Below are 57671 nucleotides of genomic sequence, written 5' to 3' on the forward strand. Positions count from 1 at the left end.
TCGGCAGCGCGCCGGTTTCCCTTGCCCTGAGCAACAACTCGGTGGTGCCGAGACTGCCGGCGCCGAGGAAGAGGTAGCGGCAGCCGAGTTCGCCGCGCCAGAGAAGCTTGCCCCAGGCATCGATTCGCTCGAGCGTCAGGACGTAGTCGTCGCGCTCGCGGCGGATGCTCGTCACCTTCGTCAGCGTGCGGATGGTGACATTGCCGGTGCCGACGGCGTCCGCGAGGTACGTCTGGTCGAGCGACTTCTTGCCGTGGTTGTTGCCGTAGAGCACCTCACCCGCGAGCGCCGACCGCGGCACCTGCCGACGCTCTTCGCGTTGCATATAACGGAAATCGTAGACACTCGGGATCACCGTCGTACGAAATCCCGCCTGGTGCGCGAGCTTGCGGGAGACGCGGGCATAGCGGTACGCCGGGGTCCTCTCCAGATAGCGCGGGTCGATAGAGTTGACGCCGAGCAGGCGTTTGGCCAGCGGGTAGAACCGTCGGTACATCTGGTTCGCGTCGACGTTCGGCAGCACCTTCTCGAAGTACGCCCGCTCTGGCGTCGGCGCCATGCCACCGTTGACGAGCGACCCACCGCCGACGCCGCGTCCGACGTACACGCCCATGTTGTCGTAGTCGAGGCGGTCCAGTACGCCGGCGTACGGGCGGCCGATATCGCGGTTGACCACATCAAGCCAGAGGAACGTCGAAAGCGGCGCCTCGGTTCGGCGGGCGAACCACATCGACCGGTGATCGGGGTTGAGCGTCGAGCAGAAGACTTTGCCGTCGCGGCCGGGTTTCGTCCACAACTGGCCCATCTCCAGCATCGTCGTGGTGATACCGGCCTCGCCGAGGCGGAGCGCGGTCACCGCCGATCCGTAGCCGGTACCGACCACCACGGCCGGGACGTACTCCCGGCGGCGACTGGTGTCGCCGGAGGCTGAGCGAGCGGTCGCCACTTGGGTGAGGCCAAGGGCGGCAGCGGAGGTGAAGGCGGCCAAGCCGGCGAAACGGCGTCTCGAGATTGCGGACGGGTGAGTCTCGATATGCACGGTCATCCGCGCAGAGTAGTCGGCCGACCGCGATTGGTAGCGGTACGAGTGACGAGCGTCACGAAGGTGAAAGAAATCGGACCCAGTCCTGGAGCCTGGCAAGGTGGACGCATGATCGTTGCCTTCAGTATCAGTCCGGCCGTCGGTGATGAGACCGGCGGCGTCAGTGAGGCCGTCGCCGAGGCGGTCCAGGTGGTCCGCGATTCGGGCCTGCCGAACGAGACCAACGCGATGTTCACCAATATCGAGGGGGAGTGGGACAAGGTGATGGCGGTGGTGAAACAGGCCGTCGAGGTCGTCGCCGCGAAGTCGCCCCGGGTCGGTCTGGTGCTCAAGGCCGACATCCGGCCCGGCCACACCGGCCAGCTCACCGCCAAGGTCGAGCGGCTGGAGTCCCACCTCAACTCCTGAGCCCTGCAACCTCGTAGCGCCCTGCCCGGGGCTGATCCGGGCAGGGCGCTGTTGCGTTGTCACGGTCGCCGGGCGGCAATCGTCGATTCGGCCCGGAGTTCAGGTCAGTTCTCTACGGCCGCCGCGGCTCGTTTCTCGATGGTCTGCTTGATGATGGGCAGGCCGCCGTCCATGGCCGCGGCCAGAGGTTCAGCGAGGTTGTCGGGCAGTACGTCGTGAGTCCATACGAGTCGGCTGCGGTCGGTGCCGTCTGCGTGGATTTGCATCGCGGCATTGTTGTGGTCGGGTTTCGCCCACCCGTCGGTGAATGCCCAAACGATGCGTCGAGCGGAGGCATCACGGGCGATGAGGCGCTCGCGGGCCAGGTGTCCGTTGATGAAGGTCACCAGTCGGGTTTCGGGGTCTTCCAGCCGGGTGTCGGTCACGAAACCGGGTGCCATCTTGGTAGGCCCGCCGGCGAAGTCGCCGATGACGGCCCAAACCTCGCTGGGCGTGGCGTTGATGACGATTTCCCTGATCACGGTGGCCATGTCCTGCTCCTCTTGAGTTGCGGATCTCTACGTGGCGACAGCGCAGAACGATCTAACTGACGAACCCGGAACGCTAGTTATGTACCCGGCTATTGTCAATGGTCGGTTAGGGTGTGGCTATGACTGAGCAGGAAGGCGCAGCGGCGCCGTTGCCGCTGCGTGGAGTCGAGGAGTTCATCAACACCCGCCGCGCAGACGGCGACGACATCGCCGCTCCGGCCCAACTGGCGCACTGGCTGCACGCCCGAGGTCTGCTGCCCGCCGACACGGTGGTCAACGCCGAGCAACGCGACCGCGCCGAAACCGTCCGTGAAGGACTGCGGGCGCTCATCGCCGACAACAACGCTCCACCCGTTGCCAGCCCGCGGCCGGATGGCCTCGACCCCGCCGCCCGCACCAGCCTTGCCCAGCTCGCTCGCCAACTCCCCCTGGTGCTCGACCTCACCACGCATCCACCGCGGCTCGCCCCGAACGGGCTGGACCCAGTCGACAACGCGCTCGCCACGCTGCTCGGCGTTGTCGCCGACGCCGTGGCCGCCGGGACCTGGAGCAGGCTCAAGGCCTGCCGGGAGCCCAGCTGTCGATGGGCGTTCTACGACCACTCCCGCAACCGCCGCCGTACCTGGTGCTCCATGGAGCTCTGCGGCAATCGGGCCAAAGCGCGCGCCTCCCACCACCGAAAGACATCCCGCAGCCCTAACAGCAGCGCGGCCCGCCCGGAAGTCGATTCCCGCTAGGCCCCCAAGCTCCGCAGAGCGCCCCATCCGGACCCGATCCGGGCGGGGCGCTGTTGCGTTGTCACGGTCGCCGGCCTCGATTCGGCCAGGAGTTCCGCAACGGAAAGGGCTTCCCGGGGTATTGCGAAGGGATCTTCAATAAGTTAATTTAAGCCCTGAAATTTCCCCCCGTGATCGATCGGTAACTAGGGGTCGCATGCGCATCAAAACCAGACTTGTCGCCGGATTGCTGACCGGCGCGCTCGCGGTGGGTCATCCCGTCAGCGCACCGGCGACCACTGCTCCCGACCTGGCCTATCAGGACAGTCGGCGTCCGATCCAGGTGCGCGTAAGCGACCTGATGAGCCGGATGACGCTGGACGAGAAGCTTGGGCAGATGATTCAGGCCGAGCGGCTCGGCATCGGTGATCCCGTCGACATTGCGACGTACGGCGTGGGGTCGTTGCTCTCAGGCGGCAGTTCGCAGCCGACACCGAATACGCCGCAGGCCTGGGCCGACATGTACGACGGATTCCAGCGTCAGGCCCTGGCCTCGCGGCTCGGGATTCCGCTGATCTACGGCGTTGACGCGGTGCACGGGCACAACGGCGTGTACGGCGCGACGGTCTTCCCGCACAACATCGGCCTCGGCGCGACCCGGAATCCGCGACTGGCCGAGCGGATCGGCGTGGTCACGGCCAAGGAGGTCGCGGGCACGGGCATCGACTGGAACTTCGCGCCCTGCCTGTGCGTGGTGCGGAACGACCGCTGGGGCCGTACGTACGAGTCGTTCGGCGAGGTGCCGCAGCTCGCGTCATCGCTGAGCACGATCGTCACCGGTATGCAGGGGCGCCGCCTGAGTGACCCGGCCTCGGTGCTCGCGACGGCCAAGCACTATGTCGGCGACGGCGGCACGCTGAACGGCAAGGACCAGGGCGAGACCAACATCAGCGAGGCCGAGCTGCGGGCGATCCACCTCGAGCCGTTCCGGACGGCCGTGCGTAAGGGCGTCGGCTCGGTGATGATCTCGTACTCGAGTTTCAACGGGGTCAAGCTGCACGCCAACTCGTACCTGATCAACGAGGTGCTGAAAGGTGAACTCGGCTTCAAGGGCATCGTCGTATCGGACTACAACGGCATCGACAAGATCGACGGGCAGCCCGGGTTCACGCCCGCGGAGGTGACGGCCTCGATCAACGCCGGCATGGACATGATCATGGTGCCGTTCGCGTGGAAGGCGTTCATCGACACGATGCGCACGGAGGTTCAGGCCGGGCTCATCGCGGTCTCCAGGATCGACGACGCGAACCGGCGGATCCTGACGAAGAAGTTCGAGCTCGGGCTGTTCGAGAAACCGTTCACCGATCGGCGATTGACGGCCACCATCGGCAGCAAACCGCATCGCGAGCTGGCGCGTCAGGCCGTACGCGAATCCCAGGTATTGCTGAAGAACCACGGCCGCGTGCTGCCGCTGGACAAGTCGCGCAACCGGATCTTCGTCGCGGGCAAGAACGCGGACGATATCGGTAACCAGGCCGGCGGCTGGACCGTCGGCTGGCAAGGTGCGAGTGGCCCGACCACCATCGGAACCACCATCCTGCAGGGAATTCGGCAGACAGTTCGCGCATCGACGACCGTTGCCTATAGCAAGGACGGCACCGGCATCGACAAGTCGTACGACGTGGCCGTGGCGGTCATCGGGGAGACGCCGTACGCCGAAGGTAAGGGGGATCGGCCGCTGGGGATGGGGTTGGACCAGGCCGATCTCGAGACGCTCGCCCGGTTGGAGGCCAGCGGCGTACCGGTTGTGGTGGTGCTGGTCTCGGGTCGTCCGCTGGAGATCGCCGAGCATTTGCCGAAGTGGGCCGGGCTGATCGAGGCCTGGCTGCCTGGTACGGAAGGCCAGGGGGTGGCCGACGTGCTCTTCGGTGACTACAACCCGACCGGGAAGTTGCCGGTCACCTGGATGCGCAGCGTCGCACAGCAACCCATCAACGTCGGCGACGGGCAGACGCCGCTGTTCCCCTTCGGTTTCGGACTCCGCTATCGCCCTTAGGAAGGATCCGCCCATGCTCGCCGCCCGCAAGAGCCTGATCGCCCGAATCCTCGCATTACTCGTCGTCTGCGGTTGCCTGGTCACCGGCAACGCCTTTGCCCGGGATACCCGGGAAGTGGCGCCTGCTTTCAACGTGATCGCCTTCTACCACGGCACTTGGGATGCCGCGCACATCGATTTCGTGAAGGAGGCGAACCAGAAATTCCCGCAGTTCGCCGCGCAGCACAACTTCACCTACACCGCGACGACGAACTGGGAATTGCTGAACAACCTCAGTGCCTCCCAGTACCAGGTGGTGATGTTCCTCGACGATTCGCCGGGGACCGCGTCGCAGCGGACTGGATTCCAGCGCTATATGGAGAATGGCGGCGGCTTCTTCGGCTTCCACGTCTCGGCGTTCAATACCAACAGCGGCAACTGGCCGTGGTACTTCAGTACGTTGCTCGGCACCGGCACGTTCCGCAACAACACGTGGGGCCCGACGGCGGTGAACCTGAAGGTGGAGAACCGTCCGCACGCCTCGACGGCGAACCTGCCGAACACGTTCCGGTCGTCGGTGAGCGAGTGGTACAGCTGGACCAACGACCTGCGCAACAACGCGAATATCAGCATCCTGGCGTCGATCGATCCCGGCAGCTTCCCGGTCGGCACGGACCCGAACCAGACCTGGTACAGCGGGTATTACCCGATCATCTGGACCAACAAGAACTTCAAGATGATCTACGCCAACTTCGGGCACAACGCGATGAACTACGACACCAACACCCGGCTGTCGTCGACGTTCGAGAGTGCCACGCAGAACCAGTTCATGGTCGACGCGCTGAAGTGGCTCGGCGGTGGCGGCGGCACGGTTCCGCCGGTCGACCAGCCGAACCCCGCCGCCTGGTATTCCGTTGCGAATAAGGCGAATGGCAAGTGCGTCGATGCTCGCGCGGCCGGGATTGCGAATGGGACCGTCATCCAGCAGTACGCGTGCAACGGATCGATGGCCCAGCAATTCCAGTTCGCGACGACCTCGGACGGCTTTACGCGAGTGAACTATCGCAACGACGCCACGAAGGTCATCGACGTCAGTGGCGTTTCGACGGCCGATAACGCCGGGCTGCACCTTTGGGCGTACGGCGGTGGAAACAACCAGCAGTGGAAGGCCGTGTCCGAGGGTGGTGGCTACTTCCACTTCGTTGCCCGTCACAGCAACAAGTGCCTCACAGTCCCGAACGGCTCGACCGCTGACAGCGTGCAGTTGGTCCAGCTCACCTGCAATGGCAGTGCGGCTCAGTCGTTCCGCCTGACGCAGGTATAAAGCCCTTGCGCCCGAGGAGTCTCGGCTCTTCGGGCGCAAGAGGGCTTTAAAACAAGCGATCCACGTTAGGCGATGACGGCCTGGCGGCTGCGGCCGAGGGCGAAGGCGAAGGCTGCGGTGGGGAAGAACATGATGATGCCGTAGACCGCCACGGGGATCGACATCTCGCTGTTGTTCAGCAGGGCAGGGCTCAGGGCGATGGTGAGCGCGAGGGTGGCGTTGTGGATGCCGATCTCCATCGAGCACGCGATGGCCTGAGGTTCACCGAGCCGGGCGAGGCGTGGTACGGCGTACCCGATGAAGAGGCTGAGGACGTTGAGAAGTAGAGCTGCGAGTCCTACTTCGGCCAAGTAACCCAGGAAGTTGTCCCGCTCGGTGTAGATGGCCGCGAAGATCACTAGCGCCAGTACGACGGCGGAGCCGATCTTGACCGGTCTGGCCATCAGTTCCGCGAAGGCCGGCCGCCGTCGGCGTATGAACATCCCGAGTGCCACAGGGATCAGGACGATCGCGAAGACCTGCAACATCTTTGCCGGCTGCAGACCGATCTGGCCGTCGCCGAGGAAGTGCGCGAGGGACAGGTTCACCACGATCGGCAGGGTGACGACGGCCAGTACGGAGTTCACCGCGGTCAGGGTGACGTTGAGCGCGACATCTCCGCCGGCGAGATGGCTGAACAGGTTTGCCGTCGTACCGCCGGGGGAAGCGACCAGCAGCATCATGCCGACGGCCAGGGCCGGTGCCAGCCCGAGCATCTTGACCATGCCGAAGCAGATCAGCGGCAGCAGGATCACCTGACAGCCGAGGGCGATCAGCACGGCCTTCGGCATCCGGGCGACCCGGGCGAAGTCGGCCACGGTCAGCGTCAGGCCGAGGCCGAGCATGATGATGGCCAGCGCGATCGGCAACAGCACCGAGGTGAGTACGGAGTCGGACAAGGATCAGCTCCCGGGTTTCGACCCCCGAGTTGGTCGGATGACCAAGAGTGGCAGGGGTGGTCAGGCTCGGCAATAGCTCTGTCGAATGTCGGTGCTCTGTATTACCTTGCCGGGCATGAGGATCCTGCGCCCCACCGCCCTAGCGGCCGGAGTACTACTGATATCGAGCCTGACATTACCCGCACAGGGCGGTGGAGGGCCGTCATATGAGTGGGAGTTGACGCCAACCGGCAGTGCGTCGCAGTTCCGTGGGCTTGCCGCGGTCAGCGCGGACGTGGCGTGGGTTGCCGGCAGCAAGGGCCAGATCCTGCGCACGGTCAACGGCGGCAAGAACTGGGCCAACGTGAGCCCGGCCGGTGCCGAGACGCTGCTGTTCCGCGATATCGAGGCCTTCGACTCCGAGCGCGCGGTGGCCCTGTCCATCGGCCCGGGGGAGGACTCGCGCGTGCTGCGGACGGCCGACGGCGGCAAGACCTGGACCGAGACCTTCAAGAACCTGGACCCCGTCGCGTTCTACGACTGCCTCGACTTCAACGACAGCCGCCACGGTCTGGCCCTGAGTGACCCGGTCGACGGCAAGTTCCGCATTCTCGAGACGCACGACGGCGGCAAGAAGTGGTCCGTCCAGTCGACCAAGGGCATGCCGGCCGCGCTGCCGGGCGAGTTCGCCTTCGCCGCCAGCGGGACCTGCCTGGTCGCCGGGCCCGGGCGGATGGCGTGGTTCGCGACTGGTGGCGCCGACCGCCCGCGTGTGTTCCGGACGTACGACGGCGGCCGGAATTGGAAGGTGACGGACTCCCCGATGGGCAGTGGTGCCGCGGCCGGGATCTTCTCGCTGGCGCTGCGCGGTCCGTTGCACGCGGTCGCGGTCGGTGGCGACTTCCTCAAGCCGGACGACGCGGTCAAGGCGGCATCGGTGACGCGCGATGGTGGCAAGACGTGGAAGCTCGTGCCGGACGATCAGGCCCCGGCCGGGTATCGCTCGGGCTCGGCGTTCCTGCCGCATACGGGTCAGACCGTGGTCGCCGTTGGCCCGTCCGGTAGCGATGTCAGCTATGACGGTGGGGAGAGCTGGCACCAGTTCGACGAGGGCAGCTTCGACAGCGTCGAGTGCGCCCGCACCGGCTGGCGAACCGCCTGCTGGGCGTCTGGAATCAACGGCCGGGTCGCCAAGCTCGTTCGCTAGTTTGAGGCCGTGTCGCGGGAGGTTTTCCTTCCGCGACACGTTCTCGTGGTGCCGGGTTCGCCGAGGCGGCCAACGATGGGCCGATGCGCAGATTCCCCCTTCTTGCAGTGCTCACTGCTTTGCTGATGATCGTGCCGTCCACAGCCTCTGCCGAGGTCCGGTCGATCCGGGTCATGACCTACAACATCCATCACGCCCAGGGCGTCGACGGCGTTCTCGACCTGGAGCGGATCGCCCAGGTGATCGAGACCTCCCACGCCGACGTGATCGGCCTGCAGGAGGTCGACCGGCACTGGAGCGAACGCAGCAACTGGGTCGACCAGTCCGCCTGGCTGGCCGACCGACTCGACCTGCATGTCACGTACGCCGCGAACCTGGACCTCGATCCGCTGACGCCGGGTGCGCCTCGACGTCAATACGGTACGGCGATCCTGTCGCGCTACCCGATCCGTGCCTCCGGCAACACGTTGCTGCCGAAGTACCCGGGGCAGGAGCAGCGCGGATTGCTCGAGGCAACGATCAAGGTCCGCGGCCGCGAGCTCCGCGTCGCCAACACACACCTGACCCACAACAACGACGCGGAACGCCAGGAACAGGCTGATCGCGTCGCCGCCACGCTCGGCTCGTCGTTGCGATCGACCCTGCTGATCGGAGACCTCAACGCCGTACCGACTGCCAAGCCGATCACGACGTTGACGTCCATCCTCACCGACACCTGGCCGGTGGTGGGGGTTGGCCCCGGCTACACGATCGAGGCTGAGAAGCCGACCAAGCGGATCGACTATTTGTTGCACGGCTCGGCCCTCACCCCGCGCGCGGCTGAGGTCGTCTCCACCCTTGCCTCCGACCATTTGCCGGTTGTGGCGACGTACACCTTCAACTGACCGCACCACCCGTTTCAGCCGCCGTCCTGCCGCTTGTTGGCAGGGCGGCGGATTTTGTTGCCGGTGGCCCGGGAGTCGGTGGTTGCCGCGGGCATCTGGTTCGAGGGGTCGGGAATTACATTGGTGTAATTGTCAAGGTGACACACCGAGATACGCATGTTAATTGTGGGGAAAGTGTTCCCATTGGGGCTGAAGGCAACTAGTGTCGCCCATGTGGTTCTTGAGCACCAAAAGAGCGCGAAGCCTGGGGAAGGGATTCGCGCCCGGCGAAAGGTGAGCGGCATGCGGACGGTCACGGGGGCGCGTTCCGGCAGGGTCGGCAGACATGTGCTCGCGGGGGTTCTCGCGATCTCGATGACGGGGTCGATGGCGCTCACGGTGGTGCCGGCGTACGGCGATCCGACGCCGCCGGTGATCCCGTCACAGGGCGAGGTGGACGCGGCGAAGAAGGCCGCCGCCGCGAAGGCCGCGCAGGTTGCCGCGATCGAGCAACGACTCGCGGGAGCCACTGATCGGCTCGAGCTGCTGGGCCAGGTGGCCGAGCGGGCCGCCGAGGCGTACAACGGAGCCGTCTACAAGCTGGGTCTGGCCAAGGCCGACGCGAAGGCTGCCGCCGAGCGAGCGCAGAAGGCCGAGCGGACGCTGGACGCACAGCGCCGGCAGATCGGCCGGTTCGCCGCCGCGTCGTACCAGGGTGGTGGTGAGCTCGCGCAGGTCGCGCCACTGTTCCGGGTGGACGGGCCGCAGGAGTTGCTCGACTCGGCCGGGGCCAACCGGTCGATCTCGTCCGCGATGCAAGCGTCGTACCTGAGGTATTCGGCGACGCAGCTCGTGCGGAACGCCTTCCGGTTGCAGGCCGCGGAAGCGCTCAAGCGGGTGGCCGCGGCTACCCGGGCGGCCGCCGTGGCGAAGGCGCAGGCGGAGGCGGCGCAGCGTTCGCAGGCAGCTGCGGTTTCGGCGATGGGCGTTGAGCGCAAGTCACAGATCACGCAGCTCGCGAAGCTGCGGCAAACGTCGTACCAAGTGGCCGAGCAGCGGCAGAACGGGCTCGAGGAGTTGGCACGCCAGCGCGCTGCCGCCGAGGCCGCGCGTAAGGCGGAAGAGCTGCGCATGCGGGCGGCGGCGAAGGCGGCTGCCGAGGCGGCCGAGCGTGCTGCCGAGGCGGCGAAGCAGGCCAGCCGGGCCAAGGCCGAGCGTGCCCGGAAGGCGGCCGAGCGGGCGGAGCAGGCGGCCAAGCGGGCTCGCGAGGCGAAGACGCGGGCCGAGCGGGAGAAGGCGGCGCGCGAAGCCGAGGAGGCCGCGCGCCAGGCCGAGAAGGAAGCCGGTCGCGGGGGTAATGACGACGATGAGCCGGGTCGTTCGGGCATCGCGGGCGTGATCGACTTCGCTCGCGCTCAGCTGGGCGAGCCGTATGTCTGGGGTGCCGAAGGCCCGAGCTCGTGGGATTGCTCGGGGCTGACGATGAAGGCGTGGGCGCGAGCTGGTGTGCAGCTACCGCACTACAGCGTCGCGCAGTACGAGCAGGTCCGGAAGATCTCCGAGGACGAGCTTCGTCCGGGCGACCTGATCTTCTGGTCCGAGGACGCCGACGACCCGGGCACGATCTTCCACGTCGCGCTGTACATCGGCGAAGGCCGGATGATCCACGCGCCGCGAACTGGTCGTCCGGTCCGGATCGACAGCGTCTACTACTGGGAAGCCCCCGACTTCTTCGGCCGTCCCTAACCTTGGCTGCGGCTACCAGCGGGTGGTCAGGTCGGTTGGGTCCGCGGTCAGCGTGGTGGTGAGAGCCGGGTTGCTCGCTGGGCAGCGGGTGCCGTCGGCCGGGATCGTGAGGTCCAGCAGGTAGGCGTCGACGGCCGCGCGGGTGCAGGTATTGCGGGTGTAGGCGACGTGTCCCGCGCCCTCATAGGTGACGAGAACCGCGGTGTCACCTAGCTGCCGTTTGACGTTCTCCGCCCAGGCGTAACCCGTCGCGGGATCGTGGACGCCGTTGAGCATCAGGATCTTGGGCGCGCCGATGACCTTGAGCGGGTGCTGCGGGTTGTTGACCTTGCCGGGCCGGCCGACGCACTGGGTGGACGACGCGAGGGCGATGACGGACGCACGCATCCCGGGGGCTTCCTTGCGGGTGGCCTGGTAGAGCCGGTCCAGCTCGTCGTACGTCTTGATCGGCACGGCCCAGTCCTGGCAGAACTGCGGGCGCACGTCTTCCACCAGGTCCGTACTAAGAGACCTGAAAGCCGGGACGCCGGTGTTGAGGGAGGCGAGCAGCTTGCCGAGCTCGACCCAGCGCGGCCGGTTGAAGTAGAACTGGGTGACGTCGAGCAGATCCCAGTTGCTGATCGGCCTGCCGTCGGCTGGGTCGGCCAGAGTGCCGGCATCGGCCCGCCGGAGCAGATCGGCGAAGACCGCCTTCACGTCCTCGCCGTGCAGCTCGCAGTTGGCCGATTGGTTGCACCAGGCAACGAATTGGTTGTACGAGTCCTCGGCGAAAGCGCTGTCGGAGCGGATGAAACGGTCGATGTCGAGGCTGTGGTCCATGTTGCCGTCGTTGACCATGGCGCGGATCCGGCCGGGGAACAACTCGGCGTACATCTGGCCCATCAACGTGCCGTACGAAGCGCCGTACCAGTTGAGTTTTTCGGCACCCAGCGCGGCGCGAACGGCGTCGACGTCCCGCGCGACCGAGCGCGAGTCGACGTGATCGAACAGCGGACCGGTCTCCCGCCGGCAGTCGGCCGCGAGCTGCCGGTTGAACGCGACCAGCTCGGCGAACTCGGCCGCGTTACCCGGCATGATCCGGTTACCCGGCTGGTTCATCGCGGCGGCCGTGCACACCACCGGATGGCTGCGGGCCACTCCGCGCGGGTCGATGCCGATGATGTCGAAGCTCTGCAGGAGGGCCGGGCTGAACCGGGCGGGCGCCGACAGCGTCATCGAAACGCCGGAGCCGCCCGGGCCGCCGGGGTTGATGAAGAGCGGGCCCTTGCTCACACCGGTCGCCGCGCGTCGCGCGAGAGCCAGCTCGAACAACGGGCCGCCGGGTTTCGACCAGTCCACCGGCAGTTTGATCGTGCCGCACTGGACGGCCGCGTCCTCGGGGCAAGGTTTCCAGGTGATCACTCTCTTCTCGTCGGCGGGAGCCGCAAAAGAAGGCGCGGTGAGCAAGGTGGCAAGGCACAGCAATGCCCCCACTAAAGCCAGGCCGATCCGTCGCATGTCCAGAACCCCGATCCCCGCTGACAAAACTGACGGATCGAACCCTAGCGAGGCCCTAGGACAATTTCCCGCACGGAGCCGGAACCTGCAGCAAGCTGCAAATCAGATGTAAGGCAACACGCCGAAGAGCACGATCAACCCGCAGATCGCCAGGTTGATCCATCGATGCTCGACCAGAATCGCCACGAACTCGCGAATCGTCGCGCTCGGCCAGAAGTACGCCGCCGTCGGCGACCCGATCACCTGACCGTTCACGCCGGCCTTCCGCGCCATCAGCGCCGCCCGCATGACGTGGAAGTTGTTCGTCACCACCACGCAGCGATAGGAAGGCCGCAGCTCCGTCATGATCTTCCGGCTGAACGTCAGGTTCTCCATCGTCGTGGTCGACTTCTCCTCACGCATCACCAACTCGGCCGGGAAATCGCGCGCGATCAGGTAGTCCGCCATCGCCACCGATTCCGGCACGTCCTCGCCCGGTCCCTGACCACCCGACGTGATGAGGATCGGCTGCCGCCCGCGCTCCACCTCCTCGTCGTACGCCTTCCGGGCCCGGTCGAGACGGCTTGCCAGCAAGGGCGGAACGCGTGAACCGCGGAGGCCCGAGCCGAGCACCACGATGAAGTCGACGGCCTGGCGGTGCGGGATCCGCCCGTACACGATCGAGTAGAGCAGGAAGCAGAAGAAGACCAGCGAGAGATAAGCCAGTACGCCGTTGATGATCGTGTCGAAGGCGAGCAGCGGTTCCCAGTCGAGCCAACGCACCAGCGCGCTGAGGACGAACAGCCCGATCATCAGGAGACCGGCGGCGAGGGAGAGCAGGTTCGCCGGGCGGCGGCCTTCGCGTCGCAACATCAGTACGCCATTCGCCACGAGCAGCACGGGCAGCGCGAGCACGGCCAGGAAAACCGCGAGCAGGCCAACGATCACGATCACCGCAGTGGCCTGCTGGGAGATGTTGCCCAGCACAACGAGTACGCCGATACCGGTGAAGGCCAGCGTGATGGCGAGGTAGAAACCGTTGCGCAGCAGGCGCCGGTCCCGCCGGAAGCTGCGGACGAAGATCAGCAGCCAGATCGCCGCGATCGCGAAGGTGATGGCTGCTGGAAGCACGCCCATCATCCAACCACGGCAGGTCCGGATTGTGCATTCATTCGTCGGAATCCGCCCTCACAGCTCAGCGGACCCGCATAGGCAGGCGGCGGCTGAGGGCGGATTCCGACGAATGAATGCACAATCCGGACCCCCTCCTTACTTAAGGCCGCGAGGCCCTTCGAGCGAGTCGATGAACAGGCCCTCCGCGTGCGCGGGCGCTGCCGCCCGGGCAGCCTGAGCCGCCTTGCGGGTCGCGTCGGCCGAGGCCTTCACGTCGACGCCAGCCTCCTTGGCGCCCTCGGCCACGGCCGCGTAGGCCTGGCCGGCGAAGACGCGCGCCAGGCTGTACTCGTGCTTGGCGAAGGCCGCCTCGGCCAGGGCGATCAGGACGTCCGCGCGCAGCAGTTCGTCGTACGCGCGAGCGGCGTTCGGCGCGGCCAGTGCCTCGGCGGCGAGCCGGTTGGCCGCCTCGTTCAGCGCGGCGGTCTGGAACCGCTCCATGTTGTCCCGGTCGAACTGGCTGAAGTCCCAGTTCAGGTCGATGTAGCTCATCATCGAGTTCGACTGGTCACCGAGCCACGCGAAGAACGTGTCACCGGACGGGCCGAAGTCCGCGCCGGCGGTGCTGTCATAACCGTCGTGCGGGTGCGACAAGCCGACGTGGTGACCGACCTCGTGAATGATCGTGGTGGTCAGGCCGTAGCCGGACGACACGACATCAGGCGAGATGAAGTTGAAGACGTAGCTCTGCGTTCCGTCGGTGTAGTTGTCGTCTGCGAAACCAAGAGCCGGTACGTCGACGCCCGGGCCTACTGCGTAGTTGAAGATCGGCAGCTCGTAGTCGACCTTGCCCTGGTCATCCTGCGTCCTGGCCAAGTCACGCTTGTTCTGCAGGAAGAGGTTCGCAAAAGCGGGCAGACCCGTCTCTGGGAAACAGGAGACGCCAGTGAGCAGCCCTTCGTAACAGGTCTTCGCGTCGCCGGTGTACGGCAGGTCCTGGTCGTCGTAGCTGAGCTTGTTGCGCGGCAGGAGCTCGCCCAGCTCTGCCTTGACCAGAGGCGGCTTGATGTACGTCTTGTTCGCGTCTACGCCCGGCCAGCCCTCGTAGGTGTTGCTGTCGAGGTCGACCGTTCGCGACGGCTCATCCGTCGGCAGCTCCACCGGGTACAAAGGAGAGCTCGTGAACAACAGGTCCAACGCGACGAAGCGGACGATCTTCGCGAGATCACCAGTCAGCTCGGACGGCTTGCGATAGCCGTTGGCGGCGTACTCCCAGGCAACCGGGATGCGGTAGTCGGGCTCGTCGTCGCCATCCAGGTCGGCGTCATCGACGTTCCAGCTGCCAGTGCTCGCATTGGGCCCGGCGGACAGGTCGTGGAACCAGACCCGGCGCGTGCTGCCGAGACCGTTCTCCTCGTCGTTGGCCGTCGTACCGCCCCAGGCCACCAGCTTGCGGCTGGCGCGGACCTGGCCGAAGTTGTAGCCGGTGTCCGGGTCGGGCTCGTTCGTCTTGGTGTAGACGTGGTACTTGAAGTCGGACCGGCCGTACCAGTTGATCAGGAACACCGTGTTGCGACGGGTGTCCACGCCGGTCGGCGGGTTCAGCGCGAGCCACTTCTCCACGGTCGGCGCGTCGATCTCGTGGTTCGCCGTGACGTCGCGGACGTTCTTGGTCTGGTCGTTGTAGTCCTGCTGGAACGAGTTCACGGCGGCCGGCTTGGCCAGCTTCGTGAGCTGCTGGAAGAACTTGTTCTCGTACGACTTGTCCGCGACCTTCACGCGGTAGTCGTAGCTGTAGCGAATGCCGAGCTTCTCGGTGACGCCGTAGTTGAGCCGGGAGCGGACCACCGGCTCGTACTTCTTCGGCAGGTCCCGGCTGAAGGCGCCCAGGTTCACCTGGTCGCGGCCGTAGCCGAGGAACACCACGTTGACGGGCAGCTTCTCGGTCAGTTTCGGCTGGCCGCCGGGCTGCAGGTGGCGGAACGGCGGCGGTGGTGCGCTATTGGCGGTGGTCGCCGGAACGAGGCCTGCGGCAACTACTGCGACCGCAACCCCTACGAGACCGGCTAGACGGGTCCGTCTCATCAAAAATCCCCTCCTCACAAGGTGACCGCGATCCTGCCAGGGATCGGGTCCTTGTGGAGAGGGGATTTGCAGCTAGCTGTCAGTGGCCGTGCGTCTTGAGGCGCTCGAAGGATGCGGTGATCTCGAGCTCGGCGTCGGTGCGGCCGACCCACTTGGCGCCCTCGACCGACTTGCCCGGCTCCAGGTCCTTGTAGACCTCGAAGAAGTGCTGGATCTCCAGCCGGTCGAACTCCGGCAGGTGGTGGATGTCGCGCAGGTGCTCCTGGCGCGGGTCGCCGGCGGGCACGCAGATGACCTTGTCGTCCGGTCCCTTCTCGTCGGTCATCCGGAACATACCGACCGCGCGGGCCTTGATCAGGCAGCCCGGGAACGTCGGCTCGGGCAACAGCACGAGCGCGTCCAGCGGATCACCGTCCTGCCCGAGGGTCTCCTCGATGAAGCCGTAGTCGGCCGGATACTGGGTCGAGGTGAACAAGGTCCGGTCGAGCCGGATCCGGTTCGTCTCGTGATCCAGCTCGTACTTGTTGCGGCAGCCCTTGGGGATCTCGATGAAGACGTCGAACTCCATGCGGAAGATACTGTCACGGTTCCGACCTCACGATTGACAGGAGATGCCCGGTGAACCGCTCCCACCGTGCGGCGTACGTCACCCTCGCGGGCTGCGTCGCCCTGACCACGGTGCCCGGCGCACAGGCCGTCCCTGTCTCGTCACACAAAGTCACGACCGTGCTGGCCGCTCCGCCGGTGCTGGCGCCGGCGAAGACCGAGGGCGCCGCGCCGACGCCAGCCGGTATACAGAAAGCGCTGGCCGCCGCGTTGTCCGATCCGTCGCTGGGCAAGCACGCGGGCGCACTGGTGTACGACGTATCGCGCGAGCGGCAGCTGTTCGCCAAGGGCGCGGGTACGACGTTCACCCCGGCCTCGACGATGAAGGTGCTGACCACGGTGTCGGCGCTGGCCGCGCTCGGGCCGGATCACAAGTTCACGACCAAGGTGGTGAGCACAGGTGGTACCAACCTCGTGCTGGTCGGTGGTGGCGATCCGCTGCTCGCCTCGCGTAAGCCGAAGGCTGCTTATCCCAAGGTGGCGACGCTGCCGGAGCTGGCTGCCGCGACCGCGAAGGCGCTGAAGGCCAAGGGCGTCCGCAGCGTCACCCTCGGGTACGACGCTTCGCTCTTCTCCGGGCCGGCGATCAACCACAAGTGGCAGCCCAACTACGTGCCCGAGGGGATCGCGGGTCCGACCTCGGCGCTCTGGGTCGACGAGGGCCGGCTGACGCCGGGGATGGCCAAACGAGCCGCTTCGCCGTCGCAGGACGCGGCCCGTCGGTTTGTCGCGGCGCTGGCTTCGTTTGGGATCAAGGGCCGTCTGGGCAAAGCGACGAAGGCGCCCGCCTCGGCGGCACTGGTCGCGCAGGTCAAGTCGCCGCCGCTCTCGGTCGTCGCGGGGTACGTGAACCTGCATAGCGACAACGACGGCGCCGAGGTCCTGCTCCGGCATATCGGGCTCGCGGTGCGCAAGGAAGGCTCGTACCAAGGCGGTATCGCGGGGATGCGGACGACGCTGACCCGGCTCGGCGTGACCCTCGGCAACGCCCGGTTCGAGGACGGCAGCGGCCTGTCCCGGACGAACGCCGTACCGCTGTCGGTGCTCGGGAGCGCCATCCGGTTGGGGGCGGATCCCGATCGGCCGGAATTGCGTTCGTTGCTGCCGGGGCTGCCGGTGGCCGCGTTCAACGGCAGCCTCGAGGAGCGGTTCGGGACGGCGGGTACGGCGGCCGGTAAGGGGTATGTGCGGGCCAAGACGGGCACGCTTACCGGAGTGCACTCGCTGGCGGGGTTCGTCCGGACCCGCTCGGGCACGATGCTGGCGTTCGTGGTCGCCACGGACACGGCCATGCCGAACAAGCCGTTGGAGGCCCGGGCCGCGCTCGACCGGGCTTCAGCCGCGCTGGCCGCCTGCGGTTGCACTTAGTCCGCCCGGGCTCGTTGTCCGCCCGGCTCGCCTCGCGCGTGTTCATCGGTCCGAATCCGCCCTCTTCGGTTCGCCGATTTGTGACCGTCGGCGATGCTGAGAGAGCGGATTCAGACCGATGAACACAGAACGCGATTAAGGTCGTTACATGGCAGACATGGTGGACTGGCAGCTCGCGACGAACGTGGCGCGCAAGCTGCTGCGGCCCGGCCCGCAGGTCAGCCGCGCCGAGGCGGATCAGGTGGTGGCGGAGCTGCGCCAGTTCGCCGCCGAGTCCGAGCATCACGTGCGCGATTTCACCGGTCTGCAGGCCACTTCGGCCTCGGCGCCGGTGGTCATCGTTGACCGTGGTGGCTGGGTCCAGGCCAACGCGGACGGTTTCCGTACGGTGCTGCAGCCGCTGACCGAGCGGCTCCAGGAGAAGGCCGCGGGCAAGGCCGGTGCGGGCGTCTCGACGGCCGTCGGCTCGCGGGTCAGCGCGGTCGAGGCAGGCGCGCTACTGGCGTTCCTCTCGACCAAGGTGCTCGGCCAGTTCGACCCGTTCTATCCCGCCACGCCCGATCCGGAGCGGCCCGGGTTGACCGGCCGGCTGCTGCTGGTCGCGCCGAACGTGATGCACGTCGAGCGCGAGCTCAAGGTCGACCCGCGGGACTTCCGGCTCTGGGTCTGCCTGCACGAGGAGACGCACCGGGTCCAGTTCACCGCGGTGCCCTGGCTGCGTGACCACCTGCGGGCGGAGATCTCGCTGTTCCTGGATCAGGCCGAGCTGGATCCCTCGGCGTACGCCGCGATGTTCCGGGACGCGTTCCAGAAGCTCGGCCGATCGGCTCGCGGCGAGGAGGAGATCTCCCTCGTCGACCTGTTGCAGTCGCCGGAGCAGCGGGCCGTGCTGGATCGTCTGACCGCGGTGATGTCGCTGCTCGAGGGGCACGCCGATGTCGTCATGGACGGCGTCGGGCCGTCGGTGATCCCGACCGTCGACGTGATCCGCGGCAAGTTCAACGGGCGACGCTCGGGTGGTGGGCTGTTCGATCAGCTGCTGCGCCGGTTGCTCGGGCTCGACGCGAAGATGCGGCAGTACAAGGACGGCGCCGCGTTCGTCCGCCGGGTCGTCGACCGGGTCGGGATGGAAGGCTTCAACCGCGTCTGGACCGGTCCGAACACCCTGCCCACCAAGGCCGAGATCGCCGACCCGGATGCCTGGATCAACCGAGTCCACGGCTGACCCCTCGGGCCCTTCGCGTGCGGCCGGGCCTGACGCCGAGCCTGGGCCTGAGGTCGAGCCTGGGCCTGAGGTCGAGCCCGGGGCGGCGGTCGGGCCTGGGGCGGAGCGGCGCGGGCGGTTGCATCCGGCGGTGGCGCGGGTGCGGTCGGCCGTGCGGGAGATGTTGACCGAGCTCCCGCAGGGTACGACGGTGCTGGTCGCCTGCTCGGGTGGTGCCGACTCGCTCGCCCTCGCGGCGGCGACCGCGTTCGAGGCGCCCAAACTCGGTCTGACCGCTGGTGCCGTCATCGTCGACCACGATCTGCAGGACGGCTCGGCCGAGGTGGCGTCGAAGGCGGCCGACCAGTGCCGCTCGCTCGGGTTGGACCCGGTCCGGCAGGTCCGGGTCGAGGTCTCCGGTGGCGGTGGACCCGAGGCGGCCGCCCGGACTGCGCGGTACGACGCGTTGCGCGCCGCCGCCGAAGAACTCGCGGCCGACGTGATCCTGCTGGCCCACACCCGGGACGACCAGGCCGAAACCGTTCTCCTCGGACTCGCTCGCGGCTCGGGCGCTCGCTCGTTGGCCGGGATGGCGCCGGTCAGCGGGCGATTGCGTAGACCCTTCCTCGACGTCTCCCGCGGTACGACCGTCGCCGCCTGCCTCGCGTCGGGCCTGACGCCGTGGCACGACCCGCACAACGACGACCCGGCTTATACGCGAGTCCGGGTACGGCGCGAGGTGCTGCCGGTGCTGGCCGAGGCGCTCGGGCCGGGGGTGACCGAGGCGCTGGCCCGTACGGCGGGGCTGGTTCGGGCGGATGCCGATGCGCTGGACGCCCTCGCGGCCGAGCTCACCACGGCCGCGGTCCGACGTACGGGCCCTGAAACCTCCGAAATCGACCCAGCAGGTGGCATCGAAGTGCATTGCGAGATCGGTGCTCTCGAAACAGAGCACCAGGCACTTCGGACCCGGGTGCTGCGGCAGGCGGCGATCGACGCGGGCTGCCGGGCGACGGACCTGAGCGCGGCCCACGTGGCGGCAGTGGACGAGCTGATCACCGGCTGGCGCGGGCAGCGCTGGATCGACCTCCCGCAAGGGGTCCGGGCCGTTCGGCGGGCCGGTGCGATCGTGCTCGGCCAAGGTGTGACAGGCTGAGCGCGTGGATGCGCCTGACATCGATAAAGACCTGACCGAGATCCTCGTCACGGAGGAGCAGATCCTCACCCGGCTGCGCGAGATGGCCGAGGAGATCGAGCGCGACTACGAGGGCAAGGACCTGCTCGTCGTCGGGGTGCTCAAGGGCGCCGTGATGGTGATGGCCGACCTGGCCCGCTCGTTCCGCCGGCACGTGGAGATGGACTGGATGGCCGTCTCGTCGTACGGCTCCGGCACCAAGTCCTCCGGTGTGGTCCGGATCCTCAAGGACCTCGACACCGACATCACCAACCGGCACGTGCTGATCGTCGAGGACATCATCGACACCGGTCTGACCCTGACCTGGCTGGTCAGCAACCTGCGCTCGCGCAAACCCGCCTCGGTCGAGATCTGCACCGCCTTCCGCAAGCCCGACGCGGCGAAGATGGCGGTCCCGGTGAAGTACGTCGGCTTCGACCTCCCGGACGAGTTCGTCGTCGGCTACGGCCTCGACTTCGACGAGAAGTACCGCAACCTCCGCTGCGTCGCCACCCTCGCCCCACACGTCTACTCCTGATCCGTGGCCCCGTCCGCGGACGAGGTCAGGCGCGGCGCGGCCGTCTACAGCCGGGCGCTGCTGACCTGGTACGACCTCTTCGTGCTTGGCCTGGCCTGCCGCTTCGTTTGGCGCGCTCCCCGGCCGCTGACGCAGGCCGTCTACGACCGGCACGTCAGTGCGAATCACGTCGAGCTGGGACCCGGCACGGGCTACTTCCTGCGCCGGTCGTCCCGGGCGGACAACCTGAACCGGCTCGCCCTCGTCGATCTCAATGACCAGGTGCTGACCTACGCGAGTCGGCGCTTGGCGGCCTTCCGGCCCGAGACGTACCAGCGGGACGTGCTGCGCCCGCTCGACCTCGACGGCGCCCAGTTTGGCTCCGCCGGCCTGAACTTCCTCCTGCACTGCATCCCCGGCACGATCGCTGAGAAGGCCGTCGTCTTCGACCAACTGGCCGACGTGGTCGAACCAGGCGGCCGCATCTTCGGCAGCACCGTCCTCGGCCCGACCGCCCGCCACAGTTTCGCGGCTCGCCGCCTGCTCACCCGGCTCAACAAGGCAGGCGTCATGCACAACCGCAACGACACCCTCGACGACCTCACCGACGCACTCGCCGCCCGATTCACCAACTACCGCGTCACCCTCCACGGCTCCGTCGCCTACTTCGAGGCAACGCGTCCCTGATCCCTACGGGCTGTCGCTCCAGTACTGCTGAAGGCGCGCGATCGCCTCGGCCTTGCTCAAGCCGGCAACATCGCTGTCGGCGAGGCCGACGCGGGTGATCAACAGGTGGACGAGGTCGGCCGGCAAAGCCTCGGCCGGAATCTTGGGCCCGCCGCGATCGGGCTTCTTGCCGTCCTGGACGCATGCCCAGAAGGTGGCCTCGTCCACCTTCAACTGGTCGCGCAGGATGTGCTTCCAGATCGCGGGCCCGTAGTCGCTGTTGTCGACGGGGTGGGAGATCCGGGTCCTCGCGACCGTGCCGTCGGCGAACGTGAGTTCATAGGTGACGTGGTGAGTGCCGGTTCGCCCGCGAGCGTCCCGGACTCGCTGCCAGCCTTCGGTTTCGCAGAACTGTGCGTGGTCCTGCCGGGTCGGCGGAGGCCAGGTCACGCTGCCTCCGCGACAAGCCAGTCGTGCAACTGCTCGTCATCGCTGAGGGCGATCAGCTGGACCAGACCCCAGTTCTCCCGGTGGTTCGGCGCATCGACCAGACGCTCCTGCCAGTCCTCGCTGTACTCGCGAAGGGCCTCGATCATCTCGGTGATCGCTTCTTCGAAGGTGGCGCCGTCCGCCGCGAGCGGCAGACCTGGAATGAAGATCGACCAACCTCTGCCCTCTGGAACCACTTGTGCGCGCGAGGGAATGAGGGAGGACAGGAAATGGCGAAGCCGCACCACGTCGACCACGGCCGCCTTCATCGCGTCCCGGCGGACTGTCGCGACTCGCCCCGCCTCGGCCGCGTCGAGCAGATCTTTGAGATGGGCGCGGGCATCCGTGTAGTTGTCGTACTCCGCTTTCACCATGGCAGCCAGTCTGCTCGGGATGGTCAAGTACGTCAAGTACGTCAAGTACTTGGCTCAGGCTAGTCGGTCGAAAGGGGCCGTGAAGGGTCTGGTGAGGGCGGAGTTGGTGACAGGCTGTAGACAGGGTCGTACCGTCGTTCGGTGACCCTCGTGGTGGGCAGGCTTGCGCGACACGAGACACTTGGAGCGGTGTTACCGTCTCAAGCCCGTTCGACGGGCCTGCTGAGCTAGGAGGGACGGGGCGAAAGCCTCGATCATGGACGTGAAGCGAATCTTCCGCGGACCCCTGTTCTGGATCGTGGTCGCCTTCTTCGGCGTACTGGTGATCGGACAGGTCCTGACCGGCTCAACCGGGTACAAGTCAGTCCCCACCGGCGAGGTCGTGCAGACCATCACCACCGGAACGGGCATCAAATCGATCACGCTGATCGATCCCGACCAGGAGATCCGGGTCGAGAAGACCGACGGGACGAAGGTCCGGGCGCACTGGGTGGACGGTCAGGCCGCGAGCCTGAGCACCGCGATCCAGAAGCTCTACACGGACAAGAAGATCGAGCGGTACGACGTGGAGAACCCGAAGCCGAGCTTCATCCGGCAGGTGTTCTCGATGTTGATCCCGTTCCTTCTGATCGCCGTGATCTTCATCTTCCTGATGAACTCGATGCAGGGTGGCGGCTCGCGGGTGATGAGCTTCGCCAAGTCGAAGGCCAAGCTGATCACCAAGGACACCCCGAAGACGACCTTCGCGGACGTGGCCGGGTGTGACGAGGCGATCGAGGAGCTCGGCGAGATCAAGGAGTTCCTCCAGGAGCCGGGCAAGTTCCAGGCCGTCGGCGCCAAGATCCCGAAGGGCGTCCTGCTGTACGGCCAGCCCGGTACGGGTAAGACGCTGCTGGCCCGGGCCGTCGCCGGTGAGGCCGAGGTGCCGTTCTACTCGATCTCCGGTTCGGACTTCGTCGAGATGTTCGTCGGTGTCGGCGCCTCCCGCGTCCGGGACCTGTTCGAGCAGGCCAAGACCAACGCGCCCGCGATCGTCTTCATCGACGAGATCGACGCCGTCGGCCGGCACCGGGGCGCGGGCCTCGGTGGTGGGCACGACGAGCGTGAGCAGACGCTGAACCAGCTGCTGGTCGAGATGGACGGCTTCGACGTGCGCGGCGGCGTCATCCTGATCGCAGCCACCAACCGGCCCGACGTACTGGACCCGGCGCTGCTGCGCCCGGGCCGGTTCGACCGCCAGATCGCCGTGGACGCGCCGGACCTGCCGGGGCGCGAGCAGATCCTGAAGGTGCACTCGCGCGGCAAGCCGATCTCGGAGGACGCGGACCTTCGCGCCGTCGCCCGCCGTACGCCGGGCTTCACCGGTGCCGACCTGGCCAACGTGCTTAACGAGGCGGCCCTGCTGACCGCCCGGCTGAACCGGACCCAGATCGACAAGAATGCGCTGGACGAGGCGATCGACCGCGTCATCGCCGGGCCGCAGCGCCGTACCAGGCTGATGAGCGACAAGGAGAAGGTCCTCACGGCGTACCACGAGGGTGGTCACGCGCTGGTCGCGGCGGCACTGCCGCATAGCGATCCGGTGCACAAGGTGACGATCCTGCCGCGCGGCCGGGCCCTCGGTTACACGATGGTCCTGCCGGACGAGGACAAGTACTCGACCACCCGGTCGGAGATGCTGGACAAGCTGGCCTACATGCTCGGTGGCCGCGCCGCCGAGGAGATGGTCTTCCACGACCCGACCACCGGTGCCAGCAACGACATCGAGAAGGCCACCGCACTGGCCCGCGCGATGGTCACGCAGTACGGCATGACCGAGCGGCTCGGTGCGATCAAGTTCGGCCAGGACACCGGTGAGCCGTTCCTGGGCCGCGATCTGGGCAGCCAGCGCAACTACTCCGAGGAGATCGCCGCGGCGGTCGACGAAGAGGTCGGCAAGCTGATCCTGAACGCGCACCAGGAGGCGTTCGACATCCTGGTGGACAACCGGACCGTGCTGGACACGCTGGTCGAGGAGCTGCTCGAGAAGGAGACGCTCGACAAGGCCGAGATCGCTCGCGTCTTCGAGCCGATTCGCAAGCGCGACCCGCGTCCGTCCTGGACCGGCTCGTCCTCGCGAGTGCCGTCGCAGCAGCCGCCGGTGATGCCGGTGCAGAACCGCGGCGAGCAGAACGGCTCCCTGTCCGACGTGATCCCGGGTGGATCGATCGGGCCCGACGAGGGCGTCCGGCCGCCGGACTACGGCACCGGTCCGACCCCGCCGGTGGAGTAGATGACGAAGCCGGATTTCGACTACGAGCGCGCCGAGCGGGCCGTCCGTGAGTTGCTCTCCGCGATCGGGGAGGACCCCGATCGCGAAGGCCTCAAGGAGACGCCCGCCCGGGTCGCCCGGTCGTACGCCGAGATGACCTCGGGTCTCGACATGCGGGCCGAGGACGTTCTGACCACCACGTTCGAGCTCGGTCATGACGAGATGATCCTGGTCAAGGACATCGAGGTCTGGTCGATGTGCGAGCACCACCTGGTGCCGTTCACCGGCGTCGCCCACGTCGGCTACATCCCTGGTACGGATGGCCGGATCACCGGTCTGTCGAAGCTCGCCCGCCTCGTCGACCTGTATGCCAAGCGCCCGCAGGTGCAGGAGCGTCTCACCACTCAGGTGGCGGAATCCCTGGTGGAGTTGCTGAAACCACGCGGCGTGATCGTCGTGATCGAGTGTGAGCATCTCTGCATGACGATGCGTGGTGTGCGTAAGCCCGGCGCGAAGACAATTACTTCCGCCGTTCGTGGGCAGTTGCGCAATCCGGTCACCAGGGCCGAAGCTATGAGCCTGATCGTCGGCTGACGAAAGCCCTGGCGTCGACGGAAATCTCCCGCTACCATCCATAGACATTCTGTGGCGAAACGAATACTTTCCGTAGCGGCGCTTGTGCGTCATCGTGAGGAGGAAGGTATGACAGTGCGCTCTCAGCGCCTGCGGTTCGGAGTCATCTCGTTCACTGGATTCATCGCCCTGGCCGCAGCCGGACTGGTCGCGGCCAACGGAGCCCAGGCGAACCAGACCGCCGACCCGGTCGTCCCGTCGATTCCCGGCGTGGACCAGCTACAGCGGCGCACGCTCAAGGCCGTCGGCCTGGAGAAGCAGCTTGGCGGCAACACCCTCGGTAGTTACATCGATCGCTCGACCGGCCGGATCGTGGTGGCGGTATCGGACGCCGCCAGCGCCGACGCCGTGCGCCGGTCCGGTGCGGTGCCGAAGCTCGTGAAGTACACCGCGGCCCAGCTCGGCACGGTGAAGACCCGTCTCGACGGCCTAGCGGCGACATCCAGTGCCGGTCAGGTGCGGTCCTGGTACGTCGACCCGGCCACTGGCACCGTCGTGGTCAAGGTGACCGCCGGCGCCAAGGACGCGGCCACCCAGCGGTTCCTGAAGCAGGCCAGGGCCTTCGGCTCCAAGGTCAGCGTCAAGCCCGCTTACGGCAAGGTCCGCACCACCGCCGATCTGCTCGGCGGCCAGCAGGTCAACATGAGCAACGGGTACCTGTGCTCGCTGGGCTTCAACGCCCGGACGTCCACCGGCGCCCGCATCTTCATCACGGCAGGCCATTGCGCCCAGGGCCGCCCGACCTTCTCCCGCAACGGAGTGGTCATCGGTAGCACTAGGTCGATGTCCTTCCCAGGCAACGACTACGCCGCGGTGAACATCACCAACAGCAGCTGGACCCAGCGTGGTCTGGTGGAGCGCTGGAGCGGTACCGATGTGCCGGTCCGCGGTTACAGCAGCGCGCCCGTGGGTTCGCCGTTGTGCAAGTCCGGCCGCACCACCCAGTGGACCTGCGGCGTGATCGTGGCGAAGAACGTTTCCGTGAACTACGGCGACGGCGACATTGTCAGCGGCCTCTACGAGCACAGCGCGTGTGTCGAGGGTGGTGACTCTGGCGGTGCCAACCTTTCCGGCAACTACGCCCAGGGTGTCACCAGCGGCGCGGGGCTGGTCGGAGGCCTTTGCCTGGAGAAGTACGGGCAGCAGAACGAGTCCTTCTCCCAACCGATCGGTGAGGCGCTGTCCGCTAGCGGCGCCTCATTGGTGCTGGGTTAGCAGCCGTCGGCGGGCAGCCGGCGATTGATGGGGGCCCAGGCACCTAGGTGGGGCAGTTCGTGAAATGGCCACTACGGTGGTCGCGTGCGAACTGCCCCACCAACTAACGTTCACGGCCTTCCCACGCCCGGCAGATGCCTGGTGATGGGCGTCGTCAACGTGACCCCCGATTCCTTCTCCGACGGCGGCGAGTGGTTCGAACCCGCCGCCGCCATCAAGCACGGCCACGAGTTGCTGGCGGAGGGCGCGGACCTGCTCGACGTCGGTGGCGAGTCCACCCGGCCCGGCGCCGTGCGGCCCACGCCCGCTGAGGAACTACGCCGCGTCATTCCGGTGCTCGAGGCGCTCGCGCCCACTGGCGCCGTACTGTCGATCGACACGATGCGGGCCGACGTGGCCGCACTGGCCCTCGACGCGGGCGCCTCGATGGTGAACGACGTGTCCGGCGGACTGGCCGATCCGGACATGCTGCCGCTGGTGGCCGAGCGGAAGGTGCCGTACGTCTGCATGCATTGGCGGGGTCATTCCGTGGACATGCAGGACCGCGCGTCGTACGGCGATGTGGTGGCGGAGGTCATCGCCGAGCTCCGCTTGCGGATCGACGCGATAGCCGCCGCGGGAATCGACTTGAACCGGGTGGCGTTGGACCCGGGTCTGGGGTTCGCGAAGAACGCCGGGCACAACTGGGAGATCTTGCGCCGGTTGCCCGAGTTCGCCGTACTGGAGATGCCTTTGCTGATCGGCGCCTCCCGGAAGGCGTTCCTGGGTAGGCTGCTCGCCGACGCGGCAACCGGCGCGCCACGTCCCGCCGTACAACGTGATGATGCGAGTGCGGCGGTATCGGCGCTCGCGGCGGCGGCAGGCGCGTGGTGTGTGCGAGCACACGCGGTCGCGGCCAGTGCGGATGCGGTGCGAGTGGCGGCCCGATGGGGCATAACGTGAGGAACGAGGACATGGGGAATGGATGACTGAGGAGCTGGGCGGAGCACGGCAGCGACCGGTGGCATCGGCCGAAAGCGTTGTGCTGAACGCGAACACCGCGTTCTACAACGCCTTCGAGGCCGGTGACCTGGATCTGATGGCCGCGGTCTGGCTGCCGGAACCCGATCCGGTCTGCATTCATCCTGGTAACGCGGCGATCTACGGTTATGCCGAGATGATGCGTGCCTGGGCGATGATCTTCGCCAACACGCCTTATATCCAGTTCTTCCTGACCGATGTTCAGGTACGAGTCGATGAAGACGTGGCATACGTCACGTGTACGGAAAATGTCCTTTCCTCCGGCGAAGGTGCTCCTGAGGAGGGTTTCGCGGGGGGAAAGGCACTCGCGACGAATGTGTTCCGCCGGACAAACTCCGGGTGGAGGTTGTGGATCCACCATGCCTCCCCGGTACTGTCGTCAGGGGGTCGACAGGAGGAGGCGGAGTGAGCGGTCCCTCGACGTCCGCGGCCGAGTCTTTTTCACGGCCTGCCGACGTCATTGAGATCCGGGGAATCCGGGGTTTCGGCCGGCATGGCGTGTTCGATCACGAGCGCGCGGACGGGCAGGAGTTCACCGTCGACGTCCGGCTCGAACTGGATACCCGGCCTGCCGCCGCGTCGGACCTTCTCGCGGACACGGTGGACTACGGCAAGATCGCCGAGCAGGTCCACGCCGCGATCGAGAACGACCCCGTTGACCTGATTGAGACACTGGCCCAACGCATCGCGGACATCTGCCTCGCCGACTCCAAGGTGAGTGGAGCCGCGGTCACCATTCACAAACCCTCGGCACCGATCACCGTGCCGTTCGACGATGTTGTCCTGACAGTGCAGCGTAGACCCGGAGAAACCTCGTGACTGAGACCCCAAGTCCCCACGTGATCGATGCGGACACCCTGAGCGGTGGCCTGAAACCGATCCGCCAGGTGATCCTCTCCCTGGGCAGCAACCTCGGCGATCGCGAGGCGAACCTGCAGGGCGCGGTGGATGCGCTGCGGGATACCCCCGATGTCGTCGTGGTCGACGTCTCGCCGGTCTACGAGACCGTGCCGGTCGGCGCTCCGGACGAGTCGGGCCCGTTCCTCAACATCGTGCTGCTCGCCGACACCACCGTCTCGGTGGAGACCCTGCTGGATCGCGCCCACGCGGTGGAGCAGGCCTTCGGCCGCGAGCGCAGTGTGCCCGGCGCCCCGCGAACCCTCGACGTGGACCTGATCACGTACGGCAACAAGGCGATCCAGACCGACGAGCTGACCGTGCCGCACCCGCGTGCGCACGAGCGTGCCTTCGTGCTGGCGCCCTGGCTGGACATCGAGCCCGAGGCCGTCCTGCCCGGTGTCGGCCGGGTCGACGACCTGCTCGCCCAGGTCGGCACCGAAGGGGTCAAGCGCGTCGACGACCTCGTCATCGAGCTCCAGTAGTGGCCTCTGGTCGTCCCGGCTCCGGCCGTTCCGACTCGGGTCGCTCAGGCTCGGGCCCCTTCGGCTCGGGGCGTTCGGGCTCGGGTCGCTCGGGCGGGCCGGGTTCTGGCGGGTCGGGTTCTGGCGGGTCGGGTGGTGCCGGGGCCGGTGCGCCGCGGCCGGGCAGTGTCCGGCCGACGTCGCGCCGGTTGCTGGTGGCGCTGGCGATCCTCGGTGCCGCCGTCGGCTGGACGATCATCGGCGCGATCGAGAGCAACGGTGGCGTCGCGCCCTCGATGTCCTTGCTGACCCCGGTCGCCTGGGCATTCCTGGCCGCGCTGCTGTTCGCCGCCGCGCGCAACACCAACCAGCGGATCCACGTCCGCCGCGAGCGAATGGAACCGTCGCGCGCGGTGTTCCTGCTGATGCTCGCGAAAGCCAGCGCGATTGTCGGCGCGTTGTGCACGGGTGTGTACGCAGGGTTCGCGCTACGCTTCGTTGACGCGTTGGGCGTCGCGGGTCCCCGGAACCGCGTTGTGGCGGCTGGAATCACAGCCGCGGTTTCTGTGCTGGTCGTCGTGGCCGGATTATTGCTCGAACGAGCGTGTCGTATCCCCGAAGATCCTGACGACCTCCCCTAAGGTGTGCATCCATGGGGTCAAGGGGTAGCCGCCGTCGCGCCAAGGCCACAGTCCTCGTGGTGGCCTACGGATTATTGGTCATCGTCTGTCTGGGTGTGAGCATCGCGCTCTTCACCCAGTCCGCCTGGGTGCTGAGAGCCGCCGCGGCCGCCGCCGCCCTGACCGCCGTCGCCGCCACCATGCTGGTCAGACACCAACTCCTGGTCGAACGCCTCGCCCACAGCGACGACCGCGTCCAGGTAGCCCAGGAGTACTCCCGCATCACCAGCGCCCGCGTAGTCGAGAACGCCGAATTCGTCGACCTGATGCAACGCCGCCTGGACCGCATCGACGAACGCCTCGACAAGATCGACGAGGACGTCGCCACCGTCATCGCCGCCGGCGACAAACACTCCACCGCCGACGCCCCCACGGTCGTAGACCTAAAACTCCGCGCCCAAGCCGCCTCCTAACCTTCCGCGGCACAGCACACCGCCCTCCCCATCCGCGCGCGGTCCTTCCAACTCTTTGCGTTCATTCGTCGGAATACGGCCGGTATCTAAGCCGTGTCCCGACGAATGAACGCAAAGGTCTGTGGATAAGTGCGAGGGCTGGTCTGGGTAGCGGTGCATCTTCTCTGGCATGTCCGAGATTCCTGTGGATCGTCCGTTCCTGGACGGTCGGCCATTCACGTTGTCCGAAGCTGCCAAAGTCGGCGTCTCCGAGAAGGTGTTGCGGCGCCTGGTCGCCTCCGGGGTGGTGCGTTCGCTCTGTCACGGCCTGTACGTCGACGCCTCGACGCCCGACTCGATATCGCTGAGAGCCGAGGCTGTCGCCAAGGTCGTGGCGCCGGATACCGTCGTCTGCCGGACGAGCGCCGCGTGGCTCTACGGCGTCGACTGCTTTCCGCCGGACCAGCTCGACGCGCTGTTGCGGCTCGAGACTCTCCGTCCACCCAAGTCCAGGAGTGGCCGGCGAACGATCACAGCTGGTCATTCACAGACGCTGCTTCACGGTGACGTCATCGACTTGCACGGATTGCGGGTCACCTCGCCGCTAGCGACAGCTGTGCACCTCGCACGCCACCTCAGGCGGCCCTTCGCGTTGTCCGCACTGGACGCGATGGCCAGGGCAGATCTCATCGACGAACCGGAACTGTGTGCCGCGATCGACAGATATCCCCACCATCCGGGTATCCGGCAGGCCCGCGAGCTGGCGCGGTTGATGGACGCCAGGTCGGAATCGCCAGGCGAGTCCTGGCTTCGGCTCCGGCTGCTCGATGCCGGATTCACGGATGTGGTGCCCCAGGTCGAGGTGATGACCGGCCGGCGGGTGAGGCGGATCGATCTGGGCTTTCCCGGGCGGCCTCGGTCCAGTGACGGGCTGCGCCTCGGATTGGAATACGACTCCGACGAGTGGCATGGGACTCAGGAACAGCAGGTCATCGATGAGGATCGGGTCGATGAATTGAGGCTGGTCGGGTGGGTGATCCTGCCGGTTCGCCGGTGGCAGGTGTGGGGTCCCACAGGCGAGCTGGAGCTGGTCGTTGGCGAGTTTCTGGAGCGCGAGCCCTGGCTTCCTCGCCGCTGGTAGCTCTCCTTCTTTTGCGTTCATTCGTCGGAATCCGCCCTCTTCCGGCCACCTACCTGTACTGGTCCGCGGTGCTGAGAGGGCGGATTCCGACGAATGAACGCAAAAGAAGGAGAGAGAGAGGGGGCTACTTGTCGATGTCGCCTACTACGAAGAACATGCTGCCGAGGATGGCGACCATGTCGGCTACTACGGTGCCGGGGAGCATTTGGGGGAGGACGGCGATGTTGTTGAAGCTGGCGGAGCGGAGCTTGAGGCGCCATGGGGTTTTGTCGCCGCGGGAGACCAGGTAGTAGCCGTTGATGCCGAGGGGGTTCTCGGTCCAGGCGTACGTCTGGCCTTCCGGGACCTTCAGGATTTTGGGGAGGCGGACGTTTACCGGGCCGGTGGGCATGGACTGGAGGCGGTCGATGCAGGCGTCTACCAGGTTGAGGGAGACCTTCACCTGTTCGAGCAATACGGTGAAGCGGGCGAAGCAGTCGCCGTCCGTGCGGGTCACCACGTCCAGGACGCCGTCGCGGGCCAGCTCGTCGTACGCGAGGTACGGCTCGTCGCGGCGGAGGTCGGCGTCCACCCCGGAGGCGCGCGCGATCGGGCCGGAGACGCCGTACGCGTTGATCAGTTCGGGGGAGAGGCGGCCGACGCCGACGGTGCGGGCCCGGAAGATCTCGTTGCCGAGGACCAGGTTCTCGATATCCGGCAGGCGTTTGCGGACGGCGGCGACGGCGGCACCGGCGCGGCCGAGCCAGCCGATCGGGAGATCCTCCTTGAGGCCGCCGACGCGGTTGAACATGTAGTGCATCCGGCCGCCGGAGAGCTCCTCCATCACGGCCTGGATGGTTTCGCGCTCGCGGAATGCGTAGAAGACCGGGGTGATCGCGCCGAGCTCCAGCGGGTACGACCCGAGGAACATCAAGTGGTTCAGCACCCTGTTGAGTTCGGCCAAAAGGGTTCGCAGCCAGACGGCGCGGATCGGCACCTCGAGGCCCATCATGCGTTCGACGGCGAGCACGACGCCGAGCTCGTTCGAGAAGGCGGAGAGCCAGTCGTGCCGGTTGGCCAGGACGAGAATCTGGCGGTAGTCGCGGACCTCGAAGAGCTTCTCCGCGCCGCGGTGCATATAGCCGATGATGGGCTCGCAGGCGAGGATGCGCTCGCCGTCGAGGGTGAGGCGCAGGCGCAGTACGCCGTGGGTGGCGGGGTGTTGCGGGCCGATGTTCAGCACCATGTCGGTGGTCGGCAGTTCGGAACCCGGGCCGCTGCCGCCGCGCTCGTACAGGGTGTCCAAGCCGGCCGACCCGGCGCCGATTCCGACCACTCGTTCGGTGCTCATGACCACTATCGTGACAGGCTGGCCGTGTGAACGAACTCTTCGCTCCGTCGGATGTCACCTGGACGCCGGTTTCACCGAAGCTCGCGAACCTGCGCCGGGTCAATGCCGGGATCTCGTTCGGGGTGATCGCCCTGGTGTTGGTCCCGTCGCTCGGGTTCATGCTGAGCTGGGCCGGGGCGGTCGTCGCGCTGGTCGCGATCCTGGCCGCGTTCGCGTGGTCGTGGGTGCTGATCGGGCGCAACCAGCGGTCCTGGAAGTACGCCGAACGCGAGGACGAGTTGCTCGTCAGCCACGGGGTGATGTTCCGCGAGCTGGTGGTCGTTCCGTATGGGCGGATGCAGTTCGTGGACGTCACGGCCGGACCGCTGGAGCGTTCGTTCGGACTGGCCACGGTCGAGCTGCATACGGCCACGCCGGCCACCGACGCGAAGATCCCCGGGCTGACGCCGGACGAGGCCGCCCGGCTGCGTGACCGGCTGTCCGCCCTCGGTCAAGCGCAGGCGTGGGGCCTGTGACCGAGCCGCAACCACAAGCGCCTGCCCCCGAGGCCGCGCCACCAGTGGTGCCGCCGAACGAGGGTGTACGGCTGCACCCGCTCACGCCTTTTGTACGGGGTTGGGGTTACCTCGTCGTCGCGGCCGTGGCCATGGTGAACAACGAGGGCCTGCGCAGTGATCTGAGGCTCGCCGGGTTCGGTCTGCTCGCCGTACTTGTGGGCGGCATGCTGCTCGGTGGCCTCTCCTGGTGGTTCACGAAGTACCAGCTGACCAATGAGGCTTTACGCGTCGACAGCGGCTTCCTGTTCCGGCGCACGCGCATCATTCGGTTTGACCGGATTCAGGCGATCGACGTGGCGCAGCCGTTTGTGCCGCGCGTATTCGGGATGGCCGAGCTACGGATGGATGTGGCCGGCGGTAGCAGTAGCGACGGGCGGTTGAGCTACCTGACGTTGGACCACGCTCAGCACCTTCGCGCCACTCTGCTGGCTACAGCGTCGGGCGCTCGCAAGCATGAGGAAGTCGAGGCGACACAGGAAGTACGGCCGCCGCTGCTCGTCGTACCGACGTCTAGGTTGCTCGGGTCCGTACTGGTGTCGTCGACGGTTCTAGGTTCTGTTGCGGCCCTGGTGTGGCTTGTGATCGCTACAACCGTCTTGGAGTACCACGTCGGTCTGTTCGCGGCTATCCCGCTGCTACTTGGTGTGTTCTCGCCGATCTGGAAGCAGGTCGTCGGGAACCACAAGTTCACCTTGACCGAGTGGGAAGGCGGTCTGCGTACCAAGCGCGGGCTGTTCGACCTACAGCGCCAGACGGTGCCACCGGGGCGCGTACAAGGTCTCCTGATCTCTGAGCCCCTCCTTTGGCGGCGGCTCGGCTGGTCCCGGGTAGAGCTGGATATCGCGGGTGTAGCCGGCTCTAGCGGCGACGGCGAAGAAGAGTCGGGTGGAGCCCAGCTACTGCCAGTTGGTACGACGGCAGAGGTGGCGGAGGTACTCGGCCGGGTCTTGCCGGGGTTGGACCTGAGCCAGATCGAGATGCACCCAGCGCCGGAGCGGGCCAAGCGGTTGAGGCCGATCGGGTGGCGCTACCTGGCCTACGGTTCCGACGACCAGGTGCTGGTGACGACCCAGGGCTGGATCAACCGGCGTACGTCCGTCGTACTGCATCACAAGACCCAGTCCGTCCGTCTGGAGCAAGGGCCGCTGCAACGCCGTCTACGCCTCGCCAACGTCCACGTAGACACCCCACTGGGTCCGACGAACGCCGTAGCCCTTCACCGGGACATCGACGACGCCGCCCAACTCCTAGCGGCTCAGAGCGATAGAGCCCGCGAGGCCCGTCGTACCTCGGCACTCCCACCCGAGACCACCCAGCCAAACCCGCCGAGTCCTGAGGGGTCTAGCAGTTCTGCGGCCTCCCCGGCGGACGACAGCTCCGCTACGTAGCGCAGAGGTTCCGACCGGGCTAGGTCGTACGACGGCCGCGTACTGCTCACACCGAGCGTCTGGAGGGCTTCCCGCTGAGTAAGCCGGAGAGCCCCGCCGAGCGAGTCGAGGGCTACGTGAGCGGTTATGTCGCAGGAGCCGTCCGGGACCGGGTCACACTCGCGTCCCTGGCGGAAGCCCGTCAGCGTCCCGTACGGCGGTCTGGCGCCGCGTACATGCCCGTAGTCGATAGCGACCGCTACACCGCCGTTAAGCCGCCGTACGACGTCTGCCCAGGCCTGGTCACGGGGGAGACCTATCTCGGCTCTATCGCCAACCGTCGCCAGTGGCCACCACTGGGTGAGCCAAGCAAGATCTGGACCTGAGACGGGAGCACCCAGGCTGTGGTCTTCCAGGAGATAGCAGGCGGTTCCGTCAGCAGAAAGCTCCACCACCGGGCACGGAATGTTGTCGAGCCACTCGTTGGCTATCACCAGTCCGGACAGCTCAAGCGGCAGTACGTCGTCCAGCTCGACGCTCATGACCTCGAAGCCGGACAAACCAGCGCCCAGTTCACCCTCGCCCGCGCCGATATCCGTCACGCGCGTATAGCCAAGCGAGGTGGCGAGACGGCCGACGGCGGCGGCGAACAACGAAGAGGCGTGCACGGACGTACGGAAGTGCGCGGCCGGCCGGTTGCGGCGATAGAACCCGGATGGGCCGTAGAGCGCATCCGCCCAAGCCGCTTCAAATGTCCTCATGGTCTACGGAGATCTTAGGATCGGCAGAACCAGAACCGAGAGGGACCATGCCTGAGCTGCCCGAACACCTGCGCATCCTGCTGACCGACGAGCCGCTGCTGCATATCGCGGGACCGATCGATCCGTGGCGGATGCCGGAGGGCTGGCTGGACGAGCGCCGGGCCCGGATCAAGCCGCTGGTCGAGGATCCGGCGTTCGATCTGCCCGAGCTCCTGAAGACGTGGGTGCCGAAACCGTTCCGCGCTGACTCGCCCTTTCTCGCACGGGCGTTCTTCACTCTGGTCTGGGACATGTTCCCGCCGATGGGTCTGATCACCGGGCCGGTCAGCGATCTCTACGCGCATCTGCTCAACGACTACATGGCCACCTGGCGCCAGCAGGGCAACTACGACAGCTGGGTCGTCGGTCTGGCCAGCTCGGGTCTGCCGCGGAGCTACTTCGGCCGGATCACCGACCGCCCGGAGCTGCGCGAGAAGCTGGTCCACTTCTATCGCGAGGCGCTCGACCTGCTCAGCGACATCCCGCCGTTCGAGCCGCGCCGGCAGGTGCTCGTGCAGGCGTTCGACCGGATCGTGTCGGACGAGCGGTTGATGGCGGCCCATCGCACGATGAGCCATGACGAGCTGATCAAGCTCTGGCGCACCGAGGTGTTCGCCGACGACGCGGCGTTCGACGCCTTCCCGGAGCAGACCGGCAATCCGCTCGAGCTGCTGGTCTGGAGCATGGGCCGGCTGCGGATGGCGTTCGACGCCGTCTCCGCGGTCACACCGGAGCGGGAGGAGTCCTTCGAGGAGCACGTCGCGGGCCATCTCCACCAGGTCGGCAGGACCGATCTGCCGGCCGGACTGGCCTTCACCGATCTCGGGTCCGAAGGTGTTGCCGAGGTGCAGAAGATCTTCGACCGTACGACGAAGAGCATCGACCGGACGGCCTGGTTGCGTAATCGCCGGGCCTGGCTGGCACGAGCCGCCGAGGCCGGAGGCGCGGACGCAGCTCGGCACTGGCTAGCCGCGTCGTACGTGGCGGGCGCGACGCTCAAGGGCCTGCCGGGCGATCCGCTGGAGTCCGAGGACCTGCGGCTGGTGATCAGCCACCTGCGGGACGTGCGCAACATCTTCCGGATCCGCAAAATCGCCAAGCCCGCGCCGGTCGTAACCCCAAAGACCGACGCGGCAGAAACACCGAGGGAAGAGCCGACCGAGGGCAGCACGGCCGATCCGATGGCCGAGCTGGACACGATGATCGGGCTGACCCCGGTGAAGACCCGGGTGCGGGAGCTCGCCGCCCAGGTTAAGGTCGCCAAGCTCCGGCACGACGCGGGCATGGCGGTCGGCTCCCGGCCGGGCCACCTCGTCTTCACCGGGAATGCGGGCACCGGCAAGACCACCGTGGCCCGGCTACTGGCCGCGATCTACAAGGACCTCGGGTTGTTGTCATCGGGTCATCTCGTCGAGGTCAGCCGGGCCGACCTGATCGGCCGCTTCATCGGTGAGACCGCGCCCAAGGTCGAGCAGGCCGTCCAGCGCGCGCTCGGTGGCGTGCTGTTCATCGACGAGGCGTACGCGTTGTTCAGCGAGTCGGAGAAGGACTTCGGCCACGAGGCGATCGCCATCCTGATCAAGCTGATGGAGGATCATCGCGACGACCTGGTCGTCGTACTGGCCGGCTATCCGCGCGAGATGACTGCACTACTCGACGCCAACCCGGGGTTGCGGTCGCGCCTGCCGGTGACGCTGGCCTTCCCGGACTACTCCGATGACGAGTTGCACCGGATCTTCCTGCACCTGGTAAGCGAGGCCGGATTCACCTTGGCGGACGGGATTTCCGACCGCGTCGCGGCCACCCTGAGAAGGTTGCCCAGGGCCCCTGGTTTCGGAAACGCCCGCGCTGTTCGCTCACTGCTGGAGCAGATCGCCACCCGGCAGGCCGTTCGCGTCGCGGGTAGCGAGGCGCCGACACCGGCGGAGATCCGCCAGATCGTCGCGGCCGATCTCCCGACGGTCGAGTCGACGGCGCTCGCGACCGGTGGTGTCGTACCGCAGGTCGATCCGCTCACCGCCCTCGACGGCCTGATCGGTCTGACCGACGTGAAGGAGGTCGTACGGCGCTTGTCCGCCGAGGCCGAGGCGGAAGTGCTGCGGATCAAGGCCGGGCTGCGGCCGTCGACGCGATCGCGGCACATGGTCTTCCTCGGCAATCCCGGCACCGGCAAGACGACCGTGGCGCGGTTGATCGCGGGCATCTACCGGGATCTCGGCCTGCTCGGCACGGGCCAGCTCGTCGAGGTCAGCCGTGGCGACCTCATCGCGGAGTACCTCGGCCAGACCGCGCCAAGGGTGCGCAAGGTGGTCGAGAAGGCCCTCGGTGGGGTGCTGTTCATCGACGAGGCGTACGCGTTGTACGACTCCCACTCGTACGGCGCGGAGGCGATCGCGACGCTGCTCCAGTTGATGGAGGAGTACCGCGACGACCTCATCGTCGTACTCGCCGGCTACACCTTCGAGATGGAGGAGTTGCTCGACGCGAACAGTGGCTTGCGCTCGCGGGTGCCGACGCGGCTCGAGTTCCCGGATTACTCGGTCGAGGAGCTCGGGATGATCTTCACCAAGATCGCGACCGAGGCCGGGTACAGCCTGGAGCCCGGCATCAGCGAGCGGGTGGGGCAGTTGCTCGCGCCGTTGCGCCGGGAGCACGGGTTCGGCAACGGCCGCCAGGTCCGGAACGTGTTCGAGGACACGATCGCCCGCCAGGCCGTCCGCATCACCGCCCTGACCGGCCCGACCGTCGACCAGATCCGCGAACTCCTGATCGCCGACCTGCCGGGCAAGGTCACCGGTCCCCAGAGCAACGGCCCGGGCTTCAAGGTCTAAGGCGCCAAGTAAGGTAGGTCCAACCGCACGATCCGTCTGGTACCCGCCACGGGACTGGAACGTAAGGGCAGGTATGGAAAGCATCGGCATCATCGGTGCCGGCCGCGCAGGGACCGCCATCGGGCCGGCCCTGACCGCCGCCGGGTACCGCCTCACCGGCATCACCGCGCGCACCCCGGCCTCGGCCGAGCGCGCCGCCCGGCTCCTCCCGGGCATCCCCATCCGGCCTCTCGACGAGCTCGACGCCATCTCCGACGTGCTGATCCTGGCCGTCCCGGACGAGGCGATCGCGACGGTCGCGGCCCAGCTCGAACCAAGGCCCGAGCGGTACGTCGTACACCTGTCTGGCGCTTTTGGGACGGCCCCGTTGAAGGCGGCCGGGGGGATCCCGATCGCGCTGCATCCGCCGATGACCTTCACGGGTACGTCGGTGCCGGACCTTTCGGAGGTGACGTTCACCGCGACCGCGCCGGATGAGGCCCGGCCGTTCGTAGAGCGCCTGGTGAAGGACCTCGGTGCGGGCGTCCAGTGGGTCGCCGAGGACCAGCGTGCGACGTACCACGCGGGGGTCGTGCACGGCGCGAACCATCTGGTCACGCTGCTGGCCCAGTCGTTCGAGGTGCTCCGCGCGGCCGGCGTGACCGATCCGTCCGCAACAATGCGGCCACTGCTGCGGGCCACTCTCGACAATGCCCTGAGCTCCGGTCATGATGCGCTCACGGGGCCAGTCGCCCGGGGCGATGCCGGCACGGTCGAAGCGCACCTGACGGCACTACCTCCGGACACGGTTCCCGCGTACGTCGCGCTGGCCCGTGCGACCGTGGAGTTGGTCGCCGCGGACGGGCGGATCGACGCGAGCGCGGCGGAGCGGCTTCGCGCCGTACTGGTGGCAAACCTCGGACGGGAGGCGGCACTGTGAGGCTCACCCAGACGAAAGCCGAACTGAGGGCCGCCACGGCGGTCCGGCCCCGCGCGGTCGTGATGACGATGGGCGCGCTGCACGACGGGCACGCGGCGTTGCTGGCCGATGCGCGCGAGCGAGTCGGACCCGAGGGCAGCGTGGTGCTGACGATCTTCGTCAACCCGCTGCAGTTCGGGCCGTCCGAGGATTTCGAACGCTATCCGCGCACCCTCGCGAGTGACTTGGCCGTCGCCAAGAACGAGGGCGTCGACCTGGTCTTCAACCCGTCCCGCGAGGAGCTCTACCCGACTGAGCCGTCGATCACCGTGCATCCCGGGCCGTTGGCGGACGAGCTCGAGGGCACGTTCCGGCCCGGGCATTTCGGCGGCATGCTGACGGTGGTGTCGAAGCTGCTGCACCTGACCGCGCCGGATATCGCGCTGTTCGGGGAGAAGGACTACCAGCAGTTGACGCTGATCCGCGAGATGGTGGCCGACCTGGACTTCGGCGTCGACATCATCGGGGTGCCGACCGTGCGAGAGCCGGACGGACTCGCGTTGTCATCGCGGAACCGCTATCTCGACGAGGACGAACGGCGTGAGGCGCTGGTGCTGCATCGCGCCTTGAACGCGGGCGCCAAAGCCGGGGGATTTGGTCCGGAGGCGGTGCTCAAGGCCGCCCGGGACGAGCTGAACGCGGCCAAGGGCGTCGAGGTCGACTACTTCGCCCTCCGCGCGCCCGACCTCGGCCCGGTCGTCGGCCCCGGCGAAGCCCGCATGCTCGTAGCCGCCCGCGTCGGCGGCACCCGCCTAATCGACAACATGGCCGTAACCCTCCGCTGACCCCTGATCTCTTTGCGTTCATTCGCCGGAATCCGCCCTCTGGTGACCGCTTGCTCGCACAGGTAGGCATACAGGAGAGGGCGGATTCCGGCGAATGAACGCAAAGAGATACCGTCGCGGGATGATTGCTGCTGCCGTGCCTCAGAGGTTGGCTGCGCCGGCTCCGGGGTGGACCGATGCCGCCGACTTCGTTGTGATCGGGTCGGGGGTCGCCGGGTTGACGGCGGCGTTGCGGCTGCGGTCGATCGGCTCGGTGCTGGTGGTGACGAAGGACGTGATCGCGTCGGGTTCCACCCAGTGGGCGCAGGGCGGGATCGCGGCGGCGATGGGTCCGGGGGATACCCCAGAGGACCATCTCCAGGACACGCTCGTCGCCGGTGCGGGCCTGTGCGACGTGGAGGCTGTCCGCACGCTCGTGACCGAAGGCCCGGCCGCTGTGCAGGAGCTGATCGACCTGGGCGCGCGGTTCGACGAGTCGGCCGCGGGCGTGTTGTCGCTGACTCGCGAAGGCGGTCACCACCGCAACCGGATCGCGCACGCGGGTGGGGACGCGACCGGCGCCGAGATCGAGCGAGCCCTGGTCGCCGCTGTCACTCGCGCCGACGATATCCGCATCATCGAGCACGCCCTCGTTCTCGATCTGCTCAAGGCGGCGGACGGCGCCGTCGCCGGAGTCACTCTGCACGTGATGGGCGAGGGCCAGCTCGACGGCGTTGGCGCGATCCGCGCGCGGGCGGTCATTCTCGCGTCCGGTGGGATGGGCCAGATCTACGCGGCCACCACCAACCCGAGCGTTTCCACCGGTGACGGGATGGCCTTGGCTTTGAGGGCCGGCGCGAAGGTCCGCGATCTGGAGTTCGTGCAGTTCCACCCGACCGTGTTGTGGCTCGGCAAAAGCGCGAAAGGCCAGCAGCCGCTGGTTTCCGAGGCGGTTCGCGGTGAGGGCGCCGTACTCGTCGATCACGAGGGCAAGCGGTTCATGCAGGGTCAGCACGAGATGGCCGACCTGGCACCGCGGGACATCGTGGCGAAGGCGATCATGCGCCAGATGCTTGCCTCGGGCAAGGACCACATGTTGCTCGACGCCCGGCACTTCGGTGACGAGAAATGGCGTGTGCGCTTCCCGACCATCCTGGCGTCGTGCCGCTCGCACGGTATCGACCCGGTGCGCGAGCTGATCCCGGTCGCGCCCGCCTGCCATTACTCGTCGGGCGGCGTTTGGACCGACTTGCACGGTCGTACGTCGATCCCCGGGCTCTACGCCTGCGGAGAGGTCGCGTGTACGGGCGTGCACGGCGCCAACCGGCTCGCGTCGAACTCCCTGCTCGAGGGTCTCGTCTTCGCCCGGCGCATCGCCGTACTGCTCGAGCAGGAGCTGCCGGAATTCCGCGAGCCGATCGCGGACGACCGCGTGCCCGGTTTGACCGACGCGGACGTCGTACCGGAACTGCAGCGTGTGATGACGATGGGCGCGGGCGTGATCCGCAGCGCGCCCGGGCTGACCGAGGCCGCGGCCGCGTTGGCGAAGCTGATCGAGCAGACGCCGGGTGAGCCCGGTACGCCCGCCTGGGAGGCGACGAACCTGGTCACGGTCGGGTCGGCGCTGATCGCGGCGGCGTACGCGCGCGAGGAGAGCCGCGGCTCGCATTGGCGCGAAGACCACCCGGACCGGGATGATTCGGCCTGGCTCGGCGGTTTGGACATCACGCTGGCCGGTCAGAATGACGCAGCCCGCCCGGTGACGGCTTTCGCTCGCCGGGACTTCCCCTCAGATGCGGAGACACGAAACCATGGATGACGCGCTCGACAGGCAATGGGTCGAGGACCTCGTCCGGGCCACCCTGGAAGAAGACCTCGCCGGTGGCGTCGATGTGACCAGCACCGCCACCATCGACGCGGACCAGACCTCGACCGGCGATTTTGTTGCCCGTAGCAACGGAGTGGTGGCCGGTCTGCAGGTCGCGGCGTTGGTGCTGAAGCTGGTCAACCCCGATGTCGAGGTCGAGCAGAAGGTTGCCGACGGCACCCAGGTGTCGACCGGTGACGTGCTGATGACCGTGTCCGGCAAGACCCGCCAGCTGCTCACCGCCGAGCGGACCGCGCTGAACCTGCTCTGCCACCTCTCGGGTGTCGCCACCCAGACGGCGTTGTGGGTGCGAGAGCTCGAGGGCACCGGCGCGGCCGTTCGCGATACCCGGAAGACGATGCCGTTGATGCGCAGCCTGGAGAAGTACGCCGTGCGCTGCGGTGGCGGGTCGAACCACCGGATGTCGCTGTCCGACGCTGCCCTGATCAAGGACAACCACGTGATCGCGGCCGGCGGTGTCGCGGAGGCGTTCGCCCTGGTGCGCAAGGCCTTCCCGGACGTGCCGGTCGAGGTCGAGGTGGACACCGTCGAGGACGCGATCATCGCGGTCGAGGCCGGAGCCGACCTCATCCTGCTCGACAACATGGATGTGCCCGAGCTCCGGGCCGCCGTCGAGAAGGTGGCCGGCCGGGCCAAGCTGGAAGCCTCCGGTGGGCTCACGCTCGCGACCGCCCGGGCCGTCGCCGAGACCGGCGTGGACTACCTCGCGGTGGGCGCGCTGACCCATTCGGCGCCGGTGCTCGATATCGCGTTGGACCTGCGGGACGCCTGACGATGTTGCTCGCCGTCGCCGTTGAGAACACCCGCACCCTGGTCGGCGTACTCGACCAGGGTGAGGTCCGGCGGCACTGGTGGGTCGGCACGGACCCCCGTCGTACGGCGGACGAGTGGGCCGTCCTGCTCGGCGGGCTCCTCGGTGCGACGGTCATCGACGGGGTGGCCGTCTGTTCCGCCGTGCCGAGCGTGTTGCACGAGCTGCGCGAGGTCGTCGCGCGGTACTACCCGGACGTGCCCGGTCTGGTGGTCGAGCCGGGCGTCAAGACGGGCCTGCCGGTCCTGGTCGACAACCCGCGCGAGGTCGGTACGGACCGGATCGCGAACGCCCTCGCCGCGGTCAAGCTGTACGGCGGACCCTGCGTGGTGGTCGACTTCGGCACGGCCACGACGTTCGAGGTGGTGAACGAGTCCGGCGCCTACATCGGCGGCGCCATCGCTCCCGGGATCGAGACTTCCCTTGACGCCCTCGGCCGTACGGCGGCCCAGTTGCGCCGGGTCGAGCTGATCCGGCCCCGCGCGGTGATCGCCAAGAACACGGTCGAGGCGTTGCAGTCCGGCGCCGTCTTCGGTTTCGCCGGCCAGGTCGACGGCATCGTCACCCGCATCGTCGCCGAGCTCGGTATCGACCGCTCGGCCGTCACCGTCGTCGCCACCGGCGCCCTCGCCCCCGCCGTACTCGCCGAATGCCGCGAAGTCGACCACCACGAGCCCTTCCTCACCCTCCTCGGCCTCTCCCACGCCTTCACCCGCAACCACCCCTAACAGAGCGCGGGCCTGCGGCAGCGAGTAGGCAGGTAATCCGGGTACCGCGTAGCGGTGTTGAGGTGTTCGATCGTGCCGTGGCCCGTCCGACGCAGCGATTGATCCTCCGGATCAGCGAAGAATTCGCACTGGAAGATGCTGCCGCCGACAGGGCTGAGCCGTCGGGGCCAGGTGCGATCAGCCGACCTGCTTCTGCGCCTTCAGATGCTGCGGCTGACCGGGTGTCGGTGGCGGGAGGAGGGCGGATTCCGACGAATGAACGCAAAGAGGTGCCCGCGCCACCCTTAATTTCGATACGGGGCGGCTCGTTTATGATGGGTGGGTGGCGGACAGCGAGGAGCCCGTACGACGGGGGCGTGGGCGGACGCGGGATGCCGCTACAACGTCGGCGATTTTGGATGCGGCGATGGCGCTGTTGACCGACAAAGGGCTGGCGGGGTTCACGATGGAAGGGCTCGCCGCCCGTGCCGGAGTGGGAAAGGCGACCATCTACCGGTGGTGGCCGTCGCGTGGTGCGGTCGCGCTGGACGCGTTCCTGGCGGCTGTCGAACCGCAGGTGCCGTATCCCGACACGGACGACTTCGCTGTTGCCTTGCGGAGCCAGGTCTTGTTGCTGGTGGGCGTCTTCCGCGACACCCCCGCCGGCGGCGTCGTGCGCGCCCTGCTTGCCGAGGCGCAATCGGACGCCGACCTGGCGGAGGCCTTCCGGACCCGCTGGCTGGAGTCACGCCGTACGGCCGGCCGGGCGGTTTTCCGGCGCGCCCAGGAGAACGGTCAGCTACGCAAGGACCTCGAGATCGAGACCGCGATCGACCTGGTCTACGGCGCGGTGTACTTCCGGTTGATGACGGGCCATGAACCGCTCAGCGACGAGTTCGCCGTTCACCTCACGGAGTACGCGATCCGCGGCTTGGCCGCCTGAGGCGTGAACGCGTCGTTGACGTCCATCGGGGCGCCACCGCCGTGGTTGCCGCCGCCCGGAACGTAGATGGTGTTGCCGATACTCGCCGCGGCCGTGCCGTGCCGGGGGATCGGCATGGGGCTGAGCCGCTGCCACCGGTCGCGAGAAGCGTCGTACGCCTCGACCTGGTTGAAGACGCTGTTCGTCCCGCCGGCGACGTTTCCTTCGCCGCCGAATGTGTAGACCTTGGTGCCGATCGTGGCGGTCGCGATTCCACCACGGGCGGTCGGCATCGGCGCCCGCTCGCTCCACTTCCGGCTGTGCAAGTTGAACGCGTAGACGGTGTCCCGGACGTTGACCTGACCACGGTCGCGGCCGCCGAGGACGTAGAAGGTGTTGCCGACGACCGCGCCGCCGACGTGATCACGTGCCTGCGGCAGCGACGGCAGTGACCCCCATCGACCCGTCCAGGTGTCGTAGGAGTGGACCTGGTCGACGGTGTCCTGAAGCCCGCCAGGGCCGGGAGTCAGCGTGCGCATTCCGCCCGCCAGGTAGATCTTGTGGCCATGTACGCCGATGGCGCTGCTGCCGCGTTCCGTTCCGGCCGGCATTGGTGGCAGTGCGGTCCAGCGGTTAGTGGCCGGGTTGTAGACGAACGTGTCGCGCAGCGCCTGCCAGGACGCGCCACCGGATAGACCGCCGAGGACGTACAGCCTGCCGTTGACGGCAGCCAGGTTCGGGTGGTTCATGGCGACCGGCATCGAGGCGGCGCGCTGCCACGTGTTGCGGCTGGGGTCGTACACCTCGACATCGCTGACTGTGGTGAATCCACCTGAGCCGTTCGGGCGGATGCCGCCGACGACGAAGACCTTGCCGTTCAACGCGGCGACGCTGTGCTCTTGGCGCGGTCCACCGGCGATGGCGGCCAGTGGTTTCCAGCCGTTGCCGTACTGCGGAGTGGTCGGCGTGCTGGTCGGCGGGTGGCTGGGGTGGCCCGGATGGGCGTACGCCGCGGTGGTCGGTACGACCAGCGTCAGGCCGATCGTGGCGGCCGCGATGACCTTCTTCATGGCTGTCTCCTGTGGTTGGCGGGAGTTGTTTCGATTTATAATACGATACGTCTCGTTTTGAAAGAAGACAGGTCTGAAGTAACGGGTTGGGATCAGGGTTGTGGTGGTTGCCCGCTCAGTAGGTAGGGTCTGCGACGCGACGGATGTACCGGCGCGGAAGTGAGGTGGGTGGCCTTGGGTACGTTCCGCCGCCCTGGGGCTCTGCCCGCGCTCGCGGCGATCCTGCTGCCGGTGCTGGCCGCGGCCGGGTGTTCCTTGCAGGCGCCGTCGCCGACTTCGGTCAGCGTCGCGTGGTCCGACGCGTCCCGGCAGGGCGTCGTCGTCAGCTGGGACGAGCCGACCGACGTACCGAACAAAATCGCGATCGAGGGCGTCGTCACGGCCTCCCCGTCGTACCTGAAGTACACCAAGGTCGGCGAGCCGAATACGGTCACGCTGCCGCGATCGGCCTTTCCCGTCGACGGGAACTACCGGATCGCCGTCACGCACGGAACGCCGACGGCCGGTTCGTCCAGCAAGCCGGGGTACTCGCCGATGTTCGACACGGACGGGCCGGCCGAGCCCGTGGTGGTGTCGGCGGCCCGGAGCGGTAACGCCGTCTTCGTGAAATGGCGGGCCGGAACTCGTACCGAGGACTACACGCCGGGCGATCCGCTCGACGTGCCGCCGGGTAAACAGCTGTTCAGCCCGGCAGTCGGCCGAGCCGGCAAATCCCTGCAGGTGCTTTCGCGCAACACCTCGCTGGCGCAGCGCCTGCTCAAGAACGTGCGGCCGCCGTACCGCTTCCAGGTGATGGCGGCCAACGAGTGGGGTTCGGTCTGGGGCGCGATCGTCACGGCCGACACCACTGCCATCCAGGCGCAGGTCCCGGCCGCCGTGGCGTACGGGCGGCCCACGATGGTGCGCGGCCAGGTCGCGCAGAACCGGATGGTCTGCCAGACCTCCCGCTGTTCGGTCCAGCCGATTCCGGCCGAGGCGGGAATTCGCGTGGTGCTGCACGCGCGGGACCGGATGAGCGCGCCGTGGCGAGCCGTCGGCAGTACGAAGACCAGGGATGGCGGGCATTTCGTCGTCTCCGTGCTCTCGCCCGGGACCCGGATGTACCGCGTGGTGGCGCCGACCACGATCCGGTCCGCCGCCCAGGTCGCGGTGGGTTCGACCAGCAAGGAAGGCGTCACCCGGACCAGGGTGCGGCTGGTCTCGGCCGGATTCACCGGCGGCAACCTGAAGCGCCGCGGCCAGGCGGCCGTCGCCGCCGTGACGATCGCGCCGGCCGTCAACGGTCGGGCCATGCTGCAGTTCTGGAGCGGCCGCGCCTGGACGAATGCCACCTGGGTCCCGATCCAGGGCGGCAAGGCCTCGAAGCAGTTCGGCGCCACCCGGCCGGGGATCGCGGGCTACCGCTACGTCATCCCGGCGCTGGTGTACGCCGGCCGCCCGATCGAGGGTGTGGCCACGGGAAGTTTCGTTCTGCGCACCTTCTGAGCCATCGGCCCGCAACCTTTCCGCACCTCGGCGCATCAAGGGTGTGTCAGCACGACCTAGGAGGGGTGGTTCGGACCCGATGACCGTGGGGGCGCGGTCTATCGGTGGCTATCCGGGCCTTCCGTGCTGGTCGGGCGTGAGCCCGGATCGTGGCGGCGGGCGGCTGCCACGGTCCGGGGCCCGTATGCCCATGCCCGGGCCGCGGCCCTGACGGATGGGCAGTAATGAACCGATCCGGCCACGATGCTGGAGCTAAGTTCCGAAACTTGTTGACACCGACCCGTGCAATGGTGTGACTTTCTCTCAACACCCCATCTGCCGAAGGTGAGCGTTTCGATGAGGAAGTGGACCGCAGGTCTGGCCGGACTGGGCCTCCTACTGCTGGCGGGCGTGGCCGGTCAGCCCGCTCAGGCCGCCGAGGGCGAGCCGAGCAAGATCATCCGCGTCGGCGCGACCCAGGCGATGGACTCGATGAACCCGTTCCTCGCGGTCCGGCTCGTGTCGAGCTCGATCCACCGCTGGATGTACGGCTTCCTGACCGTCCCGGACGCGAAGACGCTGCAGCCGAGCCCGGACCTGGCCGAGTCGTGGACGACCTCGCCCGACGGTCTGACATGGACCTTCAAGATCCGTACGGCGCAGTGGTCCGACGGTAAGCCGATCACGGCCGAGGACGCGGCCTGGACGTTCAACAAGATGCTGACGGACGACGGCGCCAAGACGGCGAACGGCCCCGCGGTGGAGAACTTCGCCAGCGTCACCGCCAGTGGCCAGGACCTGACGATCAAGCTCAAGTCCCCGCAGGCCTCGATGCTGGACAACCCGGTGCCGATCATGCCGAAGCATGTCTGGGAGAACGTGCCGGACATCGCCAAGTACGAGGCCGAGGTCTACCCGGCCGTGACGAGCGGTCCGTACATCGCGGTGGAGCACAAGAAAGACCAGTTCGTGAAGCTGAAGGCCAACCCGACGTACTGGCGGGGAGCGCCGAAGATCGACGAGCTGCAGGTCATCTTCTACGACAACCCGGCCGCCTCGGTGGTGGGTCTGAAGAAGGGCGACATCGACCTGATCGGCCGGCTCGCGCCGCCGGACTTCGAGGCGCTCAAGGGCGACGAGAACCTGGTCCAGTGGAACAAGCAGGGCCGCCGGGCGACGTACCTGCAGATCAACCACGGCGCCACGACGAGCGACAACAAGCCGATTGGTGACGGGCACCCGGCATTGAAGGACCCGAAGGTCCGGCAGGCGCTGCACACCGCGATCGACAAGCAGAAGCTGGTCGACGAGGTGCAGAACGGCCTCGCGAAACCCGCGAACGGCTCGATCATTCCGCCGATGTACAAGGACTTCTTCTGGGAGGCCAGTGGCGACAAGCTGGTCGGTTTCGACCTCGACAAGGCCAACCAGATCCTCGACCAGGCCGGTTACAAGAAGGGTGCCGACGGCATCCGGACCATGCCGGACGGCTCGAAGAAGCTGCAGTTCCGCTTCAGCATCCACACCGACGCGCCGATCGAGGAGAAGCTCGCCGAGTACCTGACCGGCTGGTTCAAGGACATCGGCATCACGCTGACCACGAAGCGGCTGGACTCCAGCAAGTTCACCGAGGAGACGGGCACGACGGCGCTGTTCGACATCGCGATCAGCGGCTGGTCGGTCAACCCCGATCCCGAAGAGGTACTGGCCACGCACTTGTGCAGCCGGCGCCCGACCGCGTCAGGCGAGGGTGGCGGCACCGAGTCGTTCTACTGCGACCCGCAGTTCGAGAAGCTCTACCAGGAGCAGTTGAAGGAGCTCGACCGGCCGAAGCGGGCCGAGGTCATCAAGCAGATGACCGAGCGCCTCTACACCGACGCACCCGTCATCGCCCTCTACTACCCGAACGACCTCGAGGGCTACCGCAAGGACCGCATCGCCAAGATCACCCCGATCCCGGAGACGGACGGCATCCTGTACGGCGGTAGCGGGTACTGGCCGTTCTACACCGTCGAGGCCGTGTCGAAGGACGGCGAAGCGGCCGACAGCGGCTCCAACACGGGCGTCATCGTCGGAGTGGCCGGCGGCGTGCTGGTCCTCGCACTGGCGGGCCTCTTGCTGGCGCGCCGGCGTAAGGGCGTTGCGGACGAGCGCGAGTGATCGAGCCCGCACTGCTCGGCGAGCCGCAGCCGCAACAGGCGGACGCGGAGGCGGAGCGCCCGAGTCGCCGGGGAGTGCTGCGTTACGCGGCCTCCAAGGCGGCTGGAGCGCTGCTCAGCATCGCGATGGTCGTGGTGGCGACGTTCTTCGCGTTCCGGCTGCTGCCGGGTGACCCGGTCCGGGCGCTGGCCCAGGGCCGGAACATGACCCCGGAGCAGCTCGACCTGGAACGCAGCCGGCTCGGCCTGGACAAACCGCTCGCGGAGCAGTTCCTCAACTTCGTCGACCGGACGTTGCACCTCGACCTCGGTACGTCGTACGAGTACAAGCGGCCGGTCCTGGATCTCATCGGCGAGCGGGTCGGCCCGACGCTGCTGCTGACCGGAACCGCACTGGTGATGGCCGTTGGCCTGGGCATTTGGCAGGGCGCTCGGGCGGGTTGGCGGCCCGGCAGTCGGTTCGACCGGTTGTCGACCGGGGTCTCGCTGGTGCTGTGGTCCGTGCCGACGTTCTGGCTCGGGCTGTTGCTGCTGATGGTGTTCGCGGCCGGTATTGGCCCGATCCCCGGGCTCTTCCCGACACGGGGGATCGAAAGCGTGGACGCGCCGGGCGGTATCGCGTACATCTTCGACGTTGCCAAGCACATGGTGCTGCCCTGCCTGACGATGGTGGGCGTCGTCTATGCGCAATACCTGCTGGTCATGCGGTCCTCGCTGCTCGACGAGGTTGGGCAGGACTACGTCACCACGGCCCGGGCCAAGGGCTTGCGTGATGACGATGTACGCCGGCATCACGCCGTACCGAACGCATTGCTTCCCACCGTCACCTTGGTCTTCATGCGGATCGGCTTCGTCGTGGGTGGCGCGGTGACGGTCGAGGCGATCTTCAGTTGGCCGGGTCTTGGGCAGTTGTTCTACGAGGCGATCCGGGTGCCCGACTTCACCTTGATGCAGGGCACGTTCATGCTGATCACGGTCTCGGTGATTCTGATGAACACGTTGGCGGACGTCGTTTACCACTTGCTCGACCCGAGGGTGAGGTCCGCATGAGCATCGCGTGGACCCGTCGACGGATGGCCTATGGGCGCTTCTGGAAGAGCTTTCGCAGCCAGCGAGCGGGGATGGCCGGGCTCGGCGTACTCGTTGTCGCGGTGGTGCTCGCGTTGATCGCGCCACTGTTCATCGACGAGAGCGTCACCAGCGTCGTACAGGGAACCGGTGAAAGGCTCGCGCCGCCGGGGTCTGGGCATCTGCTGGGCACCGACGAGTCGGGCCGGTCGATCCTCGCGATGATCTGGTGGGGATCGCGGACGTCGTTGCTGATCGGATTCCTGGCCGCCCTGCTCAGCATGGTGATCGGCACAGTCTTCGGCATCGCCGCCGGGCACTTCCGCGGCTGGATCGGCGCCGTCCTGATGCGCATCACCGACTGGTTCCTGGTGCTGCCTTCGCTCGTGACGGCCTTGGTGCTGGCGGCCATTCTCGGTGGCAGCACGTGGACGATCATCACCGCGATCGGCGTGACCTCGTGGGCCGGCACCGCCCGGCTGATCCGGGCGCAAACGCTCGCGGTCGAGGCCCGGCCGTACATCGAGCGTTCGACCGCGCTCGGCGGTGGGCATTGGCACATCACCACCCGGCACGTGCTGCCGAACGTGGCACCGTTGCTCTTGGCAAGCACCACCTTGGAGGTGGCCAGTGCGATCGTCACCGAGTCGACGCTGGCGTTCCTCGGCGTCAGCGCGAACAAGACCTCGTGGGGCACCATGCTGCGCGGATCGTACGACTGGGGCGCGGCGACGTCCGGCGCCTGGTGGTACGTGCTCGTGCCGGGTCTTTGCATCGTGTCGGTCGTGATGGCGTTCACGCTGTGCGGGCGTGCGCTGGAAACCGTGCTCAACCCGCGACTGCGGAGGGCCGGATGAGCGTGCTCGAACTCGACAACTTGTCGGTGACCTACCGAATCGCCTCTGGCGAGGTCCCGGCTGTGCGCGGGGTCTCGCTGAAGTTGGACGCGGGCGAGGCGCTCGGCGTGGTCGGCGAGTCCGGATCCGGCAAGTCCACGCTTGCGATGGCGTTGCTCCGACTGCTGCCGAAGGACGCTCGCGTTGAGGGCCGCGTTCTGCTGGGTGGCGAGGACATTCTTGGGATGTCGTGGGGCCGGCTGCGGGCGGTCCGATGGGCCGAGGCGTCGATCGTTTTCCAAGGCGCGCAGCACGGGCTGAACCCGGTCCACCGGATCGGGGCGCAGATCGCCGAACCGCTGCTGGTGCACGGGTTGGCGAAACCTGACGAGGCGCGACGCCGGGTGGCCGAGTTGCTGGAGCAGGTCGGGTTGCCGGGTTGGCGTGCGCGGAGTTATCCGCACGAGTTGTCCGGCGGGCAGCGGCAGCGCGTGATGATCGCGATGGCGCTGGCCTGCTCGCCGCGGTTGATCATCGCGGACGAACCGACGACCGCGCTGGATCTGATGGTGCAGGCCCAAGTTCTGCAGCTGATCAAGGATTTGGTCGCGGAGCACGGCATCTCGTTGCTGATGATCTCGCACGACCTTTCCGTGCTGGCGGATCTCTGTGATCGGTTGGCAGTGATGTACGCCGGCCGGGTGGTCGAGGAAGGCCCGGCCGCCGACGTGTTCCATCGGGCCGAGCATCCGTATGCGAGGGCGCTCGCGGGCGCTTTCCCGACCGTGGGCGATCCCGTTTCGCGGCTGGCTCCTCGCGGGCTTGGTGGGGATCCGCCCGATCCGATGCACTTGCCGACGGGCTGTCCGTTCCATCCGCGCTGCCCGGTCGCGCTGGACGAATGCGCGACCCTCGATATCGGTCTGCGGCCCGCCGGCGATCGCCGTACCGCAGCCTGTGTGCACGTTGGAGCCAAGGAGACCGCCAGATGACCGCCTTGCTCGAGGCCCGGGACTTGCACGTGGAGTTCTCCGCGCGCGGGCGGCGAGCGCGTGCCGTCGATGGCGTCAACCTCACGGTCGGTGCGGGGGAGATCGTCGCGCTCGTCGGTGAATCCGGCTGCGGCAAGACCACCCTCGCCCGCACCCTGCTCGGGCTGGAGCGGCCGACGTCGGGGTCGGTCCTGCACGACGGATCGTCGCTCAGCTATCGGGCGAAGGCGCTGAAGGCCTACCGCCGGGAGGTCCAGCTCGTCCTGCAGGACCCGACCGGCTCGCTCAACCCGCGGCAGACGGTCTACGAGGCTGTCGCCGAAGGCCCTCGCATTCACGGCCTGCCCGACGAGGAGCAGGTGGTGTCGGAGGCGCTGGCGCGGGCGGGGCTGAGGCCGCCGGAGCGGTTCTTCCTCCGCTATCCGCACGAGTTGTCCGGTGGGCAGCGGCAACGCGTGGTGATCGCGGGTGCGCTGGCCTTGAATCCGAAGGTGCTGGTCGCCGATGAGCCGGTCGCCTCGCTGGACGCCTCGGTCCGGGGCGAGATCCTGGCGTTGCTGCTTCGGTTGCGCGACGAACTCGGTCTGTCCGCACTCGTGGTCACCCACGACCTCGGTCTGGCGTGGAATATCGCGGACCGGGTCGCGGTGATGTACCTCGGCCGGATCGTGGAGACGGGAACCGTGGAAGAGGTGCTGACCAAACCACAACACCCGTATACCCAGGCCTTGCTGTCCGTGCTGCCGGAGTCGCCTGAGCGGACGGTGTTGACGGGTGAGCCGCCGGACCCGACCCGGATCCCGTCAGGCTGCCGGTTCCATCCGCGCTGTCAGGTGCTTGCGTCGGGTCTGGCGGCGGAGGTGGGTGTGGCCGATCGGTGCCGGTCTGAGCTGCTGAGCATCCTCCCGGCGTCTGCAACGGCTCAGGCCGCTTGCCACTTCGCTTCGGTCCGTCAGGCGTCTCTGTGAACGCCTCGTCTGTGAGCCCCACGTGGGCCTCGTCGGCGGGGCACGCGACAATGTCCGCGTGAAGCTTCTGCATACGGGCAAGGTCCGCGACCTCTACAGCGACCGTGACGGCGAACTGCTGCTGGTCGCGTCCGACCGCGTCAGCGTGTACGACGTGGTGCTGCCGACGCTGGTCCCGGGCAAGGGCAAGATCCTGAACCAGCTCTCGCTGTGGTGGTTCGACCAGCTCGCGGACGTGGTGCCGAACCACGTGATCTCCGCGACCGACGTACCCGAGGAGTTCGCGGGCCGGGCGATCCGCTGCCGCGCCCTCGACGTCGTACAGGTCGAATGCGTTGCGCGCGGTTACCTGGCCGGCGGCGGCTGGAAGGCGTACCAGGAAACCGGAGAGATCTTCGGCGTGGAATTGCCGGCGGGGCTGGTCGAGGGCGACCGCATTCCCGGCGGGCCGGTCTTCACTCCGAGTAGCAAGGTGGCGCCCGAGGACGGGCACGACGAGCCGATGACGTACGACGAGGTCGTCGCGCTGACCGGGCCGGAACTCGCGGCGAAACTGCGCGACACCACGCTCGCGTTGTTCACCCGCGCCTCGGCGATCGCGGAAAAGCGCGGCGTGATCCTGGCCGATACGAAATTCGAGTTCGGGGTGACTACGGAAGGCGAGCTGATCGTCGCGGATGAGGTCTGTACGCCGGACTCGTCGCGTTACTGGCGGGCCGACGAATGGAAACCTGGTAGCTCGCTGCCGAGTATGGACAAGCAATACCTGCGCGACTGGTCGTCGTCCATCGAAGGCTGGGACCATACCGCTCCCGGCCCGGAAATCCCGGCCGATGTGGTGGCCGAGCTGAAACGCCGTTACGTCGCCATGTACGAGCAACTGACCGATTCCCCCTGGACGGAGTGACGTTAACGATTCGTTCTCATCGCTAACCGGCCACTAGCCTTTGGTGTTATGAGTGAATCGCGTGCGAACCCAGTGGCCCCCGACCACGGGCAGGACGACCTGCCCGAGCAGATCAGGGTCCGCCGGGAGAAGCGTGACCGCCTGCTGGCGGAAGGGGGTGCGGCGTACCCCATCGAGGTGCCCCGGACGCACACGCTGAAGGAGCTGCGCGAGACGTACGACCCGCAGCAGCTCGAGGCGGACACCCGGACCGGCCAGCAGGTCGCGGTCACCGGGCGGGTCATCTTCCTGCGGAACACCGGCAAGCTGTGCTTCGTCCGGCTGCGCGAGGGTGACGGCACCGAGCTGCAGGTGATGTTCTCGCTGGCAGACCTCGGTGAGGAGGGCCTGGCCCGGTTCAAGGCGCTGGTCGACCTCGGTGATCTGCTGGCGGTCCAGGGCGAGGTGATCACCAGCCGCCGCGGCGAGCTGTCCGTGCAGGCGACCGCCTGGCAATTGGCGGCCAAGACGCTGCGCCCGCTGCCCAACGAGCACAAGCCGCTGAACGAGGAGGCCCGGGTCCGGCTGCGCTACGTCGACCTGATCGTGCGGCCCGAGGCCCGCGAGATGGTCCGGATCAAGGCCGCCGTGCTGAAGTCGCTGCGGGCCACGCTGGACGCGCAGGACTTCGTCGAGGTCGAGACGCCGGTGCTGCAGCTGACCAACGGCGGCGCGGCGGCCCGGCCGTTCCGTACCCACCTGAACGCCTTCGACCAGCCGATGCTGCTGCGGATCGCGCTCGAGCTCGACCTCAAGCGCGCGATGATCGGTGGTGTCGACCGGGTCTACGAGATCGGCCGGACGTTCCGGAATGAGGGTCTCGACTCGACCCATGCGGCGGAATTCTCGATGCTCGAGGCTTATCAGGCATATGGCGACTACAACTCGATGGCGACGCTGACCCGGGAACTCATCCTGAATGCGGCCCGCGCGGTCGGCCGTACCGTTGTCACCGCGCGGGATGGCTCGGAGATCGATCTGGAACAGCCTTGGCGTGAGGCGCGCGTTTTCGACCTGATCAGTGAAGCGGTCGGAGAAGCCGTCGATGTGAACACCGACGCGGCCACCCTGAAGAAGCTCGCCGAACAGCACGAAGTCGAGTTGCAGCCGGGCTGGAATGCCGGCGAGATCGCTCTCGAGCTGTACGAGAAGCTGGTCGAGCACACGTTGATCCAGCCCACCTTCGTGAAGGATTATCCGGAGTCGGTGCGGCCGCTGGCCAAGCCGCATCGGGAAATTCCGGGTTTGGTCGAGGCGTGGGATCTGATCATCAACGGGGTGGAACTCGCGCCCGCCTACTCCGAGCTGAATGACCCGGTGATCCAGCGCGAACGCCTCACCGCACAGTCGTTGCTGGCCGCCGCCGGTGATCCCGAGGCGATGGATCTGGACGAGGATTTCCTTCGCGCGATGGAGTTCGGTATGCCGCCGGCCGGTGGTGTCGGTATGGGCGTGGACCGTTTGGTGATGTTGCTCACGGGCGTCGGCATCCGCGAGACGATTCTGTTCCCGTTGCTGCGGCCGGAGTGACACCGAATATTCCACCGGTTCTGCCGATTGAAAGCAGCAGAACCGGTGGGCCTATTCCATCGGTTCGGCCGCCGCTGCGGGTGCTGTCACGAATACCGAAGGTCACATCTCGCGTTCTCGTGTCCACGTGGCGGAATATTTTCTGCAATTTCCCGCCTGTTCAATGACAGCCGAGGCAGGTTTGCGGTAGTAATCTGTACGAAGTATTTCTGCCAGGGAATGTGCCTGGGTAACGGCCACGGAAAGGACTGTCATCGATGGCGCAAAAGATTCAGGTGCTGCTGGAGGACGATCTCGACGGCGGTAAGGCCGATGAGACCGTCACTTTCGGTCTGGACGGGACGACGTTCGAGATCGACCTGTCCAAGAAGAACGCCGCCAAATTGCGCGACGCCCTCGCCGCGTATGTCGGCGCCGGGCGCCGGGTCTCGGGCCGTCGCGGCGCAGCCGCGGGCCGCGGCGCGCGCGGTCGGGGCCGTTCGGCCACCGACTCGGCCGACATCCGCGCCTGGGCCAAGGAGAACGGGTACGAGGTCAGTGAGCGTGGCCGTATCTCCGCCGAGGTGCGGGCCGCCTACAACGAGGCGAAGTAACGCGCATTCAGCAGCGGACCCGGTCCCGGCAGCCCCAGTGGCGCCGGGACCGTCCGCATTCCGGCCGATTTTCACCCCGGCCGGGTAGGTTCGGAGTTACTGCGCGCGAGCCACGCGGGTAGCTGAGAAAACAAGTTCACGGATGTCTTCGCTGGTGGCGAACAAGGGAACACCGGGCCGGTCCGGGCGGTTGTTCCTTTGTGATTGCCGGTGGCCGGTTTCGCGATGTGTTCGCTGAGAGCGAGCCTGTCGGTACCGGGGACTAGCATGCATGTACGGGGGTTGGACACACGGCTCGTCCAACTCCTCTGAGGCAAGGAGTGCTTTGGCGATGTTTGAACGATTTACGGACCGCGCCCGTCGGGTAGTCGTCCTGGCTCAAGAAGAGGCCAGGATGCTCAGCCACAACTACATCGGGACCGAGCACATTCTGCTCGGCCTGATCCATGAGGGTGAGGGTGTCGCCGCCAAGGCTCTCGAGAGCCTGGGTATCTCGCTGGAGGCCGTTCGTTCCCAGGTCGAGGAGATCATCGGCCAGGGGCAGCAGGCTCCCAGTGGGCACATCCCGTTCACACCCCGAGCCAAGAAGGTGCTGGAGCTCTCCCTGCGGGAGGCGCTGCAGCTCGGACACAACTACATCGGTACCGAGCACATCCTGCTCGGTCTCATCCGCGAGGGTGAGGGTGTCGCCGCACAGGTCCTGGTCAAGCTGGGTGCCGACCTGAACAAGGTCCGGCAGCAGGTCATCCAGCTGCTCAGTGGTTACCAGGGCAAGGAGACGGCAGCCGCGGGGGCTCCCGCCGAGGGAGCGCCGAGCAGTTCGCTGGTGCTGGATCAGTTCGGCCGGAACCTCACCCAGGCCGCGCGCGAATCCAAACTCGACCCGGTGATCGGGCGCGAGAAGGAGATCGAGCGGGTCATGCAGGTGCTGTCGCGCCGGACCAAGAACAACCCGGTCCTGATCGGTGAGCCGGGTGTCGGCAAGACCGCGATCGTCGAGGGCCTGGCCCAGGCGATCGTGCGTGGCGACGTGCCCGAGACCCTGAAGGACAAGCAGATCTACACGCTCGACCTCGGCGCGCTGGTGGCCGGGTCGCGCTATCGCGGTGACTTCGAGGAGCGCCTGAAGAAGGTGCTCAAGGAGATCCGCACCCGCGGTGACATCGTGCTGTTTATCGACGAGATCCACACCCTGGTCGGCGCTGGTGCGGCCGAGGGCGCGATCGACGCGGCGAGCATCCTGAAGCCGATGCTGGCGCGTGGTGAGCTGCAGACGATCGGTGCCACCACCCTCGACGAGTACCGCAAGTACGTCGAGAAGGACGCGGCGCTGGAGCGTCGTTTCCAGCCGATCCAGGTCGCCGAGCCGTCGATCGCGCACACCATCGAGATCCTCAAGGGTCTGCGCGACCGTTACGAGGCGCACCACCGGGTCACCATCACCGACCCGGCCCTGGTCGCGTCGGCGCAGATGGCCGATCGGTACATCTCGGACCGCTTCCTGCCGGACAAGGCGATCGACCTGATCGACGAGGCCGGTTCCCGGTTGCGGATCCGCCGGATGACCGCGCCGCCGGACCTGCGTGAGTTCGACGAGAAGATCGCGAACGTGCGCCGGGAGAAGGAGTCGGCGATCGACGCCCAGGACTTCGAGCGCGCGGCGAACCTTCGCGACGATGAGAAGAAGCTCATCAACGCGAAGGCCGAGCGCGAGAAGCAGTGGAAGGCCGGCGACATGGACGTCGTCGCCGAGGTCGACGAGGAGCTGATCGCCGAGGTGCTCAGCACCGCCACCGGCATCCCCGTCTTCAAGCTGACCGAGGAGGAGTCCTCGCGACTGCTGAAGATGGAGGAGGAGCTCGCCAAGCGGTATGTCGGTCAGGAGGACGCCGTCAAGGCGCTGTCCCGGTCGATCCGCCGTACTCGTGCGGGTCTGAAGGACCCGAAGCGGCCGAGCGGCTCGTTCATCTTCGCCGGTCCGTCCGGTGTCGGTAAGACCGAGCTGTCGAAGGCGCTGACCGAGTTCCTGTTCGGTGACGAGTCCGCGCTGATCAGCCTCGACATGTCGGAGTACTCGGAGAAGCACACGGCCTCGCGGCTGTTCGGTTCGCCTCCGGGTTACGTCGGCTACGAAGAGGGTGGCCAGCTCACCGAGAAGGTGCGCCGCAAGCCGTTCAGCGTGGTGCTGTTCGACGAGGTCGAGAAGGCCCACCCGGACATCTTCAACTCGCTGCTGCAGATCCTGGACGAAGGCCGTCTGACCGACGCCCAGGGCCGCGTGGTCGACTTCAAGAACACGGTCATCATCATGACCACCAACCTGGGGACCCGCGACATCGCGAAGGCGGTGCAGCTGGGCTTCAACCAGGCGGCTGACACGGCCGGCAGCTACGACAAGATGAAGGCGAAGGTCGCGGACGAGCTCAAGCAGCACTTCCGCCCCGAGTTCCTGAACCGCGTCGACGAGATCGTGGTCTTCCACCAGCTGCTGCGCAAGGAGATCGTGCGCATCGTGGACCTGATGGTGGCCCAGATCGAGGAGCGCCTGAAGGACAAG

At 67.2% G+C, this 57671-nt stretch carries 51 protein-coding genes and 2 pseudogenes (2 of these 53 cut by a window edge); 41 read left to right on the forward strand and 12 right to left on the reverse strand.

Going from position 1 to position 57671, the window contains the following annotated elements:
* Positions 1-1045, reverse strand: the 5' portion of a protein-coding gene (locus OG394_RS30305) for a GMC oxidoreductase (protein WP_328990566.1). Its footprint begins 596 nt before the window's first position; only the first 1045 of its 1641 coding nucleotides appear in the window; it begins with the start codon at positions 1043-1045; the stop codon falls past the left edge of the window.
* Between the two features lie 105 nt (positions 1046-1150).
* Here OG394_RS30305 and OG394_RS30310 point away from each other — a divergent pair, with 105 nt between their 5' ends.
* Positions 1151-1450: a thiamine-binding protein gene (locus OG394_RS30310; RefSeq protein ID WP_328990567.1), complete on the forward strand. Its 300-nt coding sequence runs from the start codon at positions 1151-1153 to the stop codon at positions 1448-1450.
* A 104-nt stretch (positions 1451-1554) separates the two neighbouring features.
* Here OG394_RS30310 and OG394_RS30315 read toward each other — a convergent pair whose 3' ends face one another.
* Positions 1555-1980 (reverse strand): SRPBCC family protein, encoded by a 426-nt coding sequence (locus tag OG394_RS30315; RefSeq protein ID WP_328990568.1) that lies wholly within the window; start codon positions 1978-1980, stop codon positions 1555-1557.
* A gap of 119 nt (positions 1981-2099) precedes the next feature.
* Here OG394_RS30315 and OG394_RS30320 point away from each other — a divergent pair, with 119 nt between their 5' ends.
* The 3 genes from OG394_RS30320 (at position 2100) to OG394_RS30330 (ending at position 6055) form a co-directional block, all read left to right on the forward strand.
* Entirely contained in the window at positions 2100-2717 is a 618-nt protein-coding gene (locus OG394_RS30320; protein WP_328990569.1) for a CGNR zinc finger domain-containing protein, read from the forward strand.
* Positions 2718-2913: 196 nt separating this feature from the next.
* The gene (locus OG394_RS30325) at positions 2914-4752 is read left to right on the forward strand and encodes a glycoside hydrolase family 3 protein (protein WP_328990570.1); all 1839 of its coding nucleotides are present in this window, start codon (positions 2914-2916) and stop codon (positions 4750-4752) included.
* 13 nt (positions 4753-4765) lie between these two features.
* Complete coding sequence (locus OG394_RS30330; RefSeq protein WP_328990571.1) at positions 4766-6055, forward strand: ThuA domain-containing protein; 1290 nt, start codon at positions 4766-4768, stop codon at positions 6053-6055.
* A 65-nt stretch (positions 6056-6120) separates the two neighbouring features.
* On the opposite strand, the gene OG394_RS30335 is transcribed toward OG394_RS30330, so the two are convergent.
* On the reverse strand, positions 6121-6993 hold the full coding sequence (locus OG394_RS30335; protein ID WP_328990572.1) for a bile acid:sodium symporter family protein: 873 nt from the start codon (positions 6991-6993) through the stop codon (positions 6121-6123).
* Positions 6994-7108: 115 nt separating this feature from the next.
* Here OG394_RS30335 and OG394_RS30340 point away from each other — a divergent pair, with 115 nt between their 5' ends.
* The 3 genes from OG394_RS30340 (at position 7109) to OG394_RS30350 (ending at position 10788) form a co-directional block, all read left to right on the forward strand.
* A complete protein-coding gene (locus tag OG394_RS30340) occupies positions 7109-8179 on the forward strand; it encodes a WD40/YVTN/BNR-like repeat-containing protein (RefSeq protein WP_328990573.1) in 1071 nt (356 codons plus the stop codon).
* A gap of 83 nt (positions 8180-8262) precedes the next feature.
* Complete coding sequence (locus OG394_RS30345; protein ID WP_328990574.1) at positions 8263-9063, forward strand: endonuclease/exonuclease/phosphatase family protein; 801 nt, start codon at positions 8263-8265, stop codon at positions 9061-9063.
* Between the two features lie 282 nt (positions 9064-9345).
* Positions 9346-10788: a C40 family peptidase gene (locus tag OG394_RS30350; protein WP_328990575.1), complete on the forward strand. Its 1443-nt coding sequence runs from the start codon at positions 9346-9348 to the stop codon at positions 10786-10788.
* Positions 10789-10800: 12 nt separating this feature from the next.
* Here OG394_RS30350 and OG394_RS30355 read toward each other — a convergent pair whose 3' ends face one another.
* The 4 genes from OG394_RS30355 to OG394_RS30370 form a co-directional block, all read right to left on the reverse strand.
* Positions 10801-12285, reverse strand: coding sequence for an alpha/beta hydrolase (locus OG394_RS30355; protein WP_328990576.1), 1485 nt, complete (start codon positions 12283-12285; stop codon positions 10801-10803).
* 102 nt (positions 12286-12387) lie between these two features.
* On the reverse strand, positions 12388-13395 hold the full coding sequence (locus OG394_RS30360; RefSeq protein WP_328990577.1) for a YdcF family protein: 1008 nt from the start codon (positions 13393-13395) through the stop codon (positions 12388-12390).
* Positions 13396-13533: 138 nt separating this feature from the next.
* Positions 13534-15462 carry a hypothetical protein gene (locus OG394_RS30365; RefSeq protein ID WP_328990578.1) on the reverse strand — a complete coding sequence of 643 codons (1929 nt, stop codon included), beginning with the start codon at positions 15460-15462 and terminating at the stop codon, positions 13534-13536.
* Positions 15463-15541: 79 nt separating this feature from the next.
* On the reverse strand, positions 15542-16030 hold the full coding sequence (locus OG394_RS30370; RefSeq protein ID WP_328990579.1) for an inorganic diphosphatase: 489 nt from the start codon (positions 16028-16030) through the stop codon (positions 15542-15544).
* A gap of 50 nt (positions 16031-16080) precedes the next feature.
* Between OG394_RS30370 and dacB the strand changes: the two genes are divergently transcribed.
* The 5 genes from dacB (at position 16081) to OG394_RS30395 (ending at position 21018) form a co-directional block, all read left to right on the forward strand.
* Positions 16081-17436, forward strand: coding sequence for a D-alanyl-D-alanine carboxypeptidase/D-alanyl-D-alanine endopeptidase (gene dacB, locus OG394_RS30375; RefSeq protein ID WP_328990580.1), 1356 nt, complete (start codon positions 16081-16083; stop codon positions 17434-17436).
* Positions 17437-17584: 148 nt separating this feature from the next.
* A complete protein-coding gene (locus tag OG394_RS30380; RefSeq protein ID WP_328990581.1) occupies positions 17585-18661 on the forward strand; it encodes a zinc-dependent metalloprotease in 1077 nt (358 codons plus the stop codon).
* Positions 18633-19796 (forward strand): tRNA lysidine(34) synthetase TilS, encoded by a 1164-nt coding sequence (gene tilS, locus OG394_RS30385; RefSeq protein WP_328990582.1) that lies wholly within the window; start codon positions 18633-18635, stop codon positions 19794-19796. Before OG394_RS30380 ends, tilS begins: the two co-directional genes overlap by 29 nt.
* Before the next feature lie 4 nt (positions 19797-19800).
* Positions 19801-20352 (forward strand): hypoxanthine phosphoribosyltransferase, encoded by a 552-nt coding sequence (gene hpt, locus OG394_RS30390; protein ID WP_328990583.1) that lies wholly within the window; start codon positions 19801-19803, stop codon positions 20350-20352.
* 3 nt (positions 20353-20355) lie between these two features.
* Positions 20356-21018, forward strand: a complete 663-nt coding sequence (locus tag OG394_RS30395) for a class I SAM-dependent methyltransferase (protein ID WP_328990584.1) — start codon at positions 20356-20358, stop codon at positions 21016-21018.
* Positions 21019-21021: 3 nt separating this feature from the next.
* On the opposite strand, the gene OG394_RS30400 is transcribed toward OG394_RS30395, so the two are convergent.
* Positions 21022-21447, reverse strand: a complete 426-nt coding sequence (locus tag OG394_RS30400) for a hypothetical protein (protein ID WP_328990585.1) — start codon at positions 21445-21447, stop codon at positions 21022-21024.
* Positions 21444-21860, reverse strand: coding sequence for a hypothetical protein (locus OG394_RS30405; protein ID WP_328990586.1), 417 nt, complete (start codon positions 21858-21860; stop codon positions 21444-21446). Before OG394_RS30405 ends, OG394_RS30400 begins: the two co-directional genes overlap by 4 nt.
* 253 nt (positions 21861-22113) lie before the next feature.
* Here OG394_RS30405 and ftsH point away from each other — a divergent pair, with 253 nt between their 5' ends.
* The 10 genes from ftsH (at position 22114) to OG394_RS30455 (ending at position 30553) form a co-directional block, all read left to right on the forward strand.
* Complete coding sequence (gene ftsH / locus OG394_RS30410; RefSeq protein WP_328996883.1) at positions 22114-24132, forward strand: ATP-dependent zinc metalloprotease FtsH; 2019 nt, start codon at positions 22114-22116, stop codon at positions 24130-24132.
* The gene (folE, locus tag OG394_RS30415; RefSeq protein ID WP_328990587.1) at positions 24133-24705 is read left to right on the forward strand and encodes a GTP cyclohydrolase I FolE; all 573 of its coding nucleotides are present in this window, start codon (positions 24133-24135) and stop codon (positions 24703-24705) included.
* Positions 24706-24813: 108 nt separating this feature from the next.
* Positions 24814-25959 carry a S1 family peptidase gene (locus tag OG394_RS30420; protein WP_328990588.1) on the forward strand — a complete coding sequence of 382 codons (1146 nt, stop codon included), beginning with the start codon at positions 24814-24816 and terminating at the stop codon, positions 25957-25959.
* A 144-nt stretch (positions 25960-26103) separates the two neighbouring features.
* Positions 26104-26901, forward strand: a complete 798-nt coding sequence (gene folP / locus OG394_RS30425; RefSeq protein ID WP_328990589.1) for a dihydropteroate synthase — start codon at positions 26104-26106, stop codon at positions 26899-26901.
* A 22-nt stretch (positions 26902-26923) separates the two neighbouring features.
* Positions 26924-27388, forward strand: coding sequence for a nuclear transport factor 2 family protein (locus tag OG394_RS30430; protein ID WP_328990590.1), 465 nt, complete (start codon positions 26924-26926; stop codon positions 27386-27388).
* Complete coding sequence (gene folB / locus OG394_RS30435) at positions 27385-27798, forward strand: dihydroneopterin aldolase (RefSeq protein WP_328990591.1); 414 nt, start codon at positions 27385-27387, stop codon at positions 27796-27798. Before OG394_RS30430 ends, folB begins: the two co-directional genes overlap by 4 nt.
* Positions 27795-28361: a 2-amino-4-hydroxy-6-hydroxymethyldihydropteridine diphosphokinase gene (gene folK, locus OG394_RS30440; protein WP_328990592.1), complete on the forward strand. Its 567-nt coding sequence runs from the start codon at positions 27795-27797 to the stop codon at positions 28359-28361. Before folB ends, folK begins: the two co-directional genes overlap by 4 nt.
* A 194-nt stretch (positions 28362-28555) precedes the next feature.
* Entirely contained in the window at positions 28556-28981 is a 426-nt protein-coding gene (locus OG394_RS30445; RefSeq protein WP_328990593.1) for a DUF3180 domain-containing protein, read from the forward strand.
* 11 nt (positions 28982-28992) lie between these two features.
* On the forward strand, positions 28993-29433 hold the full coding sequence (locus OG394_RS30450; protein ID WP_328990594.1) for a hypothetical protein: 441 nt from the start codon (positions 28993-28995) through the stop codon (positions 29431-29433).
* A 169-nt stretch (positions 29434-29602) separates the two neighbouring features.
* Positions 29603-30553, forward strand: coding sequence for a hypothetical protein (locus OG394_RS30455; RefSeq protein WP_328990595.1), 951 nt, complete (start codon positions 29603-29605; stop codon positions 30551-30553).
* 124 nt (positions 30554-30677) lie between these two features.
* Here OG394_RS30455 and OG394_RS30460 read toward each other — a convergent pair whose 3' ends face one another.
* Complete coding sequence (locus tag OG394_RS30460) at positions 30678-31883, reverse strand: NADH-quinone oxidoreductase subunit D (protein ID WP_328990597.1); 1206 nt, start codon at positions 31881-31883, stop codon at positions 30678-30680.
* 26 nt (positions 31884-31909) lie between these two features.
* On the opposite strand from OG394_RS30460, the gene OG394_RS30465 reads away from it, so the two are divergent.
* Together OG394_RS30465 and OG394_RS30470 are read left to right on the forward strand one after the other, a co-directional pair.
* Positions 31910-32398 carry a PH domain-containing protein gene (locus OG394_RS30465; protein WP_328990598.1) on the forward strand — a complete coding sequence of 163 codons (489 nt, stop codon included), beginning with the start codon at positions 31910-31912 and terminating at the stop codon, positions 32396-32398.
* On the forward strand, positions 32395-33828 hold the full coding sequence (locus OG394_RS30470) for a PH domain-containing protein (protein ID WP_328990599.1): 1434 nt from the start codon (positions 32395-32397) through the stop codon (positions 33826-33828). Before OG394_RS30465 ends, OG394_RS30470 begins: the two co-directional genes overlap by 4 nt.
* A 98-nt stretch (positions 33829-33926) precedes the next feature.
* Here the strand turns inward: OG394_RS30470 and OG394_RS30475 are convergent.
* Positions 33927-34568: pseudogene (locus OG394_RS30475) on the reverse strand (SAM-dependent methyltransferase); the annotation flags it as partial.
* A 47-nt stretch (positions 34569-34615) separates the two neighbouring features.
* On the opposite strand from OG394_RS30475, the gene OG394_RS30480 reads away from it, so the two are divergent.
* The 7 genes and pseudogenes from OG394_RS30480 (at position 34616) to OG394_RS30510 (ending at position 43509) form a co-directional block, all read left to right on the forward strand.
* Positions 34616-37438 carry an AAA family ATPase gene (locus tag OG394_RS30480; protein WP_328990600.1) on the forward strand — a complete coding sequence of 941 codons (2823 nt, stop codon included), beginning with the start codon at positions 34616-34618 and terminating at the stop codon, positions 37436-37438.
* Positions 37439-37493: 55 nt separating this feature from the next.
* Positions 37494-38357, forward strand: a pseudogene (locus OG394_RS30485) (Rossmann-like and DUF2520 domain-containing protein); the annotation flags it as partial.
* Complete coding sequence (gene panC, locus OG394_RS30490; RefSeq protein ID WP_328990602.1) at positions 38354-39181, forward strand: pantoate--beta-alanine ligase; 828 nt, start codon at positions 38354-38356, stop codon at positions 39179-39181. The pseudogene OG394_RS30485 and the gene panC, both read left to right, overlap by 4 nt.
* A gap of 121 nt (positions 39182-39302) precedes the next feature.
* A complete protein-coding gene (locus OG394_RS30495; RefSeq protein ID WP_328990603.1) occupies positions 39303-40979 on the forward strand; it encodes an L-aspartate oxidase in 1677 nt (558 codons plus the stop codon).
* Complete coding sequence (nadC, locus tag OG394_RS30500; protein WP_328990604.1) at positions 40972-41820, forward strand: carboxylating nicotinate-nucleotide diphosphorylase; 849 nt, start codon at positions 40972-40974, stop codon at positions 41818-41820. Before OG394_RS30495 ends, nadC begins: the two co-directional genes overlap by 8 nt.
* A 2-nt stretch (positions 41821-41822) precedes the next feature.
* Positions 41823-42587 carry a type III pantothenate kinase gene (locus OG394_RS30505; RefSeq protein ID WP_328990605.1) on the forward strand — a complete coding sequence of 255 codons (765 nt, stop codon included), beginning with the start codon at positions 41823-41825 and terminating at the stop codon, positions 42585-42587.
* Between the two features lie 322 nt (positions 42588-42909).
* Complete coding sequence (locus OG394_RS30510; RefSeq protein ID WP_328990606.1) at positions 42910-43509, forward strand: TetR/AcrR family transcriptional regulator; 600 nt, start codon at positions 42910-42912, stop codon at positions 43507-43509.
* On the opposite strand, the gene OG394_RS30515 is transcribed toward OG394_RS30510, so the two are convergent.
* Complete coding sequence (locus tag OG394_RS30515) at positions 43470-44558, reverse strand: Kelch repeat-containing protein (RefSeq protein ID WP_328990607.1); 1089 nt, start codon at positions 44556-44558, stop codon at positions 43470-43472. The two genes, OG394_RS30510 and OG394_RS30515, sit on opposite strands and share 40 nt — an antisense overlap.
* A gap of 168 nt (positions 44559-44726) precedes the next feature.
* Here OG394_RS30515 and OG394_RS30520 point away from each other — a divergent pair, with 168 nt between their 5' ends.
* The 10 genes from OG394_RS30520 to OG394_RS30565 form a co-directional block, all read left to right on the forward strand.
* Entirely contained in the window at positions 44727-46043 is a 1317-nt protein-coding gene (locus OG394_RS30520) for a hypothetical protein (protein ID WP_328990608.1), read from the forward strand.
* A gap of 336 nt (positions 46044-46379) precedes the next feature.
* Positions 46380-48182, forward strand: coding sequence for an ABC transporter substrate-binding protein (locus tag OG394_RS30525; protein ID WP_328990609.1), 1803 nt, complete (start codon positions 46380-46382; stop codon positions 48180-48182).
* Positions 48179-49231 (forward strand): ABC transporter permease, encoded by a 1053-nt coding sequence (locus OG394_RS30530; RefSeq protein ID WP_328990610.1) that lies wholly within the window; start codon positions 48179-48181, stop codon positions 49229-49231. Before OG394_RS30525 ends, OG394_RS30530 begins: the two co-directional genes overlap by 4 nt.
* On the forward strand, positions 49228-50106 hold the full coding sequence (locus tag OG394_RS30535; RefSeq protein ID WP_328990611.1) for an ABC transporter permease: 879 nt from the start codon (positions 49228-49230) through the stop codon (positions 50104-50106). Before OG394_RS30530 ends, OG394_RS30535 begins: the two co-directional genes overlap by 4 nt.
* Positions 50103-51077, forward strand: a complete 975-nt coding sequence (locus OG394_RS30540; RefSeq protein WP_328990612.1) for an ABC transporter ATP-binding protein — start codon at positions 50103-50105, stop codon at positions 51075-51077. The genes OG394_RS30535 and OG394_RS30540 overlap by 4 nt, the downstream gene beginning before the upstream one ends.
* Positions 51074-52045 carry an ABC transporter ATP-binding protein gene (locus OG394_RS30545; RefSeq protein WP_328990613.1) on the forward strand — a complete coding sequence of 324 codons (972 nt, stop codon included), beginning with the start codon at positions 51074-51076 and terminating at the stop codon, positions 52043-52045. The genes OG394_RS30540 and OG394_RS30545 overlap by 4 nt, the downstream gene beginning before the upstream one ends.
* Positions 52046-52103: 58 nt before the next feature.
* Positions 52104-52952: a phosphoribosylaminoimidazolesuccinocarboxamide synthase gene (locus OG394_RS30550; RefSeq protein ID WP_328990614.1), complete on the forward strand. Its 849-nt coding sequence runs from the start codon at positions 52104-52106 to the stop codon at positions 52950-52952.
* Between the two features lie 48 nt (positions 52953-53000).
* On the forward strand, positions 53001-54521 hold the full coding sequence (gene lysS / locus OG394_RS30555; protein ID WP_328990615.1) for a lysine--tRNA ligase: 1521 nt from the start codon (positions 53001-53003) through the stop codon (positions 54519-54521).
* Positions 54522-54778: 257 nt separating this feature from the next.
* Positions 54779-55114: a histone-like nucleoid-structuring protein Lsr2 gene (locus OG394_RS30560; RefSeq protein ID WP_328990616.1), complete on the forward strand. Its 336-nt coding sequence runs from the start codon at positions 54779-54781 to the stop codon at positions 55112-55114.
* 331 nt (positions 55115-55445) lie between these two features.
* On the forward strand, positions 55446-57671 hold the 5' portion of the coding sequence (locus tag OG394_RS30565; protein WP_328990617.1) for an ATP-dependent Clp protease ATP-binding subunit. The gene runs 318 nt beyond the window's last position; 2226 of the gene's 2544 nt are visible here — the first part of the coding sequence; it begins with the start codon at positions 55446-55448; its stop codon lies beyond the right edge, outside the window.

The sequence above is a fragment of the Kribbella sp. NBC_01245 genome (assembly GCF_036226525.1).
Classification (GTDB): Bacteria; Actinomycetota; Actinomycetes; order Propionibacteriales; family Kribbellaceae; genus Kribbella.

Bases quoted from the DNA above. Each gene is read 5' to 3' on its own strand.
- OG394_RS30310 (WP_328990567.1), top strand. From the start codon at position 1,151: ATGATCGTTGCCTTCAGTATCAGTCCGGCCGTCGGTGATGAGACCGGC.
- OG394_RS30315 (WP_328990568.1), bottom strand. From the start codon at position 1,980: ATGGCCACCGTGATCAGGGAAATCGTCATCAACGCCACGCCCAGCGAG.
- OG394_RS30320 (WP_328990569.1), top strand. From the start codon at position 2,100: ATGACTGAGCAGGAAGGCGCAGCGGCGCCGTTGCCGCTGCGTGGAGTC.
- OG394_RS30325 (WP_328990570.1), top strand. From the start codon at position 2,914: ATGCGCATCAAAACCAGACTTGTCGCCGGATTGCTGACCGGCGCGCTC.
- OG394_RS30330 (WP_328990571.1), top strand. From the start codon at position 4,766: ATGCTCGCCGCCCGCAAGAGCCTGATCGCCCGAATCCTCGCATTACTC.
- OG394_RS30340 (WP_328990573.1), top strand. From the start codon at position 7,109: ATGAGGATCCTGCGCCCCACCGCCCTAGCGGCCGGAGTACTACTGATA.
- OG394_RS30345 (WP_328990574.1), top strand. From the start codon at position 8,263: ATGCGCAGATTCCCCCTTCTTGCAGTGCTCACTGCTTTGCTGATGATC.
- OG394_RS30350 (WP_328990575.1), top strand. From the start codon at position 9,346: ATGCGGACGGTCACGGGGGCGCGTTCCGGCAGGGTCGGCAGACATGTG.
- OG394_RS30355 (WP_328990576.1), bottom strand. From the start codon at position 12,285: ATGCGACGGATCGGCCTGGCTTTAGTGGGGGCATTGCTGTGCCTTGCC.
- OG394_RS30365 (WP_328990578.1), bottom strand. From the start codon at position 15,462: ATGAGACGGACCCGTCTAGCCGGTCTCGTAGGGGTTGCGGTCGCAGTA.
- OG394_RS30370 (WP_328990579.1), bottom strand. From the start codon at position 16,030: ATGGAGTTCGACGTCTTCATCGAGATCCCCAAGGGCTGCCGCAACAAG.
- OG394_RS30380 (WP_328990581.1), top strand. From the start codon at position 17,585: ATGGCAGACATGGTGGACTGGCAGCTCGCGACGAACGTGGCGCGCAAG.
- tilS (WP_328990582.1), top strand. From the start codon at position 18,633: ATGCCTGGATCAACCGAGTCCACGGCTGACCCCTCGGGCCCTTCGCGT.
- OG394_RS30405 (WP_328990586.1), bottom strand. From the start codon at position 21,860: ATGGTGAAAGCGGAGTACGACAACTACACGGATGCCCGCGCCCATCTC.
- folE (WP_328990587.1), top strand. From the start codon at position 24,133: ATGACGAAGCCGGATTTCGACTACGAGCGCGCCGAGCGGGCCGTCCGT.
- OG394_RS30420 (WP_328990588.1), top strand. From the start codon at position 24,814: ATGACAGTGCGCTCTCAGCGCCTGCGGTTCGGAGTCATCTCGTTCACT.
- folP (WP_328990589.1), top strand. From the start codon at position 26,104: ATGGGCGTCGTCAACGTGACCCCCGATTCCTTCTCCGACGGCGGCGAG.
- OG394_RS30430 (WP_328990590.1), top strand. From the start codon at position 26,924: ATGACTGAGGAGCTGGGCGGAGCACGGCAGCGACCGGTGGCATCGGCC.
- OG394_RS30450 (WP_328990594.1), top strand. From the start codon at position 28,993: ATGGGGTCAAGGGGTAGCCGCCGTCGCGCCAAGGCCACAGTCCTCGTG.
- OG394_RS30455 (WP_328990595.1), top strand. From the start codon at position 29,603: ATGTCCGAGATTCCTGTGGATCGTCCGTTCCTGGACGGTCGGCCATTC.
- OG394_RS30460 (WP_328990597.1), bottom strand. From the start codon at position 31,883: ATGAGCACCGAACGAGTGGTCGGAATCGGCGCCGGGTCGGCCGGCTTG.
- OG394_RS30480 (WP_328990600.1), top strand. From the start codon at position 34,616: ATGCCTGAGCTGCCCGAACACCTGCGCATCCTGCTGACCGACGAGCCG.
- OG394_RS30495 (WP_328990603.1), top strand. From the start codon at position 39,303: ATGATTGCTGCTGCCGTGCCTCAGAGGTTGGCTGCGCCGGCTCCGGGG.
- nadC (WP_328990604.1), top strand. From the start codon at position 40,972: ATGGATGACGCGCTCGACAGGCAATGGGTCGAGGACCTCGTCCGGGCC.
- OG394_RS30505 (WP_328990605.1), top strand. From the start codon at position 41,823: ATGTTGCTCGCCGTCGCCGTTGAGAACACCCGCACCCTGGTCGGCGTA.
- OG394_RS30515 (WP_328990607.1), bottom strand. From the start codon at position 44,558: ATGAAGAAGGTCATCGCGGCCGCCACGATCGGCCTGACGCTGGTCGTA.
- OG394_RS30525 (WP_328990609.1), top strand. From the start codon at position 46,380: ATGAGGAAGTGGACCGCAGGTCTGGCCGGACTGGGCCTCCTACTGCTG.
- OG394_RS30535 (WP_328990611.1), top strand. From the start codon at position 49,228: ATGAGCATCGCGTGGACCCGTCGACGGATGGCCTATGGGCGCTTCTGG.
- OG394_RS30540 (WP_328990612.1), top strand. From the start codon at position 50,103: ATGAGCGTGCTCGAACTCGACAACTTGTCGGTGACCTACCGAATCGCC.
- OG394_RS30545 (WP_328990613.1), top strand. From the start codon at position 51,074: ATGACCGCCTTGCTCGAGGCCCGGGACTTGCACGTGGAGTTCTCCGCG.
- lysS (WP_328990615.1), top strand. From the start codon at position 53,001: ATGAGTGAATCGCGTGCGAACCCAGTGGCCCCCGACCACGGGCAGGAC.
- OG394_RS30560 (WP_328990616.1), top strand. From the start codon at position 54,779: ATGGCGCAAAAGATTCAGGTGCTGCTGGAGGACGATCTCGACGGCGGT.